Genomic DNA, 57,671 nt, shown 5'->3' on the forward strand with positions numbered 1-57,671 from the left:
CGTGGCGTTGGGGTTGTAGGAGATGCCCAGCAGCTCATGGAGAGGCACGCCACCTTCCTTGGCCCGCCGACCGAACTCAATACCAAAGAATGTCGGCGACGGTGCCGAAATTCCATTAGGGCCGTTGGTGAACTCCAGCCAGTTGTTGAGCACCAGACGGATGATTTCACCAAAGCCCAGGGTCACGATGGCGAGGTAGTCGCCGTGCATCCTGAGCACCGGAAAGCCAAGAATTGCCCCGGCCACCGCAGCCATGACTGCAGCAAGGGGAATCATCGTCCAGAAGCCCAACCCCAGGTATTGGTAACCCAGCGCCAGCCCATAGGCACCGATGGCATAAAAACCGACATAGCCCAGGTCCAGAAGACCGGCGAGCCCGACCACGATGTTCAGCCCCAGGCCAAGCAGCACGTAGATCATGCATAGGATGACCACGGTCAGCCAGTACTTGGTGGCCAGGAAGGGAAAGATCAGCGCGACCAGAATCACGATAGGCAGGATGTACCGCAGATTCGACTTGTGTCCGGGCGGCAGCACATGCACGCCTCCGTCGTTGCGCTTGAACGACTCGATCCAGGTACGTCCCCTGGACGTCTGGCCGAACAGGCTGAGCAGAAAACGCCCCGCCATCACCACCGCCACCATGATGCCGACGCGCTGAGGCTCCAGATTGAATCCATAACCGTCGAGCACAATACCTACGATGGGCCCGAACAGGATGAGCGAGACCAGCCCGACCATGAAGGTATCACGCAGGATGACCTTGAAATCGAAGGAAGAAGTCTGGGTCATAACATCACACCTTTGCCACGTGCGGCTTTCCAAGCAGCCCCTGGGGCCGGAAGATCAGAATCAGCACCAGCAGTGAGAAGCTGAAGACATCCTTGTAGTCGCTGTTCACAAGACCCGCGAATTGCGCCTCCGACACGCCCAGAATGATGCCGCCCAGCATGGCGCCCGGCAGCGAGCCGATGCCGCCTAACACCGCCGCAGTAAACGCCTTGATACCAATGATGAAGCCGGCATAGAAGTCGAACGTGCCGTAGTTCATGGTAATCAGTACACCGGCCAACGCCGCCATCGCAGCACCGATGATGAACACGTACGAGATCACCCGGTCGGTGTTGATGCCCAGAATCTGCGCCATCTTGCGATCCTGCTGGGTCGCGCGACACATGCGGCCCAATGTGGTCTTCTGGATCACATAGGTCAAAAGGCCCATGCCCACAATGGACGCAACGATGATGAAGATCTTGGTATAGGTGATGATGACGAAGCCTTCACCGATATGCAGGCGCAGCGCCCCATCGAGCAGCGTTGGTACCCCTTGTTGGCGGGCGCCCTGTGCCAACTGCACATAGTTCTGCAGGATCAGCGACATCCCGATGGCCGAGATCAGCGGCGCAAGGCGGGTGGAGTTACGCAGCGGTTTGTAGGCGATTCGTTCGATTGCCCAGCCATAAAGGCTGGTCACCACTACACAGAAGATAAGCGTGCCCAGGATCAGCACAGGAAAGGAATGCAGGCCGAAAAAGCTCAACAGGGCAATACCGATGGCTGCCAGATAGGCAGACACCATGTACACATCGCCGTGAGCGAAGTTGATCATGCCAATGATGCCGTACACCATCGTGTAACCGATGGCGATCAGCCCGTATACCGAGCCCAGGGTCAGGCCGTTGATGAGTTGTTGCAGGAAGATACCGTCCACGATGTCATTCTCGCGCAAGCGGTTGAGTAAAGACGCGCCAGGACATCACCTCCGGCTTGGTCAGCCGGAGGTGAAAGACGCATGAACGCAGAAAGGGAATCAGGGCAACTGGTTGTATTTGCCTTTATCGTCCCACTCGTACATTACGTAGTCAGAGACTTTGAGGTCGCCCTTGCCATCCCAGGACTTTTCACCCAGAACGGTAGGAACGGTGTGGCTCTTGAGCCATTCGGAGGCGGCTTCGCCATCCGTGCTGCCGGCGCCCTTGAAGGCAGCCGCCACGGCTTGCAAAGAGGCATAGGAATACAGCGTGTAGCCTTCCGGCTCATAACCCGAGGCGCGCAACTTATCGACTACGCTTTTACCGGCCGGGCTTTTCAGCGGATCGGCACCAAAGGTCATCAACACCCCCTTGGTATATTGCGGGCCACCGGCGGTCGTTACCATGTCAGCCGAGACGATGCCATCACCTGAAACAAACTTGGCGTTTACGCCCTGCTCTCGCATCTGGCGGACCAGCGGGCCAGCTTCGGGGTGCAGACCGCCAAAGTAGACGACCTCGGCCCCAGAGGAGCGAATCTTGGTTACCAGGGAGTTGAAGTCCTTCTCACCGCGTGTCAGGCCTTCATAAAGCACTTCCTTCACGCCGCGCTTGGCCAGCTGAGCTTTCATGGCATCCGCCAGGCCCTGGCCGTAAGCATCCTTGTCATGGATAACAGCTACCTTTTTCGCCTTTAACGTATCCACGATGTAGTTGGCTGCCACGACCCCCTGCTGGTCATCACGGCCACACATACGGAATACGCCTGCCAGACCGCGCTCGGTGATTTGTGGATTGGTTGATCCAGGCGTGATGGAGATTATCCCTGCCTCATCGTAAATTTCTGACGCTGGCAGCGTATTGGAGGAGCAGAAGTGGCCGATCACCGCCTTGACTCCCTCGGAATCGACCAACCGGTTAGCCACCGCTACCGCTTGTTTGGGCTCACAGGCATCGTCGCCCTGTACCAGTTTGATCTTTTCACCATTGATACCACCCGTGGCGTTAATGTCCTCAGCCGCCAGTGTTGCACCTTTCCAGAACTGCTCTCCGTAAGCGGCGTTAGCGCCAGTAAAGGGACCTGCAACACCGATGATGATATCGGCCTGAGCCAAAGCGGAAAACGAAAGAGCTGAGCCAATTGCGAGAGCCAGAATGCCTTTTCTGTAAATCGTCGACATGGGAGGTTTGCTCCAGAGGGTTATGTGGGCCCTCTCCAGACAGCAATCCACATGCCAGCGCTCTGATATCGTTAAAAATCTTCAAAATCATAGGTTTTTGTGAAAAATCAGAGGATTTTGCAAGAAATCGGCGAAATGCTCCGCCAGCCTGCGACTAAAGCAGCGCTTGCCTATGTGTAAGGTCACTCACGAAACATCGTTCAGGACAGCGAAACGGCCTAGATGCACTGTCCTGATCTTGTCATCCTCACCCCTTGCACCAATAAGTAACACTACGAGTTACACCACAATTCGCAAACACTGCCCCGCGTGATAAAGACTAAAACCTGCTTCGTAGAGCGGGCTTCGCCATTGCCCTACCGGGTTGTGATCCCAGGGGACAAAGGGCATCGGTAGCACTTCGCTGTCACCGCTGCACAAGTAATGGGCAAAGGCCTTGCCTACAACGGTACCGGTCGTTACACCGCGCCCGTTATAACCGGTCATGGCGAGCAAACCGGGTGCCGGTTCGAACAGGCGCATCAGATGATCAGGCGTAAACGCGATGCATCCTGTCCAGGTGCATTCCCACTCGACCTTGCCAAGCGCAGGGAAATAATGCTGCTGAATCCGATCAGCCCAGGCCTCGATGAACCAGCCCGGACGGCTCGCCATATTGCCCAGGCTGCCCAGCAGCAAGCGTCCCGCTGCATCGCGCCGGATACTGCTGAGCACCGTGCGGGTATCCCAGGAGCCCTGCGCGCCGGGCAGGATAAAATCGGCTTCAGGCCCCAGCGGCCTGGAGGCGACCTGATAGTAATACCCCGGAAAGAATTGATTGCGCAGGGTAGTCCACTCGCCTTCGGTATAGGCGTTGGAAGCGATAAGCACCTGCTCGGCCAGCACGGCCCCCTGCCTCGTCACGACGCACCACTGTGAGCCCTGACGCTCAAGGCGAGTAACCGGTGACTGCTGATGGAGCTGAACGCCCTGCGCTAATGCCGCGCGGGCCAGCCCAAGGCTGTAGCCCATCGGGTTGATCGTGCCGGCACGGCGATCCAGCAGCGCGCCGGAGACATGGGCGGTGCCACAGGCCTCGATGCAGGCAGTACCGGTCAGCAATTCAACCGGTGCGCCCCGCCGTTGCCACTGCTCGGCGCGGCGTTGCAGGTCAGCAAGGCCCTTGCCGTTATGCGCCATGTGCAGTGTGCCCTGGTGCTGCGCCTGGCAATCGATGCCGTGGCGCTCGATCAGGGAGAAGACCTCATAGGGTGCGTTCCCCATGACCTTGAGCAGCTTTTCCCCTACCGCGGGCCCAAGCGTAGCGACCGCCTCGTCCGGTGGAATCCACATACCGGCATTGACCAGCCCGACGTTACGGCCGGAACCGCCATGCCCCACTTCATAGGCTTCCACCACCACCACACGCCTGCCCTGCTCCGCCAGATGCAGGGCCGCCGAAAGCCCGGTAATGCCTGCACCGATGATGCAGACATCAGCCCTGGATTCGCCTTTCAAGGGTGGTGCATTGAGGGTATTAGGTGACAGGGTTTCCCACAGACATTGCTGGCGGAGCGGCATAGGTATTCCTTCACACAATGACGATATGAACCGTTAACCTTGAGGGTGAGGGTTTCGATGGGTATCGCCAGGGCCCAACCCATCCTACGAGACCGTACCGGCAGTCCCGCATCAACACCCTACAAAACTACCCGGTAGGGTGGATTGAGCGCAGCGATACCCATCACTTAAATCCCACCTCAATCAAACACGATCCCTTGCGCCAATGGCAGCTCGCGCGAGTAGTTAACCGTGTTGGTCTGGCGACGCATGTAGCTCTTCCAGGCATCGGAGCCGGACTCGCGGCCGCCGCCGGTTTCCTTCTCTCCGCCAAAGGCCCCTCCAATCTCGGCGCCGCTCGGGCCGATATTCACGTTGGCGATGCCGCAATCACTGCCCACCGCAGACAGGAAAGACTCGGCCTCGCGAATGTCCGTCGTGAAGATGCAGGACGACAAGCCTTGTGGCACCGCATTGTTCATGGCAATGGCCTCGCTGAATTCACGGTAAGTCATCACGTAGAGAATGGGGGCAAAGGTTTCGGTCTGCACCGACTCGCTCTGCTCGGGCATCTCGACGATAGCCGGAGAGACGTAGTAACCGTTCGGGTACTGGTCCGCCAGCTGACGCTCGCCACCAAAGACCACACCGCCCTCTCCTTTGGCCTGTTCCAGACCGCCTTGCATGGCCTGGAAGCTTTGCGCATCGATCAGCGGGCCGACCAAGTTACCCTCTAGCGGATGGCCAATGCGTACCTTGGCATAAGCAGATTTCAAGCGAGTCACCAGCTCATCTTTGATCGACTCATGGGCAATCAGGCGGCGCAGTGTGGTGCAGCGCTGTCCGGCCGTACCCACGGCGCTGAACAGGATGGCGCGAACCGCCATGTCCAGATCGGCACTGGGCCCAACGATCATGGCATTGTTGCCGCCCAGCTCCAGCAGCGAACGGCCAAAGCGAGCCGCTACACGTGGCCCCACTTCACGGCCCATACGGGTGCTGCCGGTGGCGCTGACCAAGGCCACGCGTGGATCATCCACCAGCGCTTCACCGCTGGCTCGGTCCCCTACGATGACCTGGCTCAGGTAGTCCGGTGCATCGCCAAAGGCTTTGACGGCGCGTTCAAACAGCGCCTGACAGGCCAATGCCGTCAGCGGCGTTTTTTCCGAAGGCTTCCATACCACGGAGTTACCGCAGACGAGGGCCAGGGCGGTGTTCCATGACCAGACCGCCACCGGGAAATTGAACGCACTGATCACGCCCACGACACCCAGCGGGTGCCAGGTTTCACGCATGTGGTGACCGGGACGCTCGGAGGCGATCGTCAGACCATACAGCTGGCGGGACAGGCCGACGGCGAAGTCGCAGATATCGATCATTTCCTGTACTTCACCCAGCCCCTCCTGCGTGATCTTGCCCGCTTCCCAGGACACCAGCTCGCCCAGGTCAGCCTTGTGCTTGCGCAGCTCTTCGCCCAGCAGGCGGACCAGCTCACCACGACGTGGCGCCGGTACGGCGCGCCAGGCCTGGAAAGCCTTGTCGGCCCGGGTGATCTTTTGCTCCACCTCGGCGGCGCTTTCCAGCGTGACAGCGCCAAGCTGGCTGCCGTCGATAGGCGTGAATACGGCATGGTTGCCGTTCTGGTAAAGGCTTGGGTCAACGCCGAGACGGCTGAGCAGTGCATCAATCATGGCTGGCTCCTTAGGTCATTATGGGTTCAGTATTAGCCGGGAAGCGGCTGCTCAACAAACGACCTTTGCTCGGTTTATCATTCCTTTTTTTCATGAACGTTCTGCACGCAGCCTTAAACCTGCGCGCCGACTCAGGTTGGAGCTGTCATGTCCCGTCGCCACATACCCTCGATCACCGCCATGCAATGTTTCGAGGCCGTGGCACGGCACCTGAGCTTTACCCGTGCCGCCGAGGAGCTAAGCCTGACCCAGAGCGCGGTGAGCAAGCAGGTGGCTCAGCTCGAAGAACAGCTGGGCCATCCGCTTTTTCGACGCGTACGCCAGCGGTTGCAGATGACTCCAGCCGGCTCGCTGTACCTGTCTGAAGTCAGCAAGATTCTCACGCAGATCGAGATGTCGACCCATTACATGCGCTCCTATGGAGGTGAAACCGAGGTACTGCGTGTAGCAACCCCTCCGACCTTTGGCGAGCGCTGGCTAATCCCACGCCTCAAGGGCTGGCGGCTACAGCATCCGATGATCCACCTGGACGTGCGTCATGAAGTCAAGAATATGGATGTCAACGAGCCGGCCTGTGACGTGGCACTGTTCGCCGGCCAGGGACGCTGGCCCGGTGCTGAATGTATTCCGTTGATGACTGAGGACATGGTGCCGGTCTGCGCACCCGGTCTCTGGCCCGAAGGGCACTTGAGCAATCCGACGCAGCTGGCCGATTACATTTTGCTCCAGAATGCAGCTCGCCCCGAGGCATGGCACGAATGGTTCCAGAGCCAGGGCCTTCACACTGAACACAGCTACCACGGGCCGCGCTTCGATACCTTTACCATGTGCATCCGCGCGGCGCAGGTGGGCTGCGGTGTCGCCCTGGTGCCACGCTTTCTGATCGACGAGGAGCTGGCCGAGGGTAAGCTGGTCATTGCCTGGCCGCACAGCATGACCAGCCCACATACGTATTATCTCGGCTATCCCGAGCATGCCGCGGAAGTCCCCAAGATCCGAAAGTTCGTCGCCTGGATACGCGAGCGGATCGATACGCCTACCGTTTGAGTAATGCCGTTATTGGCACGGAGGTGTTGTGAAGGCCTTGAATGAGGCCGGGACAGAATGGGCCTAACGCACATCACCCCCGGCTCAGAAACCACTCCAGGTCCACCGGGTCGCCCGGCTTGAGCTGCAGGCGCCGACGCAAATCGGCAAACAACGGATCGTAGTCGTGATGCCATGAAAAGACGCAGGCGGTGCGCGGCGCCAGTCCATAGCCCCGCAGGCGGCGGCTGATCACTGACAGAAAATTGCAGGCCACATCGCGGCGCAACTCGAACGTTTCGCGGACGGTCTGCTCACCTACTGTACCGTTGAGGTCGAACCTTACGGCCTGTTCGCGCGACGGAGGCGTCACCTCATAGGTCAGGCTCAGGCGAAAGGCTGGCTGTTGCGGGTTACCCAGCCGCTGCACGTCAAGACGACCCGGCTCGTACATGATTTTCACTCCTCCCGCCGCTTGGCAGATTGCGTTCACATCAGACCGTTTGGCGGTCTTCTGGCTAGCGTAATGGATCTGCACGGCCAAAATATGCGCCGCAGAGCACTTCATTGCTTCAGGTCAATCCACAACGATCTATTGAGGCATTGATCTCCAATAGCGCGTGTTCAAACAATCGTTCGTCTCCTTGATCCAGGTCATTAGCCATTTTTCCTGCAGGTTCCTAATAGGCTCAAACCCGTAAGGAAATGCCGTCATGACCACAGCACAAACACAAAAGTTAAGGCTGGGCGCGCTGACTGCCCTCGTCGTGGGATCGATGATCGGGGGCGGCATTTTTTCACTGCCGCAAAACATGGCCCAAAGTGCCGGCGCGGGCGCCGTGCTGATCGGCTGGGCCATTACCGCTGTCGGCATGCTGACCCTGGCCTTCGTTTTCCAGACCCTCGCCAACCGCAAACCCGAACTGGATGCCGGTGTCTACGCCTACGCCAAGGCAGGGTTCGGTGACTACATGGGCTTCTCCTCCGCCTGGGGTTACTGGATCAGCGCCTGGCTCGGCAATGTCAGTTACTTCGTGCTCCTGTTCAGTACGCTGGGCCTTTTCGTTCCGGCGTTTGGCGAGGGCAACACGCCGCTGGCCATCCTGTGTGCCTCGACCGTCCTGTGGGGCGTACATTTCCTGGTCCTGCGCGGCGTACATGAAGCCGCCTTCATCAACCTCGTCACCACAATCGCCAAGATCGTTCCGCTGGTGCTGTTCATCGTGCTCGCGGGCGTAGCGTTCCGCCTGGATGTCTTCACAGCGGACTTCTGGGGCACACCGGATTCAGGCAGCGTCATGAACCAGGTGCGAAACATGATGCTGGTGACTGTGTGGGTCTTCATCGGGATCGAAGGCGCCAGCGTGTATTCCGCACGTGCCGAGAAACGCCGTGATGTGGGCAAGGCAACCGTGATCGGCTTTCTTGGCACGCTGCTGCTGCTCGTGCTGGTCAACGTCCTGTCGCTGGGCGTCATGAGCCAACCGGAACTGGCCGGACTCAAGAACCCCTCCATGGCGGGCGTACTGGAGCATGTCGTCGGTCATTGGGGTGCGGTATTGATCAGCGTAGGGCTGGTGATCTCGTTAGCCGGGGCCTTGCTCTCCTGGACATTGCTTTGCGCCGAGATTCTCTATGCCGCCGCCCGCGACAACACCATGCCGCGTTTCCTGCGCAAGGAGAACGCCAACCAGGCGCCCAGCAATGCGCTGTGGCTGTCCAATGGGCTGATTCAGCTATTCCTGGTGATCACCCTGTTTGCCGCCAGCACTTACACCAGCCTGCTGTACCTGGCCACTTCCATGATTCTGGTGCCTTACTTCTGGTCGGCAGCCTATGCCCTGTTGATCGGCGTACGAGGCGAGTCCTACGAGGCTGCCTCCCATGAACGCAGCAAGGACCTGATCATTGCCGTCATTGCCACCCTCTACAGCGCCTGGCTGCTCTATGCCGGCGGCATGAAATACCTGCTGCTTTCCGCCCTGCTCTACGCCCCTGGCGCAATCCTGTTCGCCAAGGCCAAACACGAGCTGGGCCAGCCCGTTTTCACCGCTGTTGAAAAACTGATCTTCGCCGTCGTCGTGCTGGGCGCTGCCATAGCAGCCTACGGTCTGTACGCCGGCTTCCTGACCCTGTGACAAGGAGAACAGACATGACCGTTAACTCAACCCCGCTCGGCGTGCATTCGGAAGTCGGCAAACTGCGCAAAGTACTGGTCTGCTCGCCCGGACTGGCCCATCAGCGCCTGACCCCCAGCAATTGTGACGACCTGCTGTTCGACGATGTGATCTGGGTAAATCAGGCCAAGCGCGATCACTTCGACTTTGTCACCAAAATGCGTGAGCGTGGGGTGGAGGTGCTGGAGATGCACAATCTGCTCACCGAGACCGTGAAGAATCCCGAAGCGCTGAAGTGGATTCTGGACCGCAAGATCGTACCTAATCAGGTCGGCATAGGCTTGGTCAACGAAACCCGCGCCTGGCTCGAAAGCCAGGAGCCCCGCCATCTGGCCGAATTCCTGATTGGCGGTGTGTCCGGTTCGGACCTTCCCGACACCAGCGGCAGTGAGATGGTCAAGATGTTCCGGGATTACCTGGGCCACTCCAGTTTTGTGTTACCGCCCTTGCCCAACACCCAGTTCACCCGTGATACCACCTGCTGGATCTACGGCGGCGTCACGCTGAATCCGATGTTCTGGCCAGCCCGTCGCCAGGAAACACTGCTGACAGCGGCCATCTACAAGTTTGCTCCGGAATTCGCCGATCAGCACTTCAACATCTGGTATGGAGACCCAGATGTGGACCACGGCCTTGCCACCCTGGAGGGCGGCGACGTCATGCCTATCGGAAAAGGCATATTGCTGATTGGCATGGGCGAGCGCACCTCGCGGCAAGCCATTGGCCAACTGGCGCAAAACCTGTTCAAGGCAGGCGCAGTGGAGCGGATCATCGTGGCCGGCCTCCCCAAATCACGTGCGGCCATGCACCTGGATACCGTGTTCAGCTTTTGCGACCGCGATCTGGTCACTGTCTACCCGGAAGTCGCTAATGCCATTATGCCGTTCAGCCTGAGGCCGGATGAAAGCAAGCCGGGCGGTATCGACATCCGCCGCGAACCCAAACCCTTCCTCGATACCGTGGCCGAAGCGCTGGGCCTCAAGGCGTTGCGCGTCGTGCTGACCGGTGGTGACAGCTACGAAGCTGAACGCGAGCAATGGGATGACGGCAATAATGTGGTCGCCCTGGAGCCCGGCGTTGTGGTCGGCTATGACCGCAATACTTACACCAACACCCAGCTACGCAAGGCAGGGGTCGAAGTCATCACCATCAGCGCCAGTGAGCTTGGCCGGGGCCGAGGCGGCGGCCACTGCATGACCTGCCCGATCGTACGTGACCCTGTCGATTACTAGTCCCACCCGCCCCTACCGGAACCTCAGGAGAACTCACATGGCTTTCAACATTCGCAACCGCAACCTGCTCAGCCTGGCCCACCATACTCCGCGGGAGATCCGCTACCTGCTGGACCTCGCCCGCGACCTCAAGCGCGCCAAGTACACCGGCAACGAGCAGCAGCACCTCAAGGGCAACAACATTGCCCTTATCTTCGAAAAGACCTCGACCCGCACCCGCTGCGCCTTCGAAGTAGCCGCCCATGACCAGGGCGCGCACGTCACTTACATCGACCCGACCTCCTCCCAGATCGGCCACAAGGAGACCATGAAGGACACCGCCCGTGTGCTTGGCCGCATGTATGACGCCATTGAGTACCGCGGCTTCAGCCAGGAGACGGTGGAAGAGCTGGCCAAATATGCAGGCGTGCCGGTGTACAACGGCCTGACCGATGAATACCACCCCACCCAGATGCTGGCCGACGTGCTGACCATGCAGGAAAACAGCGACAAACCGCTGCATGACATCAGTTACGCCTACCTGGGCGATGCACGCAACAACATGGGCAACTCACTGCTACTGATTGGCTGCAAGCTGGGCATGGACGTACGCATCGGCGCGCCAAAGGCGTTGTGGCCACACGAAGACTGGATCAAGGAGTGCAAGGCCATCGCCGAGGAGACTGGCGCACGCGTTACATTGACTGAAGACCCCAGGGAAGCGGTTCAGGGCGTCGACTTTGTGCATACCGATGTCTGGGTGTCCATGGGCGAACCCGTGGAAGCCTGGGGTGAGCGCATTCAGTTGCTCCTGCCTTACCAAGTCAACAGCGAGCTGATGAAGGCGACCGGCAGTCCACGGACCAAGTTCATGCATTGCCTGCCTGCCTTCCATAACGCTGAAACCAAGGTTGGCAAGCAGATTGCCGAAAAATACCCGCACCTTGCCAATGGTATCGAAGTGACCGATGACGTATTCGAGTCGCCCGCCTCCATAGTGTTCGAGCAGGCAGAAAACCGGATGCATACCATCAAGGCCGTTCTGGTCGCTACTCTCGCTGACCTGTAAGGAGTCGCACCATGCGTATCGTCGTCGCTCTGGGGGGTAACGCCCTGCTTCGTCGAGGCGAACCCCTTACCGCTGAGAACCAGCGGGAGAACGTCAGGATCGCCACCGGGCAACTGGCCAAGATCGTGGAGGGCAACGAGCTGGTCATTGCCCATGGCAATGGCCCTCAGGTCGGGCTGTTGGCCCTGCAGGGTGCAGCCTATACGGATGTAAGCCCCTACCCCTTGGATGTGCTGGGCGCCCAGACCGAAGGCTCCATTGGCTACATGATCGAGCAGGAGCTGGGCAACCTGCTTCCGTATGAGGTGCCGTTCGCCACGCTGTTGACCCAGGTAGAAGTGGATGCTGCCGACCCGGCGTTTCAGCACCCCACCAAACCTATCGGCCCGGTCTATAGTCGGGAGCAGGCCGAACAGCTCAAGGCGGAAAAGGGTTGGACCATTGCCGCAGATGGCGACAAATTCCGCCGCGTGGTAGCCAGCCCCCAACCCAAACGCATCTTCGAGATTCGTCCCATCAAATGGCTCCTGGAAAAAGGCACTATCGTCATCTGCGCAGGCGGCGGTGGGATTCCCACCTGCTATGACCACCACGGCCGCCTGAAAGGTATCGAGGCGGTCATCGACAAGGATCTCTGCTCCTCCCTGCTGGCGCAGGAGCTGGACGCGGACCTGCTAGTGATTGCCACTGACGTGGACGCAGCCTATATCGAATGGGGCAAGCCCGACCAGAAAGCGATTGCCCAAGCCCACCCCGAGGCCTTGGAAGCGCTCGGGTTTGCGGCAGGCTCCATGGGACCCAAGGTCCAGGCGGCCTGTGAGTTTGCCCGCAAGACCGGTAAGACGGCTGTCATCGGCTCGCTGTCGGACATCGAGGCCATCACGCAGGGTCGCGCCGGAACACGAGTCACAATGGAGGCGGAGGGCATCCTGTATCGATAAATCCTGCAGAAACGAAAAGGCCCGGATCAACCGGGCCTTTTCATGAGCGGAGCACTCAGCTGATGGTCATCAGGCTGGCGTTACCGCCGGCTGCTGCGGTGTTGACGCTTACCGCGCGTTCTATGAGCAGACGCTCCAGCGGAATCGCGGTTTCGCCCTGGGACAACCCCTGAACGCCCACGATCGGACCGCTACGCTGGGCTGCCTGCTGGCAGACCTGACGCAGCTGATCGGAGTCACCGTGATGCAGGATGGCATCGAAGTGTTCCTCGTCCTTGGTCCAGTCGGACGTCGTCTGGATACGAGCCTGAACAGCCTTGGGCAAACGACCACGCAACGCACGGGACAGATCGTTCTGCACCCACAGCGCGGTGCTGCCGACTGCCAGTACCGCTGCCAGCTGGGCCATCAGATCCGTCTCGTCATCCGCCAGACAGAGCACACGCTCACGTGGCAGCAGGCTGTAGGTGTTGCGCTCACCCGTCGGACCGGCCAGCAAGCGAGTCACACCGCTGACGGTCTGCTTGGCGAATGCCTGGCACAGCTCGGCCAAATCGGTGTTGTTCTGCTCGCTTGCCCACTTCTGCAATGCTTCGAGCGGCTTGCCCTGGCGCTGTTCCATTTGGGTACGCAGGGTCAGGTCAGATGGACTTTCCTGATCGTCACGGGCAAATGCCTGGGCCACTCCGTCTACCGGACGGGTAGACAGAAGGCGGTACAGGTACACCGGACCACCGGCCTTCGGACCTGTGCCGGACAAGCCTTCGCCACCGAAAGGCTGCACGCCGACCACTGCGCCTACCATGTTGCGGTTGACGTAGAGGTTGCCCGCCTGGGCCTTTTCCACAACCTGGGCAATGGTTTCGTCGATGCGGGTATGCACACCCAGCGTCAGACCATAACCCGTAGCGTTGATCTGATCCATCAGGCGGTTCAGGTCCTGACGGGCATAACGCACCACGTGCAGCACCGGACCGAAGATTTCACGCTCCAACTCATCCAGGCTTTCCAGCTCGATCAGCGTTGGCATCACAAAGGTGCCGCGATGGGTCGCGCCATCGTTGTTGCGTGCAATCTGGTAAACCGTACGGCCTTTGGCGCGCATGCCCTGGATGTGCTTGTCGATGTTGGCCTTGGCTTCGGCATCGATCACCGGGCCAATGTCTACCGGCAGGTTATCCGGATTGCCGATGCGGCACTCAGCCATCGCCCCCTTGAGCATTTCAAGAATGTGATCCGCCACGTCTTCCTGCACACACAGGACGCGCAAGGCGGAGCAGCGCTGACCGGCGCTGTCGAACGCTGATGCCACGACGTCAGTTACCACCTGCTCGGCCAGTGCCGAGGAATCCACGATCATTGCGTTCTGGCCACCGGTTTCAGCGATCAGCGGAATCGGGCGGCCATGGGCATCCAGGCGACCGGCAATGTTGCGGGAAATAATGTTGGCGACTTCGGTCGAACCGGTGAACATCACGCCTTTCACACGCTCATCGCTGACCAGTGCCGAACCTACGGTATGGCCCTGCCCTGGCAGCAATTGCACCACGCCTTCCGGCACACCGGCTTCCAGCAGCAGGCGAACGGCCTGAGCCGCAATCAGTGGCGTCTGCTCGGCAGGCTTGGCCAGAACGGTATTACCCGCTGCCAGTGCAGCTGCAACTTGACCAGTGAAGATCGCCAGCGGGAAGTTCCACGGGCTGATGCATACGACCGGGCCTAACGGGCGGTGAGTATCGTTAGCGAAATCACGACGCACCTGGGCGGCGTAATACCGCAGGAAGTCGACCGCCTCACGCACTTCGGCAATGGCGTTGGCAAAGGTCTTGCCGGCTTCACGAACCAGCAGGCCCATGAGTGGCTGAATTTGCGCTTCCATCAGGTTGGCCGCGGTTTCGAGCACGGCGGCACGCTGGTCCGGCGGCGTGGACTGCCAGATCGGTGCAGCGGTCAATGCACTGTTCAGCGCATTGTCCACGTCCTGGACGCTGGCGTTCTGCACATAACCCACCACGTCGCGGTGATCGGCTGGGTTCTGGATGGCCTGGGGAATGCCTACTTCAGCCGGGCAGCCCAGCATGGGCGCTGCACGCCATTCGGTGTTGTTACTATGTAACAACGCACCTGACAACGAGCCCAGTCGATGCTCATTGGCCAAGTCAATACCGCTGGAATTCAAGCGGCCTTCGCCATACAGCTGGCTGGGCAGCGGAATGCGTGGATGTGGCAGGCCTAATTTGCCTTCCTGCGCAGCGATCTGCTCGATCGTTACGACCGGGTCGGCCACCAGCTCTTTCAGGGAGATGGAGTGGTCGGCAATACGGTTGACGAACGAGGTGTTCGCGCCATTTTCCAGCAGGCGACGCACGAGGTACGCCAGCAGGGTTTCATGCGTTCCCACCGGTGCATAGATACGGCACGGGCGGTTCAGCTTGCCATCGGCCACCTTGCCGACGACCTGTTCGTATAGCGGCTCGCCCATGCCGTGCAGGCACTGGAACTCGTACTGACCGGGGTAGTAGTTCTGACCTGCTATCTGGTAGATCGCCGCCAGGGTGTGGGCATTGTGGGTAGCAAACTGCGGGTAGATCGCTTCCGGCACGGCCAGCAGCTTACGCGCACACGCCATGTAGGACACATCGGTATACACCTTGCGGGTGTAAACCGGATAACCTTCCAGACCTTCAACCTGGGCACGCTTGATCTCGCTGTCCCAGTACGCGCCCTTCACCAGACGGATCATCAGACGGTGACGGCTGCGGCGCGCCAGATCGATCACGTAGTCGATCACGAACGGGCAACGCTTCTGGTAGGCCTGGATGACAAAACCAATCCCGTTCCAGCCAGCCAGGCTGGACTCGAAGCACAGGCGCTCCAGCAGATCGAGGGAAATTTCCAGGCGATCGGCTTCTTCGGCATCGATGTTGATACCGATGTCGTACTGCTTAGCCAGCAAGGTCAGATTCAGCAGGCGCGGGTACAGCTCGTCCATGACGCGCTCGTACTGCGCACGGCTGTAGCGCGGATGCAGGGCGGACAGCTTGATGGAGATGCCCGGGCCCTCATAGATGCCACGGCCATGGGAGGCTTTGCCGATGGAGTGAATGGCCTGCTCGTAGGACGCCAGATAACGCTGGGCGTCTTCTTCAGTCAGCGCCGCTTCACCCAGCATGTCATAGGAGTAGCGGAAGCCCTTGGCTTCAAGCGCGCTGGCATTGGCCAGGGCTTCGGCAATGGTTTCGCCGGTGACGAACTGCTCGCCCATCAGGCGCATCGCCATGTCTACACCCTTGCGGATGACCGGCTCGCCGCTCTTGCCGATGAGGCGATTGAGCGAGCTGGAAAGACCCGCCTCGTTGTGGGTGGAGACCAGCTTGCCCGTTAGCAACAGCCCCCAGGTCGCTGCATTGACGAACAGTGACGGGCTGTTGCCCAGGTGTGGCTGCCAGTTGCCCTTGCTGATCTTGTCGCGGATCAGGGCATCACGGGTGCCCTTGTCCGGGATACGCAGCAGCGCTTCGGCCAGACACATCAGCGCCACGCCTTCCTGAGAGGACAGAGAGAATTCGCGCAGCAGGCTCTGGACCATGCCGGAGCGGCCGCCAGCGCCCTTCTGGTTGCGCAGCTTTTCAGCGATGCTGTAGGCCAGCTTGTACGCGGCATCGGCAGTAGCTGCGGGAAGACGCGCCTGCTCAAGCAGCATGGGCACCATCTCTTCTTCCGGACGGCGATAGGCGGCCGTCACGGCAGAGCGCAGCGCAGACTGCGGCAGGATGCTTTCGGCAAATTCAAGGAATGGCTGATAGACCGGATCAGCCAGGGCTTCTACTACTTCGTTGTCACCTTCGCCCAGTCGTGCCGCAATATTCTGCAACTCGTCGACACTTACACCTTTTTCCAATGTCTCCAGGTACGTGTAGATTGCCTGTTTGATCAACCAATGGGGTGTACGGTCGATAAGGCGAGCGGCCTCTTTCAAACGTTCACGGGTGGCTTCGTCGAGTTTCACGCCTAGCGTAGTAGTAGTTGCCATTGAACAGCCTTTTTTAATTGGAAGTGCTACACGGTGGCGGCAAGCATAGAGGCTACCTCTGCATGGTGCAACCAGGTGCAACCCAGGAAACCGACAAAGGCGCAACCGTCTGTCTCTTGACCGCCGGAAGACGCCGCCCCATCTCGTTAGAACCTGTCTACATCAAGGCTTCAAGCCTGCCAGTACAAAATAGCCTGCTCACTCTTGCGTTGTGTTGATTTGCCGCTTTTATGCTGATTCGGACGAGCCGCAAAGGCCGGGTTGCACCTAAGCCTGCTTTGACCTTCTGAAAAGCACTGGTGGTAGCGACAATACCCCTACGATGTATAAGAAAATACGTGACTTGTATATTGTCTGCCCGCATTATTCGATGATCATGACGAAACCGTTTCTCATTCAATGAATAAAAAACAGCAGGTTGCAGTCGATACGACCGATATGGAAGAAAGCAGCGAAATCAACTCGCCATTTCTGGACGAGGTGATCGGCTATGCCCTGCGTCGGGCTCAGCTGAAAGTCTTCCAGCATCTGATCAATGAGCTGGAAGCCTATGATCTTCGCCCCGCCCAGTTCACCGCCCTTACGCTGATCGAGCAGAACCCGGGCCTCATGCAGGCCGAGCTGGCGCGCGCATTGGCCATCGAGCCACCGCAGATGGTTATCATGCTGAACAAGCTGGAAGCGCTGGGCCTTGCGCTACGTATACGCTGCAAGGCCGACAAGCGCTCCTATGGCATCTTTCTGAGCAAAACCGGCGAGACCCTGCTCAAGCAGCTTAAAGAAGTGGCTATCCGCAGTGACAATGAGGCCACCGCCGCCCTGAGTACCGAGGAGCGACAGCAACTGCTGCACTTGCTGCACAAGGTCTACCGGTAGCCCGGCGCATTACATTTACGCGGGCTGCTTGTGGGTGCGATGGGGCAGGAAGGAACCGGCCTTCAGTGACCGCTCGATGTCTTCCAGGCTTCGTCCACCTGTTTCCGGGACCAGGAAGAAGATAAAGACCCAGCCCAGGACATTGAGTCCGGCGTAAACCCACATCGCACCGCCTACACCCAGCCATTGCGTCATAGTCAAGGCAGTCCCGGTCAGCAATAGATTGGACCCCCAGAGCATGGCGGCATGAGCACCGGTCGCCTGATCCCGAATAGCCAACGGATAGATTTCCGATCCGGTCAGCCAGCCTACCACCTGGATGCCGCCTGCATTGAAGATCATGAAGACGACCAGGCACCCCACTACCCACCAGCCTTGCGAATCGCCCGCCAAATTGAAGTGCAGCACGGCGCCTAATACCAGAAGCGCCACCACGGCCCCCGGAATCATCGCCAGGCTCAGCGTTCGACGTCCGACCTTGTCGACAATCAGCTTACCGATTACCGTCATGACCAGATAAGTGATTGCCACGCCAAGGGCTGACCACAGCGCAGCGGACGTGCCAAAACCGGCATCCTTCAGAAATGTCGGCGTGTAATAGATCATCATCTCGATACCGCTGAGCTGGGTAAACGCCGCTACGCCCAGGCCGGCCACAAGCGCCGGTCGCAACCACGGTTGGCGCATGGCCCGCCAGCCTGTTACCGAATGCTCCTCCTTCTTGTCCACAACCTCCTGAATATCCGCAATCTCTTCGCGCACCTCCCCCGTGGTATCCCGCACCTTAGACAGCTCATGCCTGGCCTCTTTCGGGCGGTCCTGCTCGACCAGCCACCGCGGACTTCTCGGCATTCGGGTCATGCCAAACAACAGCACCAGCGAAGGTACAAGCGCAACCCCAATCATCCAGCGCCAGGTAAAGAGGTTCTGGCCGGCCACCCCCACAATTGCAGCCAGGAGAATCCCTACACCAATGGAAACGTTGAAATAGGTCACCAAGCGACCCCGCTTTTCGGGAGGTGCCAGCTCAGCGATGTAGGTGGGGACAATTTGCGTCGAGCCGCCGACTGCAAAGCCCAGCACCAGGCGAGACAGCCCTAGGCACCAGACATTGGGAGAGATGGCAGCAGCAACCACCCCCACACAATAGATACCCGCCACGATCACGATGGTCAGCCGACGCCCAAGCCTTGCCGACATACGTGTCGAACTCAGGGCACCGATTACCGCACCCAGCAAGATGGCCGCCGTGACAAGCTCCTGGGCGCGATGGTTAAGCTCGAAGTCCTGGGCAATTTGTGGAAGGGCACCGGAGATGATGCCCGTATCATAGCCGTACAACCCTCCGGCGATGGCTGCAACGGTAGCCACCATTGCCATATAGGCCTTGGGCTTGATATGGCTCTCGGTTGCGGAGCTAACAGCGTCTGCCATGAAGTTACCTGTCATATGGGAGGGATATGAAGGTATGGAGAGAGCCGTCATCCGTGTGGTTCCGCCTGCCGCGTGACGCTTGCGGTCACTCTTGACTCGATCAAGGTCTTACAACCGCTCAGACATGGCGCTTTCAGCGCTCAAGGGCCATAAAACGATAAACAACCCCTACAAAGAAAAGCTGACGAAATGCCTGCCATCGCCCCATTATGCCTGCCGTTTTCACACCAATTACTGCCAGATCCCGACCGTTTCGCCACTATCTCCTATAAAGCAGGTAAAGGTGCCCGGCTCACCTTGATAGCGTCCGCGGTCTGCGCAACATTGAGCAGCAGATAGTCAAACGCGAAGCGGGCCGTTTCGCTTTTGGTTCTATAAAATGCATCTTCCTGACGGGACTCGGCCAGCCGAGCCGTACGTGCCCAGAGAAATGCCAATCCTAACCAGCCCTGCAAGCGCATATAATCCAACGCAGCGCGGTAGGGCCATTCCGAATCGCTAGAACTCATCAAGTCCGCTGTCACCTGCCAAGTCTGGTCGCAGGCCTGTCTTAACGCCGCACCATAAGACTTGCACGAAGGCGTTGCCAAACACCGCTCGGCTTCTGCCTGATAGTGCTCCAGAAGCCTGCCCAGTGCTGCTCCCCTGTCGCCGATGACCTTGCGCACGAGCAGGTCATTGGCCTGAATTTCGTTGGTGCCCTCATAGATCATGGCGATCCGGCTGTCGCGCAGGGTCTGCTCAATGCCAAAGTCTGTCACGTAGCCATAACCACCCAGCACCTGCAGCGCCGCACTGGCCTGCTGAAACCCCTGCTCGGTAAAGAATGCCTTGATGACCGGTGTTAGCAGCGATGCCAGTTGATGGGCGCGGGCGCGCTCATCGGCCTCTGTCGCATGCTCGGCCAGATCCAGCAGATGCGCTCCCCAATACCCCAGCGCCCGCATTCCTTCACTACAAGCCCGTAGTTCCAGCAAAACGCGTCGCATGGCCGGATGATGGACAAGCAGATCGGCTGCTTCAGCCGTCTCTTCAGAGCGCTTCGGCGCGCGCATTTGCCTTCTTTCCGAGGCATAGGCAAGTGCCTGTTGATAGGCCGACTCGACATGTCCCAACCCTTGCAACCCTACATGCAGGCGTGCCGAATTCATCATGACAAACATTGCCGCCAATCCCCGATGGGGCTCGCCAATCAACCAACCGCAGGCCCCCTCGAAACGCAAGGCACAGGTTGCACTGCCCTTGATACCCATCTTGTGCTCCAGGCTATCGCAGTACACGCCATTAGCCGTGCCCTCAAGCACCTTGGGCACCAGGAACAGGGACAACCCGCGGCTACCGACAGGCGCATCAGGAAGGCGAGCCAGTACGAGATGCACGATGTTGGATGTCAGATCATGTTCGCCACCCGAGATGAACAGCTTGCTGCCGTCGAGCAGATAGCGTCCTTCCTCTATCGGCTCTGCCCGGGTACGAATCAGGCCAACGTCACTGCCAGCCTGGGGCTCGGTGATGCACATGGTGGCAAGCCACTCGCCACTTACAAGCTTGCCAAGGTAGGCATCCTTGAGCGCTTCTGAGGCATGGGCGCGTAGGCATTCGTATGCACCATGGGCAATACCAGGATACATGGCCCAGGCATGGTTGGCGGAAACCAGCATTTCCTGAAGCGCCGCGTCCAGTAACTGTGGCAGGCCCTGCCCTCCCCAGGCCGGGTCACAAGCCAAGGCGGGCCAGCCACCCTCGACATAGGCCTGATAGGCCTCGGCAAACCCGGACGGCGTCGTCACCTGTCCATCCTGCAGCTGGCAGCCCTGGCGATCGCCCGAGGCGTTAAGCGGCGCCAACTTGTCGGCACTAAAACGCCCCGCTTCCTCCAGGATTTGCATGGATAGATCAGCGTCCACTTCGCTAAAGGCTGGTATTACAGACCAAGTCGAAGGAGCATCGAGCCATTCATTAATAACGAACCGCATATCGCGCAGCGGAGGGTGATAGGTCATGGCATTCTCTTAACGATAGTTCGGGTTTTCAATCAGCACCGCCATGCCTTGCCCGCCGCCCACACACGCGGCGGCGATGCCATAGCGTTCGTGGTTGGCCTGTAGCTGTCGCGCAAGGGTAAGCGTCAGGCGCAGGCCGGTTGCGGCCAGGGGATGTCCCAGCGCAATCGCACCGCCACAGGTATTCAGTCTTTCCGGATCGATATCCAGTTCACGCTGAACAGCCAACACCTGAGCGCCCTGCGCCTCGTTGATCTCGAAGCGAGCGATCTCCGCCAGCGTCAGCCCACTGCGCTCGAGCAGCAGGCGGATGGCCGGCGCCGGGCCGATGCCCATTACTTCTGGAGCAACCCCGACCGCGGTAGCGGCTAACAGGTTGGCTAGCGGTGGCTTGTCTGTCCGGTTTGATCTTCTGGCCACGACCATCGCCGCAGCACCGTCAACCACTGCACAGCTGTTGCCTGCCGTCTGCACACCGCCCCCATGAATCGCGGCGAGCCGGGCCAGGGCCTCGAGTGACGTAGGCCGCGGATGACTATCGACAGCGACAGAAGCGATACGACGTGGCAGTTGAATACCCCGCGCGCGATACCCTTCCAGCCGAAATTCTTCGGTTTGCACAGGGACAATTTCATCCGCAAACCAACCGGCCTCCTGTGCTGCCAGCGCCCGGTTGAAGCTTGCCAATGCATAGGTATCAACCTCGGCACGCGTAAGGCTGTAGCGACGGGCCAGATTTTCAGCGGTACCAATCATGTCGATACCCGGTGCCGGGTCCATCAGGGCCTCCCAGAGAAAGTCCTTGAACTCCACCGAGGCTCCCAGGCGAAAACCGCTCCGGTGCGTATAGGCCGCAATGGGATTGCGAGACATGGACTCGCTGGCGACGCACAAGGCGGTCTCGGCCTGACCCAAGCCAATCTGTTCACCTGCCTGACGCAGCAACTCGAAACCGGTGCCACAGATACGCTGGACCTGCAGGGCCGGCACCTCTAAGGGAACGCCCGCATAAAGGCCGATGTGTCGGGGTAACAGGTAAGCATCGAAACTGGCCTGAGCGACAGACCCTGCCAGAACGCTATCGACCTGATCCGGCGCCACGCCACTGCGCGCTAGCACCTCGCGCGCGACCTTGATGCCCAGGTCAATCGGTGAAATCTGCCCCAGCGCGCCGCAGTAATCTACCCAGGGTGTACGGACACCCCCAAGCAGCACCACGTCGTCGAATGCAGAATACAAGCCCTGTTGTCGCGCCATGGCAGTTTCCTATTTGAGGCGGTACACGCGAATCAGTACGGCATTGCGCTGCAAGGGTGCCCTTTCGACGGTTCCGGCATAAACGTAGCGATTCAACCAGCCGTAAGGGCCGTCCGGAGCGGTAATGATTAGTGTGGAGAAGGCGTAGGGCTTGGTATCCAGCTCGTGGATCAGGGCCTGATTGTGGATCGTCAGGATCGCGCCATCATGGGTGCGCATCTCATACAAGGCATCGAGCTGCTGGACGCCATCGGCACGGACCAGCTGCCGATCCGCCCCGCCCGGCAAGACCTTGCCACGCAGCCTGGGACCAACGAAACGTCCGCCGGTAATCGGTACGATACGACGCTCCCCCAGGGGGCCTTTGCCCAGGGACACGGTATCGGCAATCTCCACGGTCGCCTCGTAAACCAGCTCCGTCTGGGGAGCCACACCGGTGGCCGCTTGGGCAGTGGTCATCATCGATAAAAGCATCCATCCGGTGACGAGTCCCATCACAGTACGCGCTTTGATCCCCACAGAATTGTTCATCGCGCTGCCTCCATCGCCTCGAAACGAACAACCGAGGCGTCATTGCCCTGGCAGATTGTCTTGATCCGATCCGCTCGCCACTGCAACACGGCGCGCTGGTTGATCGAACCCTTGTCCGTGATTTCACCTCGATCGATAGAGGGCGGCTCATCGAGCAGGCAGGCCCACTCCACCCGGCTGGCACTGCCGGTTGCCTCCCGATTGAGCCGCCTGAGCAGCCCGGCAAGCCAGGCGCGTACTGAAGGTGAGGCCAGCACATCGGCGGACGAGGCATCATCACCCAGGCCGGACAAGGCTCGGCACTCAGGCAGACGGGGAAAGATCAGCAGGCCAAGGCAGTCGTGGTCCGGGCCGACAATGACCGCATCCTGGACATAGGGCGCGCCTTCCAGCACCACGCGTGTGCGTAACGGCCCCACACTGACGAACACACCGGACGATAGCTTGAAGTCTTCAGCGATCCGCCCATCGAACATCAGCCCCAGGTGCGGCTGCTGCGGGTCCGCGAACTTGAGCGCATCGCCGGTACAGTAGAAGCCTTCTTCGTCAAAGGCCTGGGCGTTGTGCTCTGGTGAGCGCCAATAGCCCGGCATCACGTGCGGTCCGCGAAAGCGTGCCTCGAGCTTGCCGTCCACCGGCACCAGCTTGACCTCACAGCCCGGCGCCGGTAGCCCGACATAGCCCGCCATGGACAGTGGCCCGGTAGTAAAGGTGCAGGACGGCGCCGTTTCAGTCATGCCAAGCCCGGCCATCATGCGGATACGCTCGCCGCAATGCCGCTCCGCTACACGATCCAGACGATCCCAGACACTTTGAGAAAGCCCTGCAGCGGCAAAGAAGAACAACTTTATCTTGGCGAAAAAGCGCTCACGCAACTCAAGATCATTTTCCAGTGCAGTAACCAACTCTTCCCAGCCCTTGGGCACGGTCAGGTACGCGGTAGGTGAAATCTCCCGCAGATTGCGCAAGGTTTCAGCCATGCCCTGCGGCGTAGGCTTGCCCTCATCCAAATAGAAGCTGCCACCGTTATAAAGCACGATGCCGATGTTGTGGCTGCCGCCAAAGGTGTGATTCCACGGGAGCCAGTCCACCAGCACAGGCGGCTCCTCGCCAAAGGTGGGAAAGGTTTGCAGCAGCATCTGCTGATTGGCGCAGAGCATTTGCTGGGTAGTGACTACCGCCTTTGGCAGCTTGGTAGAACCGGAGGTGAAGAGAAACTTGGCAATGCTGTCCGGCCCTGTGGCCTCAAAAGCCGCATCCGCCTCGGCGCCGCCGGGCTGGGCGAGCAACTCCTCGAATGCAATACAGAGCCGCCCGTCAAGATCACCCCGCGTCAGGATCACGGGCACCTCCGCTGGCACACGCGCCTCGATGGCGCGGCGGTACAGCTCACCGTCACAGGCGAACACCATGCCAGGATCAAGCAGATCGATTACATGCTTGAGCTTGCCCAGATCCTGGGAAAGCAGCGAATACCCTGGTGAGACCGGGCAATAGGGAATACCTGCATAGAGCGCGCCCATGCACAGCTGAAAATGTTCAAGATCGTTCCCGGACAGGATGACCAATGGGCGCTCGGCAGAAAGCCCAAACCCCAGCAGGGTCTGTGCGATGGCACGTGCGCGCTGGAGCATGTCGGCGTAGGTGATGCGCCGCCACTCCCCACCCTGTTCACGTGCAGCTACAAAGGTTTGATCGGGCCGTACCCTGGCCCAATGGACCAGGCGATCAAGCAAGCGCTGCGGTAACGGCGCCAGGGGTTCCAGAGCCTGCATGCGGATAGTGCCATTCTGCTCATGGCGGATGTCTACGGCCGGATGGCCGATCGACACCGAACGGTATCGGGGCTTGGCCGCACCGACCTTTTCAATGCACAGCTCGGACTCGCAGTTCACGTCGCATACCTCCTGTTGGCACGCAGGGGCCGAGCACGACTGAATTCGCGCACCAGGCCCCATGCATGGCCAGCCTGTTTCAGGCCGGTGTTGTCATTGTTGTTGCCAGGAATAGCGTGGGTTCAGATGGGGTAATGTCGGGGCGTTGTCTGGAGCGTAATCCAGCGCAGCTGGGTAAAATGCTCGACCGAAGCCGCCGAGCCAAAACTGCCATAGCCGCTGCCTTTCACACCGCCGAACGGCATCTGGGCTTCGTCATGCACTGTCGGCCCATTGATATGGCAGATACCGGACTCGATCCGCTGCGCCAATCCTAGAGCGCGATTCACGTCGCGGCTGAACACGGCGGCAGACAGGCCGTACTCGGAGTCGTTGGCCACGTGCAGCGCCTCTTCGTCGTCCTTTACCCGAATGACTGACACCATCGGGCCAAAGGACTCTTCGCGGTAGAGCTTCATGTCGGGCGTTACGCCATCGATCACAGTCGCCTGCATCAAGCAGCCATTGATCTCCCCGCCTGCTGCCAAGCGCGCACCCTTGGTCAATGCATCATCCATCAATGCCTGCAAACGCTCGGCCGGGGCCCGGTCGATCAACGCCCCCAGGACCGAGGTGCTGGCCTGCGGGTCGCCTGCAAGCAACGTTCTGGCCTTGTCGGCCAGCTTGCTCACGAACGTATTGGCAATGGACTCGTGCACGATCAGCCGCTCGGTCGACATACAGATTTGGCCCTGGTTGAAGAAAGCACCAAAGGCAGCAGCCTCTACCGCAGCATCCAGGTCTGCATCATCCAGCACCAGAAGCGGCGCTTTGCCGCCCAGCTCCAGCACCGCCGGGGTGAGATGGCGCGCAGCCAGCTCCCCGATGATCTTGCCTACTCTTGTAGAGCCCGTGAAATTGACGCGGCGTACCGCCGGGTTTGCAATCAGCCGCTCGACGATAGTCGGCGCATCCTCTGGTGCGTTGTGGATAACGTTAATCACTCCGTCACCCAGCCCGGCTTCATGAAGCACATCACCGATCAACGCATGCACGGCGGGGCACAGTTCGGAGGCTTTTAGCACTACGGTATTGCCGCAGGCCAGCGGCATGGCAATCGCACGGGTCGCCAGGATGACCGGCGCATTCCACGGTGCGATGCCGACGACCACGCCACAGGGCTGGCGCACTGCCATGGCCATCGAGCCCGGCAGATCGGAAGGGATGATCTGTCCGGTGATCTGGGTTGTCATGCAGGCCGCCTCACGCAGGATGCCGGCGGCCAGATGGACATTGAAGCCATACCAGTTGGGCATGGCGCCCGTCTCGCCTTGTCCAGCCGCCACGAACTGATCCGCGCGACTGGCCATGAGTTCAGCAGCCTTGAGCAAGCGTGTCCGGCGCTCATTAGGGCCCAGCGCCGCCCAGGCTGGGAACGCTGCTTGCGCCGCCGCGACAGCAGCATCAGCGTCTTCAAGGCTGGCTGCGGCTGCGCGAGTGACGGCTTGCTCGGTCAACGGATTGCGACGCTCGAACTGGCGCCCATTGGAAGCCTGCACGTGACGGCCACCAATCAGCAGGGAAACCTCGTACATGATGCGATCCTCGTTTTTGTAATTGTCAGGAACTGCACATAACAGCATACGTCCGAACGCCTGCCTGGGCAGCTCAGTGGCTACACAGGCGCAAGGGTATCCGGCGCTTTAACGACGGTAGGTTTGCAGACCCGGCTTGATACTTTTCTCATCGAGGAACTGCTTCATGCCTTCTTCACGGCCATGCTCGGGATCGCGCAGGCGAGCCTGGTCAAGCTTGGCGTACAGGTAGTCTTCGTTCTGCTCCCAGTTGAGTTCACGGCAGCGCTTGAAGCCAATCTTGGCCGCCCGCAGCACCACCGGATTCTTTTCAAGCAGCTCACGCGCCAGGGTGACGGTTTCCTCGCGCAACTGCGCCAGCGGGACACTCTTGTTGACCAGCCCCATCTGGGCAGCCTTGACCCCATCGAAGGTACGCCCTGTCATGATGTAATAGAGCGACTCACGATGGCCAACTGTATCCGCCATCGCCTTGCTCACCAGATTGCCAGGCGGAATACCCCAGTTGACTTCGGAGAGACCAAACGTGGCCTCATCGGCGGCAATGGCCAGATCACAGGCCACCAGCGGGCTGAAGCCACCGCCAAAACACCAGCCGTTGACCATGGCAATGGTCGGCTTGCTGTACATTCGCAGCAGCTTCCACTGCCATTCGGAGGCCTCACGGCGGATTTTTTCCTGAAGAATCTCAGGGCCTGCATCCACCTCGCGGAAATATTCCTTGAGGTCCATGCCTGCTGTCCAGGCATCGCCGGCCCCGGTCAGTACCACTACCCCGGCATCGGCATCCTGTTCCAGCGTTTCCAGAATCTCGCGCATTTCCCGGTTCAGCGTCGGGCTCATAGCGTTGCGCTTTTCGGGACGATTAAGGGTCACCCAGGCAATGCCCTCTTCGACCTTCACCTCTACCGTTTTCCAGCGACCTTCATAATTGCTCATGGCGGAACCCTTGTTGTTGTGCTTCTTGTGAGTCCAAGCTAAGGCAGAAAAATAGTTATGTCAATTAACTATTTTTAGCTTTTTACAATTATTTATGCCCCTCCTATGCCGCCAAGACCCGGCCTCCTTTTGACATATTTCGAGGCGTCACCCAAATAGTTAGTCCAATCAATCATTTGAGAAGATAGGCGTCATACACCACAGCCTTGCCCAGGCGCATGGCACTGCCAACGCCGATGGCCCGATTGAGCCAGTCATACTTCTCGGCGCTGGTTTCAAATGTCATCGTGACCTTGAAAAAGTATTTGCTCGGATCGACAGGCTTTCCGGCGGCCACATCCTTCATCACCTCTGGCGGACCGTAGCGGTACCCCTTGGTTTGCAGGTAAACAAGTGCGCCGTCATCGGTCTTGAGCAGGTAGCGTGTATCGATGATGGCCAGCCCATCGTCGGTCACGACCTGCCAATCCGCGCCGTTGTTAAGAATTTCTCCCTTGAACGATGGCCCCTCAAAGCGGCCACCGGTAATCGGGATGATTCGGCGTTTGCCCAGCTCGCTCGTCTTGCCAAGCTCCCAGACAGGCGCCGTCAGATCGACCTCAAACCGGGCCAATCTTTCCAACCCAAGCGGCGGCGGATCAAAGGCAGGCTTTTCCCGTGCTTCCTCTGCCAGCGAGACGCCTGACAGTAACGTGCTAGCCGTCAACAAGGCGGCTACCCATAGAGATCTGAACATGGTTTCTCCTTAATGAGCCGGTTCACCTGCCAGCACACCTGTGCTGACCGGCTTGGCGGCCTGTCGGTTGAGCAGGCAGAGCACAGACGCCGCAGCGATCAGCACGCCGGGGGCTGTTGCGATGACCAGGGTCGATGCCGCGCCGCCCATGGCCAGTACCTGACCGGCCAGGAGCGGACCGGCCATGGCGCCTAATCGTCCGATCGCCACGGCTGAGCCCACCCCGGTCGCTCGTACGGCCGCCGGATACACCAGAGGCGCCAGCGCATACAGCACCAACTGGCCGCCTACTACAAAGAGGCCCGCCAGGAATCCCGCCATGATGACCCCGGCAAAGCTGCTCGAAAGCCCAAGCCCCGCCAGTCCGGCCAAGATACCGGCGTAGATGGCGACCACGACGATTCGGGGTTTCCAGCGGTCCATCAGTAGACCGAACAGGACCGAGCCGATACCGCCACCGATATTGAACAGGATCTGAACCGTCACGGCTTGGCTGCGGGTGAACCCCTGCCCAACCAGCAGCGATGGCAGCCAGTTGAGCAGCATGTACATCACCGTCAGGGTAAAAAAGTAGCTGACCCACAGCATCAGCGTGGTGGATGCCCTTACCTGATGAAAGAGGCCATCCCAGGTGCGAATGGACTGCTCGGTTGCCCGGGCCGCCTGCCGGCTTTTGACGAATGCCGATGACTCCATCAGATACACGCCCAGCAGGGGCGCCACCAGAAGCGGCGCAAAGCCTCCTACATAAAATACCGTCCGCCAGCCCAGCCCGGTCTCCAGCAGACCAACAATGGCCGCCAGCGCACCACCCAGTGGCACACCGCAATACATCAGGCTTACCGCTGTATTGCGGGCACGCTCGCCGGCCGACTCGGAGGATAGGGCAATCAGGTTGGGTAACGCCCCACCCAGCCCGATGCCGGTCATGAAGCGTGCGATCAACAGGCTCTGCATATCCCAGACATGAGCGCTGGCCAGCGAAAAGAGACCAAACAGCACAACCGAGGCAATCAGCACCTTTTTGCGCCCGATCCGATCGGCGCACCAACCTCCTAAAAAAGCCCCCGGCAGCAAGCCCAGAATGCTGGCACTGAAGACCAGCCCCATCTGCGCCGGCTTGAAGCCAAACGCGGCAGCCATACTGGGCGCTGCGATGCCCATGGCCTGCAGATCCATTCCCTCCAGCAGAGCCACTACAAAGCACAACCCTATGGTCAGGCGTGTACGGGCATCAGCCATCCCGAGCGTAGTCATAGCGAAACCTCCTCATGGGTCAGGCGCATCAGAAACGGAACGTTGTTGAAACCATGCCGAAGTGGGTATCCGAGCCATTGGCCTGCCGCACGGCCTTACCCGCCTGGAAATAGCTGTATTCCAGGTCCACGGTCAGGTTGGCGGTCGGTAGCCAGCGCAGATTGTTGCGAAACAGGTTGCCCGTTTTGGGCGATGAGCTGTTGGGCGTTCCCGGTACATAGGACATGCCCGGCAGATAAACGCCATCGCGGGTGCTTTCACGCCAGACGGCAAAGGCACCGGCCTCCAGCTGCAGGTACTCGCGTGGGGCGAATGTCAGCAGCGGGCCGATCAGATACATGTTCGAAAGGGTGGTCAGTCCCGAATCTCCATAAAAACCATTCTTGGGAAACAGCGGGTCGAACGTGCCAACCTTGTCATCACCAAAGCGGTCATCACCGTTGGCGGCATCGAAACGCACCGCCAATCGTGGCTTCCAGGGCTGCCTGAAGGTATATCCCGTCTCGCTGCTGATACCCCAGGCACGAATACGCGCCCCTTCCAGATGACCACCCTGGTAGGCCAGATCCCACGACCAGTCCCAACCGGCCTGCTTGCCAAACAGCCGCACGCCTCCGGTGTAGCGCTTTTCGCTTCCAGTCAGCCCATCCAGGGTGCGCTCGTTGGTTTCCAGGCCAAATCCGTATACATCCATTTTCAGGATGGCTGTCAGCGGTAGCGTGCCGTACAACCCATAAAACTTGACGTTATTGTTGGAGCCATCATCAAAGCTGTCTTCGCCTGTCTCGACGGGACGCAAGCCAAAGGCATCGAGCTTGTAGCCGCCGGGACGGGAATAGCTCAGGCGTACCCCATCGAAATTGAGCCGGATATTGCGTGCATCACGGTAGGTAACAAACGCCTGGTTGCCGTAACCCAGCTCTTGACGCCCTACCCGCGTCATCAGCCGCCCGCCCAGGGTATTGGTATTGATGTCGATAAAGGCCTGATGCAGCTCCGTCCTGCTCTGGTCATACGGCCCGTAAAGCGCCTTGTTCCAGGCCCGGGTGTTTTCCAGCTGGACGAACGCACGGACTTGGTCATCCAAGAGATGCAGATCACCATGGACCTGAAGCCGTTGCTGAATGTAGGAATCCTTGTTCACACCACGCAGCCCAAAGACGGGGTTATTGATGGTATCCGCACGGTAGCGCGCTTCCGCACCAAACTGGACCCAGGCCGAATCGGACAGCCGCTGATAACGGAGCGGATCAAAAAAGTCGCTCCGCTTGGACGCATCGTCCAGAAACCGATAGTCCTCCGCCCAGCGAGGCGGCCCGGGTGGTAGAGGACGTGCTTTTTCCAGAGCATTATCGAGCGGCGCAGGACGCGACTGCTCCAGTACCACCGAAGGGGCAGCCTGAACCGCCAGGGAAACTCCGGATAACGCAACAGCAAGGCATGAGGGCGCCAGCGCGCCGGCACGCCAGGAAAGCGATAAGGACATGACCGATACCTGTTTATTGTTGTTGTGGATCAGTGCTGGGAAACGAAAGGTCTTGGTCAGCCGGAGAGCAGCGACACGTCGTTAACGTGCCGAGGTAGCCGAAAAACGGTATGAATACGGAAGATGAATAACGCAGGGTAAGCGGGTGAATCGGTACGAATGAACATAGACTAGCCCCATATTGTTTTTATTATTAACTTTTGGATGAATGCCGTTGGCTTCATCTCTATGTGCTTGCCTTCTGGATACTTGACGTCAGCCTGCCTACCGTCAAGACATTAACGGTCTTAACGATCGATTATCGAACGTTATAATTATTAACTATTTAGATGGCTAAGCATGCAAATGGATGTATCGCGCGCAAAGCAGCATGCCAGACAGGAAGGGATAGAAAAGGCGAGAAGATAGGCAAAAAACCGCCACCCCCTTAAAGGCAGATGGCGGTCAGACGGGTCAGAAACTGATCTTGCCTGCGCCAGCCTCGGAAGGCACCTTGGAGGCCACGAGGGAAGCCGCCATCTTGGTGTATTTGTAAGGAGGCGTCCAACCGATATTGGAATTCCATGAGCATTTCATGGAAACGCCATTGATCAGCGAGCCGGCGTCCTTGTAGACAGAGCCGCCATTCTTGGCGGTGATCTTGTCACAACTGCTAATGCCGCTGATGTTGAAGGCATTGGCCTCGGACAGGATAGCCGATGACTTGCCTACTCCATGGGCGGAATAGAACGGATAGACCGCGTCCTTTGTGTTACCTGTGTGCAGGTTGTTGTACAGGTGAACCTGACCAAACCGTACACGCGGCGCACGCTGCGTAACGTTCTCGAAAACCGAGTTGTGGATAGTGACCTTCAACTTGCCCTTGTCGGTCGAGCTGGCACTGTCGCTGGAGCCGATCAGGATGTTCTTGTCGTGCAGCTTGAACACGGTGTTGGAGATGGTGACGTAGTTGGCGCCCTTCTTCACGTCCAGCGCCCCGTCATGATGCTGCACATGGCGACCCTTCTTGATCTCGCTCGGATCATCAGGGCGGCTACCGTCGGTAAACGTCATATGGTCGATCCAGACGTTACTCGCGCCCTGTACCGTGACGCCGTCGTACTCGGAGTTCCAGTTACCGGCATCGCCATCATCCGGATCGAAAACCGGCGTGGGGTCCCACGGATTTTCGATGGTCAGGTTACGCATGATCACGTTGTTTTCCTTGATCATGAAAAACCCGTTGACGATCTGCGCAGTAGAGCCCAGACCCACAATCGTGGTGTTACCAGGCACAACCAGCTCAGCGCGCTTTTTCATCTCGCTGGTACTGGTATAAGCCTTGCCTTCACTGATATCGATCTTGCCGGATACCTTGATAATGCGGCTGCTGGCCGAGGCCTTCAACGCGTTCTTCAGGTCATTGGCGGTGCGTACGGTATAGATATTGGCGGAGGCTGCAGCTGCGCCACCCTTGGTTCCCCCGTTTTGCGTAGCCCAGCCTGTACTGGCCGCCTCACGCATATCCGCTGCAAAGGTGCTGGCGGCCGCGGTCAACAGCACCACGCCTGCGCCCAGTAAAGCCGGCTTCTTGAGCGAGCCTGATTTCATGGTCATGTACACGTCCTTACTGTTTAGTGTCTGTAACGCGCACGCAGGCTCAACGCAAATGAGTTTCACTGCAATAATGTCATATTGGAATTTTTAGATTTCTAAAGATAGCTCTCAACCAAAATGAGTAGCGTCTCTGCTTTCGTCTGTCGACGCGTCGAGGTTCCATGACATGCAGGCCGATAAACGACGCACAACGGCTTGTGTGGTAGACAAGAAACCCCTCTAGCAAAAGCACCAGAGGGGCCAGAATCGTCAGCAGTCAATCAGAAACTGATTTTGCCTGCGCCAGCAGAAGACTGAACGCTGGAAGCTACCAGCGAAGCGGCCATCTTGGTGTACTTGTAAGGGGGCGTCCAACCAATATTGGCGTCCCAGGAGCAGGTCATTGTGACGCCGTTAATCAATGAACCAACGTCCTTGTAGACAGAGCCGCCGTTCTGCGCAGTGACCTTGTCGCAGCTGCTGATACCACTGATGTTAAAGGCATTGGCCTCGGACAGAATCGCTGAAGACTTGCCGACACCATGGGCCGAGTAGAACGGGTAGACGGGATCCTTCGTATTGCCGGCATGCAGGTTGTTGTACAGGTGTACCTGCCCGAAACGCACACGTGGGGCACGCTGAGAAACGTTTTCGAAGATCGAGTTATGAATGGTGACTTTGAGCTTTCCGCTGTCCGTCGAGCTGGCGCTATCACTGGAGCCGATCAGGATATTCTTGTCGTGCAGCTTGAAGATGGTATGGGAGATGGTCACGTAGTTCGCGCCCTTCTTCACATCCAGCGCACCGTCGTGATGCTGTACATGCCGCCCGTTCTTGATCTCGTTTGGATCATCCGGACGGCTGCCATCGGTAAAGGTCAGATGATCAATCCAGACATTATTGGCCCCTTCAATGGTGACGCCATCGAACTCCGAGTTCCAGTTACCCAGACTACCATCATCCGGATCCCAGACCGGCACTGGGTCCCATGGGTTCTCGATAGTCAGGTTGCGCATGATCACGTTATTTTCCTTGATCATGAAAAACCCGTTAACGATCTGCGCAGTAGAGCCCAGGCCCACAATGGTCGTGTTAGCCGGTACGTTCAGTTGTGCGCGGCTTTTCATGTCGCTGGTCGTGGAGTAGGCCTTGCCGTCACTGATATCAATCTTGCCGGAGACCTTGATGATACGGCTGCTGGCGGTGGCTTTCAGCGCATTCTTGAGTTCTGTTGCATTGCGTACGGTGTAGACATTGACCGACGACGCCGCCGCGCCGCCTTTCGTACCGCCATTCTGCGTAGCCCAGCCGGTACTGGCGGCTTCCAGTACGTCGGCGGCAAAGCTGCTCGAGGCCATGACAGACATCAACAGACCCGCGCTCAACGTTAATACCTTGAGTTGCCCACACTTCATCTTCATCTTGTTTTTCCTACGTTGGGTTCACTGCCACTCATTTATAAATCTAACAATCTAAATACCGGCATATTGGTATTAGGCTGAACAAAGACATCTTCGAGAAACACCTGAGCCATAACGCTCAGGCATTTAATGTTCAAAAGGATGTTTAAAGCCAACCGAGACGAATGCTGGCTCGCTAGAAGTTGATCCTGCCTGCACCGGCTCTCACGGGTACGGCAAGCGGTACGAGTGAAGCTGGTAATTTGGTATATCGATACGGCGGAGCCCAACCGATATTCGGATCCCACGAGCAGGTCATTTTCCGACCATTGATAAGCGAACCGACATCCTTGTAAACCGTGCCACCCCAATTGGCCGTTACCTGGTCACACCCGCTGATACCGGAAATCGCGAAGACATTAGCTTCCGAGAGAATGGCGGAGGACTTACCTACTCCGTGGGCGTAAACAAAGGGATAAACAGCGTCCTTGGTATTGCCAAGGTGAAGGTTGTTGTACAGATGCACCTGCCCGAACCGTACCCGTGGTGCGCGCTGGCCTACATCCTGAAAAACCGAATTGTGGATAGTGACTTTCAGCTTGCCGCTATCAGTAGTACCGCGGCTATCGCTGTTACCGATCAGGATGTTCTTGTCGTGCAGTTTGAATACGGTATTGGATACAGTGACGTAGTTCGCACCCAACACTACATCAAGAGCGCCGTCATGATGCTGGATATGAATACCATTGCCGATCTCATTCGGATCGTCCAGGCGCCCGCCGTCCGTAAAGGTCAGATGATCGAGCCAGACGTTACTGGCACCGCTGATCGTGACGCCATCGAATTCCGAATTCCAGTTACCCAGATCACCGTCATCCGGATCCCAGGTAGGCGAAGGGTCCCAGGCATTTTCGATCGTGAGATTACGCATGATCACGTTGTTCTGCTTGATCATGAAGAACCCATCCACAATACCGGCCTGCTTGCCCAAACCAATAATGGTCGTATTGCCCGGAACATTCAGCAGGCCGCGTTCGGCCATGTCGCTCGTACTGGTAAAGGGTTTTCCGTCACTGATATCGATCGTTCCGACAATCTTGATGATGCGCCCACTGCTTGCAGCGTTTGCACTTAGCGCCTGTTTGAGCTCGGTGGCAGAACGTACAGTATAGATATCGGTTCCCATGGCGGCAGAGCCTCCACGTGTACCACCGTTCTGGGTTGCCCAGCCGGACGTCGCCACTTCGCGCACATGGGCTGCCAGACTGCTCGTGCTGACTGCCAGCAACAACACGCCTGTTACCCATGTAGACCTAGCCTGCAGAATAGACTTAGTTGTCATACCAGCTTCCTGTTTTTATTAGTATGGAATTGCCGCTTACAACAAAATTACGCAATAAAACCTTAGATGTGACTCTAGACGATAGCTATATGCTGTATGTCGTCATACCACAATAGTCCATCTTAATTTCTTGTAAAGCAACTGCCCAAGATAAGTTTTACCGACAGCTGGTCGGCTGATGAACGAACAGAGGCGTCATCTCAAGATGCCGGATGACTAAATCATGAGACGCAAGGTAGAGGGAAGCCATGGCTATATAAATTTATAAGGTGGTAGATAAAAATATCGTAAATCAGAATAGACCAATCAGCTCTTTCTCAAAAAAATCTCAACAAAATCCTTAAATTTCAATAATTTAAAGTTAAAGACAAGCGCTTTTAAAACAATGGCACGCCCTCTGCTATACCCAGGGATATGAAGGTTGCAGCGTGTTTGCCTGCATCTCACAGACAACCCATGGAGTAGCGTAGAAATGGACAAGCAGAATTATCAGCTTCTTGAAGTAGCCAACGGCAAGCCTATCAAGATGTGGACCGAAGGCGTCCCGGTCGAAGGCGATGCCAAACAGCAACTGATGAATACAGCCAAGATGCCATTCATCTTCAAGCATCTGGCAGTAATGCCGGATGTCCACCTGGGTAAAGGCTCCACTATCGGTAGCGTTATCCCAACTGTGGGCGCCATCATCCCTGCGGCGGTGGGCGTCGACATCGGCTGCGGAATGATCGCGGCGCGTACGTCACTGATGGCTTCAGACCTGCCTGACAACCTGCAACCGCTACGCAGCTCCATCGAAAAGGCCGTTCCCCACGGCAAGACTTTTGGCCGCCGCGACCAGGGTGCCTGGCAGAACGTACCTGATATGGCCGATCATGCCTGGTCCAGCCTGGCCAAGCGTTTCAAGGCCATTACCGATAAATACCCGAAACTGGAAAAGACCAACAACCGCAACCACCTGGGTACTTTGGGTACCGGGAACCATTTTATCGAGGTCTGTCTGGACGAAGCCCAGCGGGTCTGGTTCATGCTGCACAGCGGCTCGCGTGGTGTTGGCAACGCCATTGGCAATCTGTTCATCGAGCTGGCAAAAAAAGACATGCAACAGCATATCGCCAATCTTCCTGATAAGGACTTGGCGTACTTCGAGGAGGGCAGCAAGCACTACAACGATTATGTCGAGGCTGTCGCCTGGGCGCAGGACTTTGCCAAACAGAACCGCGCCCTGATGATGCACGCAGTGATCGATGCGGCCCGAAAGGTCATCACCAAGCCGTTTGAGGCAAACCTGGAAGCGGTCAACTGCCACCATAACTACGTGCAGAAAGAACAGCATTTCGGTCAGGAGGTACTGATTACCCGCAAAGGGGCGGTATCAGCCAAGAAGGGCGAATTGGGCATCATTCCCGGCTCCATGGGTGCCAAGAGCTTTATCGTTCGCGGCCTGGGCAACGAGGAGTCATTCTGTTCCTGCAGCCATGGCGCCGGACGAACCATGAGCCGGACCAAGGCCAAGAACCTGTTTACGGTCGAGGACCAGGTACGCGCTACCGCACATGTGGAATGCCGAAAGGATGCCAACGTCATCGATGAGATCCCGATGGCCTATAAAGACATCGACCGTGTAATGGAAGCCCAGCGCAGCCTGGTGGAAGTGGTGCACACCCTGCGTCAGGTGGTATGCGTCAAAGGCTGATCAGCTTCACTGGACGAATGAAAGCAGATTGAACTGCACGACAAAAAAGGTTTTCACCATGGAAGAACTACAAGTGGACGGGTCGATCGGCGGTGGTCAGATCCTGCGTAGCGCCTTGAGCCTGTCCATGATCACGGGCCAGCCGTTCAGTATCATCAATATTCGTGCGAAGCGGAGCCGCCCTGGCCTGCTTCGCCAGCACCTGACAGCCGTGCAAGCGGCCGCCGCGATATGCGATGCAACGCTTGAGGGTGCGGAGCTGAGCTCGCTGAGCCTGCGTTTTCAGCCTGGCGCAATCAAGGGTGGTAATTATGAATTTGCCATCAGCACGGCAGGCAGCTGTGTACTTGTCCTGCAGACCGTGTTGCCCGCCCTGCTCAAGGCACCTGCTCCCAGTCGCCTGAGACTGAAAGGCGGAACGCACAATCCTGCTGCACCACCAGTCGACTTCCTGCAAAAAGCATGGCTACCGTTACTGAAACGGATGGGCGCCCATATAGAGCTGGACCTCATCCGTCATGGCTTTGCTCCTGCGGGTGGAGGTGAGATGACGGTAGTGATCCAACCCAGCAGGTTGAGTCCGTTGATATTGGAAGACCGTGGTCAATTGGTCAGCCAGCAGGCGCAAGCGCTTCTGGCGGGCCTGCCCGAGTCGATAGGCACGCGCGAGCTAAACCAAGTGGCACAACGTTTGGGCTGGTCTCAGGACAACCTGCATACCGTTCAGTTACACAGAGCGCAGGGGCCTGGAAACGTAGTGCTAATCGAGCAACAGTACGAGGCGGTTACCGAGGTGTTCGCTGCGTTCGGGCAAAGCCGCGTCAGGGCAGAACAGGTCGCCAATCATGCCATTGATGAACTGCTCGCCTTTGAGCACAGCGGTGCTGCCGTAGGCGAGCATCTGGCGGACCAGCTCTTGCTGCCCCTGTTGTTGGCGGGCAGCGGCCGTTTCACCTGCCTGCATGCGTCTGAGCATTTGCGTAGTAATGCCGAGGTCATCCAGCGGTTCTGCCCGGTCCGCATCGTGATCGAACCCTTGAGCGGTGACTGCTATCAGGTACGGTTAGAGTCACACTAGGCTCGAAACCAAAAAAGGCGCCTGACAGGCGCCTTTCTCATAAACAGGCTGCCTACTTTTGCAGCTCTTGAATTCGTTCCAGCAACGCAACCGTTTCAGGCGCGCCCATACGTTGTGCAGCTGCAAGAGGCGTTACACCGTTAGCATCCTGGGCGTTAATATTGGCGCCTTTTTCGATCAGGTATTCGGCGATTTCGGCCCGATTGAACATCGCAGCCATCATCAGTGCGGTCTTGCCATCCGGGGATACGCCTTCCACATCGGCACCCTGCTCAACCAACAGCTTTACCATTGGCAGATTGCCCTTGAAGGCTGCACCCGCAATAGGACTCTGGCCGTTATCGTTGCAGATATTCGGGTCAGCGCCATGATCGAGCAATGTACGTACCGCATCAAGCTGTCCATGGTAGCTGGCCAGCATTAGCAGTGTGTCACCTTTGCTGGTGCGTAAGTTGGGGGGCAGCCCCTTATCCAGCAGCTTGCCCAATGTGACTGCATCGCCACTGCGCGCCAAATCGAGTACTTGATGGGCGAACTCAATCGCCTGGTCTTCGGAAAGTTGTGCGTCGCGGTTTTCTTCAGTCATCTCGCTTCCTTGATATGCGGTAATAACAGTGCCGTTTATTGCGACTGCGTTCCGCCATTTTAATTCGTCCTGATGAGTGCCGGGGTGAAGAACGTATCTATCGGCTCACGCAAGGTTTTACATAAGAACCCTGCATGGCAGGGTGTGGTGTCAGACCACAGCCAAGCCATGCACGGGTAATCATCTAATAGAAAAGCGTCAGACTTCTTTCTTTTGCGTAGCCATGCCAGAGCCCAGATCAGCCCCCGTCAGAGGGTTGCTGGCCGGATCGGACGCTGTGCGCTTGACCATCTGCTCGACCACTTTCATGTCTTTGGCAGGCAGATTGACAGTAGCCAAGCCATCACCGCCATCAACAGCAGGTTGCGGGCTTTCTACGTATTCCCACTCGCCACCCTGGTTCCAAGGACCACGCATATCGCCTTCGCCCTGGGACATACTGAAGTACACGTTGGCGAATTCCGGCTTGCCTGGCAGCTTGCCCTGAGGGAAGTTGGGCTGCATGGAGTGCAGAGCTTTCTCGAAGGACTTCTGGTGAGCGATTTCGCGCGTCATCAGGAACTGTAAGGCATCTTTCACGCCTACGTCGTCAGTGAGGTTGATCAGGCGCTCATACACAATCTTCGCACGCGCTTCGGCGGCGATGTTGGAACGCAGGTCAGCAGTCGGCTCAGTGATGGTATCGATATAAGCTGCTGTCCACGGTACACCTGCAGAGTTGGTGAGCGGTGCGCCACCACCGTACAGAACCGATGTAATGTGAGAATCGTTACCCGCTCCGGTGATGCTACGGTACAACTCAGCTTCTTCTTCGATGCCTTCGGCCAGTTGGCCTTTGTTGCCCTTGTTCAACATACCGACGATGGAGCCAATGATTTCCAGGTGGCTAAGCTCTTCGGTCGCGATATCCATCAGCATATCTTTACGACCTGCATCGTCTTCGGCCAGACCCTGAGTGAAATAGCGCATCGCAGCCGCGAGTTCGCCTTGAGGACCGCCAAACTGCTCAAGCATTAGATTGGCCAGGCCCGGGTTGGGACCAGCTACACGAACGGTATACTGAAGTCGTTTGTTATGAACGAACATACAGCTCTCCTATCCAGATTTAATCACGCTGTCCTTATCCCACTACTTCCCTTTTGGTTTTGATGACACCAATGGTGTAGGAGCCTGCTTAACGACGTCATGTACAGGCTCTGTAGAAGTGGAGGCAGTTTGGCTCCAGATAGTTCAGAGTAGGCGACCGTTATCTTGAATGCTTTTATCTATCAAGCTAATTAGAAAGTCTTATTGAGTAAACGCAGCGAAGCGGCTTTAGGTCAGTGTTTTCGGAGCCTGCAAGGCGTTTCCATGTCGTTACAAGCAGGCTTTAAATGGCGCTTTTCATCCTTTAACTCTCTCTGCCGCTGGTCGGCTGAAAATCTTTTCCTGCCTCGTGGCTTACTCGTTCGAAAACAGACCTATCAGTCACTGATTGAGACAAATCTTTCACGGCTTCTTCTATTGCTGCTCCGTCTATGACTTCATCTGCCTCACCGCTCACCTTGAGAAATACGTGTCCGCTTCACCTCTCTTTTTTCACTTGCCCTACTCTAAGCCAAACCTCTCCAGATACTAATGCGACGCGCCAGAAAGCCCAGATGGCTACCTCTAAAACATTGTGCCGTGAAAACACAAACTAACGTTTCATATGAAGGAACGAAGCTGCAAACCTGAAGGCAGATTTTAGACGTTACGATTGCCAGCGAATCCTTCACTCTTTATAAGGTCCAAGCGCTTTTTGCTTCCAACCCATGAGGACGACCATGAAACGAATGACAGGGATAGCCATGACGCTGGCACTGATAAGCAGCCTGGCGCAAGGGGCGTTTGCTGCTGATGGAGATGAGCCCATCAAGGCGTTGGGTATTGGATCCAAGACCTGCCGTGACCTGCTCAGTACCTGGAGCGCTGACAAGCCGTATGCCAGTGAGTGGGTGTCGGGTTATTTCACCTTCTTCAATGAGTCCACCCGCAGTGGAATCAAGAATATTTCAGAAGGCATGGATGACGGCCTGCGCATGCAGTGGATCAGTGACTATTGCCGCAAGCGTCCGATCGATACGCTTCAGGATGCCACCGAGGCGCTGGGCAAGGAGCTGGTGGATTATCGCCAGCGCATGAACCAGTAAGCCGCCCTTCTCATGAAGCGCTCTGGCGGGTGCTTCATGGGTAAAACTGCTTGACTCGCCAGCAGCATCAGCCGACGCTCAACGTTTTCCTTTTTCTGGAGCCATCATGTCGGCCTCTGTTGAGCATCTTGCCCCGGCTGCAGTTTTTCGTCATTTCGCAGCACTTTCCGCTATTCCCCGCCCCTCTTTCCACGAGCAGGCTGTTGCCGATCACCTGATGGCATTTGCCGATCGCCATGGCCTGCAGGCCGAACGTGATGCCTTGGATAACGTCATTATCCGCAAGCCAGGTAGCGCTGGTTATGAAGATGCGCCTGTAACCATCCTGCAGGGGCATACCGATATGGTGTGCGAGAAGAACGAAGGCAACCCCATCGACTTCAACCGCGACCCTATCTCGCTGCGTATCGAAGGCGACTTGCTCAAGGCTGATGGCACTACCCTGGGCGCCGATAACGGCATTGCCGTGGCGTTCATGCTGGCATTGCTGGAAAGCCGCGACATTCCGCACCCTCCACTAGAGGCTATTTTCACGTCCCAGGAAGAGGTAGGCCTCAGAGGAGCCTCAAAACTTGATACATCCAGCCTGAAGGGTCGCTTGTTTCTTAATATCGATAGCGAAGAAGAGGGGCTGCTATTTACCAGCTGCTCGGGTGGCAATCGCAGCGATATGCGTCTTCCGATCCAGTGGAGCGACGTTCCTGCCGGCTCAAGAGCCATGAAGCTGCACGTACGCGGCCTTAAAGGGGGACATTCAGGCCTGGATATTCATACGCCACGTGGTAATGCGATTCTGTTATTGGGGCGCATCCTGAGTGATCTGCTGGCAAGACACGATGTCCGCGTTGCGCATGTACAGGGAGGCTCGGGCAAAAGTAATGCGATACCCCGCCGCGCTGAAGTCACGCTGCTTATCTCTCCAGACAACATCGACGCTTTCGACGCCACCTTGAAGACATGGTACGAACGGCTTTCACAGGAATACGTGACGGCCGACCCCGGCCTTGAACTCGCACTAGAAGCCGCGTCCATGCCGGAGCGCTGCTTTGCCAAAACCACGACCACGGCCCTTAGTGAGGCCTTGATCCTGATGCCCCAAGGTGTTCAACGCATGAGCCCGGACATAGCCGGCCTTGTAGAAACTTCCACCAATCTGGGCACGCTGGATATCGTAGGCGACGAGATAAGCCTTGGCAGTGCCAGCCGCAGTTCGCAGCCCTCACAAATGGAGGCGACCGTTGCCAAGCTCGAAGCTCTGGCACGTGTGATCGGTGCACGCTTCGAACTGCATGATGGTTATCCTGCCTGGCCCTTCCGGCCGGAATCTCCGTTACGCGATCTGTTTGTTGAACGTTTCACCACTCAATATGGCCGTGCTCCTGAAGTGGCAGGAATCCATGCGGGACTGGAGTGCGGTGTGTTCAGCGCCAAGCTGCAGGATGTTGATATGATCTCGTTCGGCCCGGACATCCGTAACGCACACTCGCCCGATGAATGCTTGAGCATTTCGTCTACCGAGCGTACATGGACGCTTTTCCTTGATCTAGTAGCGCATATCAAGCCGGGCTTCAAGGTTTCCTGACGCCCGTTGAGCCTGACCACGTATCATGGTGCCTGGCTTATTGCAGGCACCATGACATATATCAATACCTCTGCCTCACAACCTCATTAGGCTACAGCCATCGATTCGTGCCTTTGCGGCGATATCAGCGCGGTAGTCTATGCTTCTAGCAAGCCCTCCGCCGAAGGGCGCTGCTATCGTTAACACTAGCCTGATGACAACAGGGCCGCCTTTTGCAGCGGCCTGAGAATACGGTAGGAAGCCTTATGAGCCAGCCTTTATCACCTGAAACCATTGCCATTATCAAATCGACGGCGCCTGTCATCCAGGAGCATGGCGTTGCTATTACGACCCGCATGTACGAGCGCCTGTTTGTCGATCCAGAGATAAAGGCACTGTTCGACGAAGCCGCCCACAAGTCGGGCGAACAACCCAGACGCCTGGCTGCCGCCATCCTGGCCTTTGCCAAGAACGTGGACCATCTGGAAGCGATTCAGGGTGCAGTGGACAAGATCTGCGCCCGGCACGTAGCCACACACGTCAAGGCCGAACACTACCCTGCAGTTGCCAATGCCCTGCTACCAGCCATCAAGGATGTACTGGGTGATGCGGCCACTGACGAGATCCTGAATGCCTGGGGCGAAGCCTATTGGTTCCTGGCAGATATCATGATCAACCGTGAGAAAACGCTGTACGGCGAAGCCTGCTAACAGGCAGGCTCCAGCAAAAGGCCCGCGCTTGGCGGGCCTTTATTTTAGTGGACGTGCGGGCTCATATCGTCCGGGCCGTGATTTGCTCTCTCTGTAACAGGAGGCTCAGCCAGCAGGTGGGTCCCTACGCTTGCATCTAAAACCTCATGCTCCATGGTCTTTTCCTCTTCGCTCAACTGCTTGGCAGAGACAGGACTTTCCCTTCGTAGTTGATCAAGCTCATGAATAATGGGATCGAGCTGTGTACGAGGGTTACGGAACCAGTCCACTGACCAGATTCGGCGGATCCGCCAGCCCAATTGCTCCAGGACGCTTTGACGCAACCGGTCCCGGTCCCGCGCGGACTTGGCTGAGTGGTAAGCAGCCCCATCACATTCGATCCCCATCAGGTAACGCCCTGGCTGTTCAGGATCACGCACGGCCAGATCGATGAAAAAGCCTGCCACACCAACCTGCGGCTCACAGGTGTAACCGTGGCGAGACAAGGCGTCCATGACGGCAATCTCGAAGTCGCTGTCCGGGGCGCGTGCGGTTTCTTCCACGCGCGGCAGATACCCCGTCTCGGCATAGTGCAGGAAGTTACGCAGCGCGTGTACGCCACGACTCGACGTACCGGTAACGAGTACATCCGATGCCGTGAACGACGTGAAAATGTGCATACGCTTCTTGGAGCGAGTGAACAAGACGTTCAGCCGTCGCCAACCCGAGTCGCTGTTGATCGGGCCAAAGCGCTGGGGCACCTTTCCACCTGCCTCCATGGGGCCGTAGGTGAACGAGATGAAAATGACGTCTCGCTCATCCCCCTGCACGTTTTCCAGGTTCTTGACGAACAGCGGCTCGGCCAGTCCCGCATTACGCTCCCAGGCATGCTGAAGCTCCGGGTTCTGCTTGGCGCGCAGCTCCAGTAGGCGCTCGATTTGGTCAGACTGCTTGACGTTCATCGCAACCACGCCCAGGGACTCCTGTGGGCGATTGAGCAGGTGATGCTCAATCGCTGCCACAACTGCCTCGGCTTCCTCTACGTTGCGCTGCTCGACGAAACGGCCGTTGCCGATACGCTCAAACTTGACGCCAAACTCAGCCGACTCGCGATGCGGTGAGGGATAGACCACCAGGTTACCGTCATAGAAGGCCGCGTTGGAAAACGCAATCAGGCTTTCATGCCGCGAGCGGTAGTGCCAGCGCAGGCGGCGCAGCCGGAACAAGGGCATGGCCGCATCCAGGATACTTTCGGAATCCTGAGCGAGGGACAGGTCTTCATCTTCTGCATCGTCTCCCGTTCCCTGGCGTGCAAAGAAGTTGGTGGGCGGCAGCTGTTTCGGATCACCGACCACCACGAGCTGACGACCGCGGGCAATGCTGCCCAAGGACTCTTCGGGACGCATCTGCGAGGCTTCGTCCATTACCACCAGATCAAACTCCACTTCGCCCGCGGGCAGGTATTGCGCTACCGCCATCGGACTCATCATGAAGCAGGGCTTGAGTGCCTGCAGCGCCTTGACGGCACGCTGCATGAGACTGCGAATAGGCTGATGGCTGCGCTGTTTGCTGGCTTCGTGTTCCAGCAGCGCCAGTTCGGTACGCTCCTTCACCTTGCCGGAGTTGTTGCCGGCAGGCACTTCTACCTGATCGATGTCGTACGCCACCTCGTCGCGCTGAATCTGCTTGAGCGCCTGGTCGATTTCGGCAAAGCGCGCTCGAATAGCCTCCTGCTCCTTACCGGAAAACTGCCCCAGTGCTGGATTATCCTCCAGGATCTGGCAGGCCCAGCGGTCCAGCAAGCCCAGCAGGCAGCCATCGGCGCATTGATTTGCCGTCAGACGCTGCCGTTCGATGGCCACAACGGTAGACTCGAAACCAAGGTCAGCCAGCCGGCTACGTAGTCGACGGTATTCGAACCAGTGATCGAGCAGGTCTTCACGTTCGGACGCCCGGCGCAACCGTGCTTCCAGCGCCTCGAATGTCGGCTCCGTAACAGCCTGCCACCACTCGTCAGGCTCGATTTCTCCTCGCACCAGAAAGGCGTCCAGACGGTCTTCCCAGGCTGCCATGCCCTGCTGAATGACCGCAGCCTGCTCTTGCCACTCTTGGATCAGGCGTTCGGCGCCGTCCGCGTCCTCTTCGGCCAGACGTGCCATCAGATCACGCCCAACAGACAACGCCAGCAATGGCCGGGCAAGCTCGACGGTATGACGCCAGGTGTTAAGGGTGGCGCGGGCGCTTGAGGCTTGCTCCAGGGTCGGTAGCTCGCGGCCTTCCAGCACAGCCGCAAGCTGCTGGTCCTGACGCAGCTGGGCAGCGCTTTGCTGCCATGCCTCCAGGGTTTTGATCTGTGCCTGCAACCCATTGAGCGTTGGATTCTGCTCCCGAACATAGGGCAGCATCGCCTTGAGCGCCCCACCCACGCTCTTGAGCAGGCGGACCAGCACACCGTCAGCGGCCAGCAGCGGCTGTGTGCGCAGATCATGAGCATCAAAGGTAAACAGGGTTTCGAGGTCCTGCCTTAAATCCTCTACTTCTCCCAGATAGGCCAGCAGTGTATCGGCCTCACCCTGTAACGCGGCGATGTCCGCAGCGTCTGCCTTGGTCAGGTAATCCGCAATCCATACCTTGACACCAAAGCCGCGCCCGCAGGTTTCACGGACCTGACGATACCAAGCGCGCAGACGTAAGAGATCATCAACTTCTGTTTCTAGCCCTTTGAACAGTGGCCCCAGCTTTTGGGCATAGCCGGTATTCTGCGCCAGCGCCGTGCTTTCACGCTGAAACGCGACGGCCTCCACCAGCGCGTCGATGCCTTCGCCCAGCTTCACACCGGGCCGTATCAGCGTCAGCAGTTCTGCCTTGGCCGCTCGCCACTCGCCCTTGAACCAGCGCAGCAGAGACGCATCGGACAGCACGCGATGCAGATCCTCCAGACGCTGGCTATCGGGCAGGCGGCTGAACGAAAACACCTTGGACAGATGCTCACGCTGACGGCGCAGTTCGGGCAGCTGATCCGCGAGCTTGGAGAGTAGGATATCGAGCGCCTCGTCTTCATAGCTTCGCTGACGCGCCTCGACCAACTCGGCCGGCAGTGCCTGCGCCAGGAGAAGCAACGTACCCAGCTGCTCCAGTCCCTCCCGGTCGCTTATCCACTCGCCTGCCGCGCCCTGCTCTTGCAAGTGTTGCACGGCCGTATTGACCTGAGCAGCTGCCTGCATCAGGTCGCGGGTTCGCTTCATGAGGTCCAGCGCCTGTGACAGGTCCAGCTCTCCTTCCACATGCAACCGTAGCGCAGCGCAAGCCCGGTTAAGCAGCTGGCAGATATCGGCGGAACGAATGGCGTCAGGCTTGAAACGGCGCGCTAGGGCTTCCTGCCCCTTGAGCAAGGCATCGAACCGCTCCAGCCAGTCACCCAATGCTGTACAGGATGATTCATCCAGCAAGGGCAGCAATGTCCAATCCTCGTCGCCTTGCGGGAGGATCAACGCGGGAAGGCGCTCCGCCAGATCAGCCAGTGCCTGGGGCGTGAACTGCGCGAGCGCCGGTGCCCCCATCCGTTCGGCCAGTGGAGCCCTGAGCGCAGCAAAGCGGGTCAGCGCTTGCCGGGCATGCTCAAGCGACGACATAAGGCCTTCCCGCTCGGTGCCGGTCAAACGGGTGAGGCGGCAGCCAAACCAGGGATGGGTTTCCAGCCGTCCCGGCTCGCCAGCTTCCTGTGCAGTCTTGCGGTAGTAGGTGGCGTAAAAGTTGGCTTGCTCTTCCAGCTGCACACGCGAAACAGGCAAGTCATACACAGGATGCAGTTCGGAAGGCGCCACAGGCAGGCTCTCACGCAAACGGGTCGCCTGCATGAGAATCTGATGCGCCGTCATGCCAACCTGCTCGTAGGGAGCATGCAATTGCTCGACATAGCGGTTGAGCTGTCGCTTCAGACGTTCATAGTGCTCAATCTGAGCCTGTCGCTCCTTGGGCGAACGAAAGGTACCCCGTTTCTGGATTCGCTGGCGGATACTGGAGATCACCGCCTGCTTCTGGCTTTTATGGCTGTGCAGCTCCAGGCAGAAATCACCCAGCCCTGCCCGCTCCAGACGATTCTTGACTACTTCCAGCGCTGCGCGCTTTTCTGCCACAAACAGCACCTTCTTACCCTGAGCCATGGCCGCCGCGATCATATTGGTAATGGTCTGGGACTTGCCGGTGCCAGGGGGCCCTTCGATGACCAGGTTTTCACCCCGGATGACATCCACCAGCGCACTGTGCTGGGAGCTGTCCGCATCGTCGATCAGCGGATAATGCTCGTGCACCTCGGGCAGTTCATCAATTGCGTATTCAGCACTGAATCCAGCCTCGGCCAGAGGCTCCTTTTCATCCACCGAGGCGCCTGTCAGGCGCTGTACCAGCGGATGCGTCCCCAGCTGCCCTTCGCTCCAGCGCTCCGAATCAAGATCCAGATACATCATCAGCTTGCCGAATTCGAACAGGCCGAGCGAGGCAAACCGGCGCACCTGCCAGGCAGGTTTGGCCCTGAGGATCGTATCCTGTACCAGACGGAAATAGGCCTCGGGCGTTAGCTCTTCGGTGATGGAGGGCAACGCAATTCCAAAGTCCAGTTGCAACTTTTCCCTGAGCGACAGATTGGTCAGGATATCTTCGCCGGTGTACTGGATACGGTATTCGAAGGTCGCGGTTTCCGCGTTGAGCCTGCCTTTTTCCAGCTGCACGGGCACAAGCATGAGCGGCGCCAGACGCGTACTGTTGCTACCGGCTACAGATTCGTCCCACTCCAGAAAGCCAATGGCCAGATACAGGATATTCGCACCGCTTTCTTCCAGCGCGACCCGTGACTGGGCATGCAGAATCTGCAGGCGCGCCTCGAGCTCGGGCGGAAAATAAAGGCTCTGAATGGACTCATCCGAGTGCTTACGCTCCCGGATCTCCTCCAGCACGGGAGACTCTTCGATCAGGCCCCCTTCGTTTTCAAGCCGCAGAAGGCTGTCACCCACGACAGGCGCCTCGGCCAGTATCGGCATGGGAAGTTCATAGCTGGAAGCCATGCGCAATACAGCAGCCCACTCTTCTGCAGTAGGTAGTTTTTTAACTTCGCGCATTTGCCCCGTACAGGGGTCTTTTTCCAGAAAGCCATGCTGGAGCAGCAACGCTTGCGTAGGCTCAGGCACGGCCGCAAAGCGCATCGAGCGCTCGGAGAGCAGCATCTCGAACAACTGGTCCGGAAGCTCGTCGATCACGCGAACGAAACGCTTGCTCCGCGCATGGGAAAAATTGAGCAGCCGGTTACGGGCGCTGAGATCGAGCAGACGGCTTCGCAGCCGCTCGAGATTGGAGAGATGGCTGACGGATGAGCCTGTAGTGTCGTCCACGAACAACGTCCTCAAAACAGCAGACCGACAGCCAGGCTGTCGGTATTCAAATCAACGGTCATCAATAGATAAGTCAGTCTGTCGGTGAAAAGATGAAGAACAGAAAACACTGACCGTAATGGCGAGCGCCATACACTGTGCGCTTTAAAGCGCCTTGATCCGCAATGTATCGATAAACATCAGATACTGTACATAAATACACCTGAAAAGCACGCGATATCCGGAAAAGTTCTGCTTAAAGCATGGCAATTTCTTGGGACATGGTCGGACATGGCCTTATCCGTGTAGCCTAACGATGCATTTCTGCCTGCAACAAAGCCGTAGAGCGGCTCCAACAAGCCCTGTGCATATCACCGGTGCATAACGACTGCCATGAATAACTTGTCTGCCACCCGATTCGAATCCCTTCGCCTTGCCAACGGCCTGACCGTCATTCTGGGACAGGTGCCTCGACTCAAACGGGCCTCGGCCGCCATTCGGGTCGCCGCAGGAAGTCATGATGTGGATAGCGCATGGCCCGGGCTTGCACATTTCCTTGAGCACCTTCTTTTCCTGGGCACGCAGGCCTATCCCGCTGATGAAGGCCTGATGGCTTACGTGCAACGCCATGCCGGGCAGGTCAATGCCAGTACACGGGAACGCACCACGGACTTTTTTTTCGAGGTGCCACCTGCCGCGCTGGAAGGCGGAGTTGCCCGTCTGTGTGACATGCTCGTCCACCCGCGTCTTGCCCACGAAGATCAACGCCGCGAGCGCGAGGTTATCCATGCCGAGTTTATTGCCTGGTCAAGGGATACCCGCACGCACCGCCTGACGTGGCAGATGCACCCATTGTCGCGCCGCCATCCTGTCACAGCATTCCATGCGGGCAACCGCTACAGCCTGCTCGTGCCCAACCTGCGTTTTCAAGCAGCACTGAAAGGCTTCCACGAGCGTTTCTATCAAGCCGGACAGATGACGCTGGTCTTGGTCGGACCACAGCCCCTGAATGAACTACGCCAGCTGGCAGACCGTTACGGCGCTAGCTTCAATGCGGGGGAGCGTATCGAGCCATTATCGCCCCCTGCGCTTCTTCCTCCAGAACGCATCGCACCGGTAGAGCCTCCGGATACAGAGACGCTCAGTTTGCTGTTCGCCTTGGAAGACCTGCCCGCTGATAGTCGTGAGGCCATTGATTGTCTGTCCATCTGGACGCACACCGAACATACCGGCGGCCTGATAAGCACCTTGCGAAAGAAAGGATGGGTCAAGACGCTGACGCTGGAGCCGCTCTATCACTTCAGGCAGCAGGCGGTACTCGCTGTTGAAATAGCCTTGACCGAGGCAGGCATTAAAGCGTCATCACAGATAGCTCATGCCTTTTTCGACTGGCTGACGTTCCTGGAACGCCAGCCTGATCTGACTGAGCTACAGGCGGAGTACACGCGCCTCGCGCAGCGAACACGTGCTACCAGCGCCGCATTGCCACTGGCCCGGTCACTTCTCGACGACGGGTTGAAAGCACCGGGCCTATCAAGCGCTGGCGTGACTGCCTTGCGACACCTGCTCGGGCATTTGAAGCCTGAACACAATTTGCTTCCTGCTCCAGGCGCATGCGAGCGTCAGCAAGCGCCAGCCCTGAACTGGACGCTTCCACCGCTCAACCCATTCCTCGTGCCTGCGCAGATCGAGACGGGAGCAGATTCCGTTTCGCTACCCGCCCTTCAGAGTATTCAGGAAGCGGCTGCCGGCCTGGGTGAAGGTGCACTGTATATCCGCTGGCACTTTCTGGAACCGGCCGCGTATCAACCGGCTCTCGTCCGCACACTCAACCACGCACTAAAAGCTATCAGCCATCAGGCACGCCAGGCAGGTGTTGAGGCTTCCCTCAGCACGCTTGGCCAGCAATGGCAGCTTAGGCTGACCGGCTTGAGTGAGGCGATTCCAGCTGTACTCAATGCGCTCATCCCTATTCTCCATAGGCCCAGCCACGAAGCTTGGCAAGCCTTCAGCCAGCCGCCCGCTGAGCCGAACAGCATGCCTATCAGGCAGCTCATAAGCCGGCTCACCGATCTGATGGCGGAGCCTCCTCAGACCCAGACGGATCAGGCAGGTCAGGAAATGGAAGGCCCCACCCAGCTTGCTGGACAATGGTCTGTTGCACGGTGGGATAGCTTATCTATCGGCTTTTCGAAGATGGAGCTAAACTCGCTTCGCCATTGCTTGCTGGACTTGCCCGGAGTACCTGCACAGCGCCCCCCAGTCCCGCCGAGCCGTAGTGGTCGATGGTGGCACACCGTTCCCGGGCACTCGTCTGAACATGCCGTTCTGCTGGCCTGTCCGGCACCGCCCCATGACATCCGGCAGGAGGCCGCCTGGCGGTTCCTTGGCCACCTCGTGCAACCGCGCTTTTACCAGCGCATGCGTGTGGAGCTGCAGCTGGGGTATGCGGTATTTTCCAGTGTCCGTCAGATCGCGGGACGGTCAACGCTCGTGTTTGGCATCCAGTCTCCAACGGTGACGACCGCAGACATCCTTAATTATATCGAGGCGTTTCTTGCCCGGTTACCGACCGACATCGCTGCACTGACCCATGAGCCATTCGAGCAGCAGCAAAAGGTCCTTGCCGATCAGTTCCTACCTAGTGCACTCGACACCCGCCAGCTGGGTGAAGAGCTATGGAGCGCCCATCAGGGAGGTTATCCGCTGACCTATCTCGATGACCTTCGCAAAGCGATCCTGGCTCTACACCCTGACGACCTTCAGCACGCTCTGCATGCCTTACACAGCGCCTACCACGGCTGGACCTGTTTAGCCAACCATGTCTCGACAGAAACACATTGGCGAACCCTGTAACTATACGTCGCACCATATCAGGGTAAACTAGCTTAAGTGCGTTTCAGGATGTGTTTATCCTGAACGTATGCAAGGTATTTTGTACTAAGTAAATCGGACCTTTCCGATATCACTTTGAGGGGTATTCATTATGTGGACTAAACCTGCTTATACCGATCTGCGCATTGGCTTCGAAGTCACCATGTACTTCGCTAACCGTTGATTGCGTGATCCAGCGCCCCGGTTATCCGGGGCGTTCCTTTTCTAGCCACCTTAGAAGTGGGTCATGCCTACCGCGAGGCCTGTTCGGCGCAGCCGGACCGCCAACAGGTGCTTCTCCTGAATGTCCCTCGCCGCTCGTGACAAGTTCTAAGTTGGCCGCATTTCATAGATAAATCATGTATATCCAGATTCTTGGCTCCGCTGCAGGCGGCGGCTTTCCCCAGTGGAACTGCAACTGTCCCAACTGCCGTGGTGTTCGTGACGGCAGTCTTCGTGCGCAACCTCGCACCCAGTCGTCCATAGCCCTGTCCGATGACGGCGTAAATTGGGTGCTGTGCAACGCCTCACCGGATATCCGCGCGCAGCTGCAGAGTTTCGCCCCCATGCAGCCGGGCCGTGCGCTACGGGATACCGGCATCGGCGCGATCATTCTGCTCGATAGCCAGATCGACCACACTACCGGCCTGCTCAGCCTGCGCGAGGGCTGCCCCCACGAGGTCTGGTGTACCGATATGGTTCATCAGGATCTCACGACTGGCTTCCCGTTGTTCAACATGCTGGAACACTGGAACGGTGGCCTGCGCTGGAACCGTATCGAGCTGGAAGACAGCTTCGTTATTCCGGCATGCCCGAACCTGCGCTTCACGCCTCTACCGCTGCGTAGCGCTGCACCGCCCTATTCGCCGCACCGCTTCGATCCGCATCCCGGTGACAACATCGGGCTGATCGTTGAAGATCTGCTTACGGGCGGCAAGCTGTTCTATGCGCCAGGCCTGGGTCAGGTGGATAACGCCCTGCTGGCCAAAATGGCCGAAGCCGACTGTCTGCTGGTCGATGGAACCCTATGGGAAGACGATGAAATGCAGCGCCGTGGCGTTGGCACCCGCACCGGCCGCGAGATGGGCCATCTGGCTCAGAACGGCCCCGGCGGCATGCTTGAGGTCCTCGACCAGCTGACCTCGCCACGCAAGGTGCTCATCCACATCAACAACACCAATCCGATTCTGGATGAGGACTCGCCCGAGCGCGCAGAAGTCGAGCGACGCGGCGTCGAAGTCGCCTGGGATGGCATGAGCATCGAGCTGTGATCCGCGTGCATCCGGTCATTTTATCTACCGAGGAGGCCAGACATGCCACACGCCCTCACCCCTGAAGAGTTCGAACAGGCCCTGCGCGCCAAGGGCGCGTATTACCACATCTATCATCCCTATCACGTCGCCATGTATGAAGGCCGTGCGACACGCGAGCAGATCCAGGGTTGGGTGGCCAACCGCTTCTACTATCAGGTAAACATTCCTCTGAAAGACGCCGCCATCATGGCGAACTGTCCGGACCGCGAGATTCGCCGCGAGTGGGTTCAGCGTATTCTTGACCATGACGGTGCTCCTGGAACGGAAGGTGGAATCGAGGCTTGGCTACGCCTGGCTGAAGCAACAGGACTCGACCGTGAGCAGGTTCTCTCGCAAGAACTGGTGCTCCCTGGCGTACGCTTCGCGGTAGACGCCTACGTCAACTTTGCGCGCCGCGCCTCCTGGCAGGAAGCAGCCAGCAGCTCGTTGACCGAACTTTTTGCTCCGCAGATTCACCAATCGCGTCTGGATAGCTGGCCCCAGCATTACCCTTGGATCGACCCAGCCGGCTATGAATACTTTCGCACACGCCTTGGTCAGGCACGCCGCGATGTGGAGCATGGCCTGCACATCACCCTCCAGCACTACACCACTTATGATGCCCAGCAGCGCATGCTTGAAATCCTGCAATTCAAGCTCGATATCCTCTGGAGCATGCTGGATGCCATGAGCATGGCCTACGAGCTGAAACGGCCGCCCTACCACACCGTAACCGACCAGCGCGTCTGGCATAAAGGAATTCAACTATGAGCTTTGACCGCACCCAGGTGCCGCGCTGGCGCCCGGGCTATCGCTTCCAGTTCGAGCCCGCACAGAACGGTTTTGTCCTGCTCTATCCGGAAGGGATGATCAAGCTGAATGAAAGCGCTGCCGCCATTGGCGAACTCATAGACGGCCAGCGTGACGTGGCCGCCATCATTGATGCGTTGAACGAACGCTTCCCAGGCGTCCCGGAACTCGGTGACGATGTGGAGCAGTTCATGGAGGTTGCTCGTGCAGAGCACTGGATCCAACTCGGCTAACCTGCCTGAGCAGCCTGCGGTAGGACTGCCCTTGTGGCTCCTTGCAGAACTGACCTACCGCTGTCCCCTGCAGTGCCCCTACTGCTCCAACCCCCTGGACTTTGCGGCTCAAGGCAAGGAGCTGACCACCGAACAGTGGTTCACCGTCATGCAGCAGGCCCGGCAGATGGGCGCAGCACAGCTGGGCTTTTCCGGCGGCGAGCCTCTGGTACGCCAGGATCTGGCCGAACTGATCGGCGAGGCTCGCAGGCTGGGGTACTACACCAACCTGATCACTTCCGGCATCGGCCTTACCGAGCAGAAGATCGCTACCTTTCGCGACGCCGGGCTCGATCATATTCAGATTAGCTTTCAGGCCAGCGACGAAGAGGTAAACAACCTGCTCGCCGGTTCCAAAAAGGCCTTTGCCCAGAAGCTGGAGATGGCCCGCGCGGTAAAAGCCCATGGCTACCCCATGGTGCTCAACTTTGTCACGCATCGGCACAATATCGATAAGATCGACCGTATTATCGAGCTGTGTATCGCCTTGGAAGCGGATTTCGTCGAGCTTGCGACGTGCCAGTTCTATGGTTGGGCGCAGCTCAATCGGGTCGGCCTGTTACCCACTAAAGAGCAACTGGTACGCGCCGAACGCATCACCAACGAATACCGCGCCAAGCTCGAAGCCGAAGGCCATCCCTGCAAGCTGATCTTCGTGACGCCGGACTATTATGAAGAACGTCCCAAGGCCTGCATGAACGGTTGGGGCAGTATCTTCCTTACCGTCACGCCGGATGGTACCGCATTGCCCTGCCACGGCGCTCGCCAGCTGCCGATCCAGTTTCCGAATGTGAAGGATCATAGCCTTCAGTACATCTGGTATGACTCCTTTGGCTTCAATCATTTCCGCGGTTATGACTGGATGCCAGAACCCTGCCGCAGCTGCGATGAAAAGGAAAAGGATTTTGGTGGCTGCCGCTGCCAGGCCTTCATGCTGACCGGTGATGCCGCCAATGCTGATCCAGTGTGCAGCAAATCCCCTCATCACGACGTGATCCTCAACGCCCGTACCGAAGCGGAGCATGCCACTCAAAGCATTGAGCAGCTAAGCTTTCGTAATGAGCGGAACTCCAGGCTTATCGCCAAAGCCTGAGTCTTACATAGCAACGGAGAAGCACCATGGCTTACCAGCACCCTGCTTCTACAGACACAGACGGCACCTTTACCGCTCAACAGGCCGTCGCGGCAGGCATCGATTTTGCCGAGCTACAGGCATCGGCACTGGGGCTTTTCTGGAATCAGTATGATCCTGCTGACGGCGCCTGCCGTCTATGGCGCTGGCATGATGGCAAACCGCACTGCCTGACGCCGGATGGCTACAGTGCACGCAGCCGCGTTTATGAGTACGGAGGCGGCGCGTTTTGCCTGACCGAGTCAGAGGCCGTCTTCGTCAACGACTCGGATCAACAGCTTTACCGTCAACCACTCGATGGCAGCCAACCTGTGGCATTGACCCAGGGTAAACGCCGCTATGGTGATCTGCACTATGCAGCCAACCTCATCATGGCGGTGGAAGAAGCCCATGAGGACGAGGCCGTCATTCACCGGCTTGTCGCTATTTCCCTCGCAGACAGCCACCGTCAGGTCTTGGCCGAGGGTGCTGACTTCTACGCCTCGCCTACGTTGAGCCCCAGCGGCAAGCGCCTGGCCTGGATCGAGTGGAGTCGCCCACACCAACCATGGACCTCTACCCGCCTCATGTGCGCCGAACGCTTGGACAATAGGCAATGGGAGGCGCCGGTCTGCATTGCAGGCAGCGATCCGGAATCGATTCAACAGCCCCGTTTTGATGAACAGGACCAGCTCTACTGCCTGTCCGACCGTGACGGCTGGTGGCAACCGTGGGGAGAGTGCACATCAGGTGTCAGCAGGCTTACTGCCATCAAAGCCGATCATGCAGCAGCGCCCTTTCAACTAGGCGGCAGAAGTTGGTATAGCCTGGGTGGCGAGCGCTATATAGCCACTTGGTTCGAGGAAGGCTTCGGCCACCTGGGCAGACGCGAGGCCGATGGTCGAGTGCTGCGCTTCGCGGAAGACTTCACCCGCTTTCGCAGCCTGGCCCTGCATGATGGATACATCTATTGCATTGCCGCAGCGCCCAATCGTCCCTCGTGCATCCTTGAGATCAACGGGCAGAATGGCAACATCGAGATTCTGGCGGGCGGTATTGCGCCATTGCCTAACGAGCGCATCAGTCAACCCAAGGCCCTGCGTTACCCCAGCGGCGATGGCGAAGCGCACGGCTTTTTCTACCCGGCCATGACAGGAGAGGCCAAGCCCCCCCTGGTAGTATTCATTCATGGCGGCCCTACGTCTGCCTGCTATCCCGTCTTCGATCCCCGTATCCAGTACTGGACACAACGCGGCTTTGCCGTTGCCGATCTCAATTACAGAGGCAGCACCGGCTACGGACGGGAGTACCGCAACGCGCTTCACCTGCGCTGGGGTGAGGCCGATGTCGAAGATGCCTGCGCTGTAGTGGATTATCTGGCCGAGCAAGAATTGATCGAACCGGCCCACGCCTTTATCCGAGGTGGCAGCGCAGGTGGCTATACGGCCTTATGCGCGCTGGCGTTCCAGACTGTGTTTTGCGGCGGCGCCAGCCTGTACGGCGTAACGGATCCGGCCGCCCTGGCTCGCGTGACCCACAAATTCGAAGCCGACTATCTGGACTGGCTCATTGGCGACCCCAAGAAGGATCTGGAGCGTTACCGGGCGCGGACGCCTCTCCTGCATGCCGACACGATCGATGTCCCGGTCATCTTCTTCCAGGGTGAGCTGGACGCCGTCGTTGTCCCGGAGCAGACACGGGCCATGCTTCATGCACTCAAAGATCGCGGCATTCGTGCCGAAGGCTATTTCTACCCCAACGAACGCCATGGCTTCAGGCAGGCCAAGAACCAGGCCCATGCCCTTGAACACGAATGGCTGTTCTACCGCAGTGTGATCGATCAGAACGCCTGATACAGGCGGCTTTCGGCGTTTCGCTGCCGGAAGCCGCCTCCTTGACGCTTGCAGCACACCAACCGACGACGGTATAAACCACTCGTCTCTTGGACGAGGTCAGGCTCTTGCGCCTAAGTGCCAGTAGCGATACATCTTGCCTCGAGCGTGCCATATTCTTGCACAGGTCACATGAGGAACCCCGCGATGGAACCGCAAGTCCGCCCTGCTCCCACCCTCACCGATTACCTCTACGCCTCCCCTGTCAAAAACGAGCTTGATGAGAGCCTTGATGTTGTCGAACGCCTGTTGACCCGCTCTGAGAACCGAATTGCGGAGTTGATCGAACTGGGCAATATGAGCAGCGACCTCAAGCTGATTCATATCCAGAACATCGAATCGATGATTACGGCCGCCGTGCGGCAGACGGAAGACTCATCCAACCACATGCGAGCTCATGAGGTCATTGAATTCTGTCAGCACCTTCGAGGCACCTTGCGCCCGAGTTGAAGAGGTACGCCTCTCATGTGCCAACCATGCAACATACCGATGTGAGAGTTCGCCCGGTTTTGCAATAAAGTTGGCATCCAGGGCTTCACAGATGAACTTACCCGATATGATTTGGGCGGTTGATTATCCTCTGTGAGAGCCAAGGAATGGACTCCCTGCATAGCCGTACCGCATCTTGTCTTGCTGTTTCCCTGCTGGTGGTTGCCGCCTGGTTTCTAGGACACGAAACCCAGGCGCAACCTTCACCCACGCTTACCACTAACCTGTCTGCCTACCCCAACGCACCTGCTGCACTGCCCAGCTCCGCCACACAGGCCGAACTTTCCGTTCGCCCCTGGAGACCTGCCAGCGCCAATATGCATCAGCGCCCGCAACGCTGGATTTTTTAACGCATATCACACGTTCCTGCAGGTCGTGCCCGGCCTGCAAAGACCTTGTCTTACACAACATCCGCCGCTTCACGTGTCGTATGAGCACGCGTTACGAAATAAAGCACCACGCCGACCCCGAGCAGAATGCCGGCACGCAGCCAGGTCTCCGCGCTCTGCTGACTCAAAAGCACCAGACACGACACGATCGCCAGCAACGGCACCAGCGTAGGGGTCCGGAAATGCGGCTGATCGACCTTGTCGCGGCGCAGCACCAAAACGGCCACGTTCGTACTCATGAATACAAAAAGCAGTAGTAGCACAACCGTCTCGGCCAGAGCCGACAACGTCCCTGTAACAGTCAACGCCATGGCTACAAGCGTTGTGGCAATAATCGCCACCCAGGGCGTACGCCGACGCGGCAGTACACGCCCCAGCACTGGGGGCAGCAGACCCTCCTCGGCCATGCCATAAGCTAGACGGCTTGCCATGATCATGGTCAGCAATGCGCCATTGGAAACCGCCAGCAAGGCCGCC

General features: G+C 58.2%; 44 protein-coding genes (2 of these 44 only partly in view). 20 read left to right on the forward strand and 24 right to left on the reverse strand.

All coding sequences use genetic code 11. The features are described from left to right. The 5 genes from livM to HMPREF1487_RS06860 form a co-directional block, all read right to left on the reverse strand. On the reverse strand, positions 1-792 hold the 5' portion of the coding sequence (gene livM, locus HMPREF1487_RS06840) for a high-affinity branched-chain amino acid ABC transporter permease LivM (protein WP_010795893.1). 486 nt of this gene lie to the left of the window's left edge; the window shows 792 of its 1,278 coding nt (coding positions 1-792); the start codon lies at positions 790-792; the stop codon falls past the left edge of the window. 4 nt (positions 793-796) lie between these two features. Beyond that, positions 797-1,711 carry an ABC transporter permease subunit gene (locus HMPREF1487_RS06845; RefSeq protein ID WP_010795894.1) on the reverse strand — a complete coding sequence of 305 codons (915 nt, stop codon included), beginning with the start codon at positions 1,709-1,711 and terminating at the stop codon, positions 797-799. Between the two features lie 99 nt (positions 1,712-1,810). Beyond that, a complete protein-coding gene (locus tag HMPREF1487_RS06850) occupies positions 1,811-2,932 on the reverse strand; it encodes a branched-chain amino acid ABC transporter substrate-binding protein (RefSeq protein WP_010795895.1) in 1,122 nt (373 codons plus the stop codon). Between the two features lie 279 nt (positions 2,933-3,211). Then, on the reverse strand, positions 3,212-4,492 hold the full coding sequence (locus HMPREF1487_RS06855) for an L-pipecolate oxidase (RefSeq protein WP_010795896.1): 1,281 nt from the start codon (positions 4,490-4,492) through the stop codon (positions 3,212-3,214). 179 nt (positions 4,493-4,671) lie between these two features. Then, positions 4,672-6,162, reverse strand: a complete 1,491-nt coding sequence (locus HMPREF1487_RS06860) for an L-piperidine-6-carboxylate dehydrogenase (protein ID WP_010795897.1) — start codon at positions 6,160-6,162, stop codon at positions 4,672-4,674. Between the two features lie 147 nt (positions 6,163-6,309). On the opposite strand from HMPREF1487_RS06860, the gene HMPREF1487_RS06865 reads away from it, so the two are divergent. Beyond that, positions 6,310-7,209: a LysR substrate-binding domain-containing protein gene (locus HMPREF1487_RS06865; RefSeq protein WP_010795898.1), complete on the forward strand. Its 900-nt coding sequence runs from the start codon at positions 6,310-6,312 to the stop codon at positions 7,207-7,209. A 73-nt stretch (positions 7,210-7,282) separates the two neighbouring features. Here the strand turns inward: HMPREF1487_RS06865 and HMPREF1487_RS06870 are convergent, their stop codons facing one another. Continuing rightward, entirely contained in the window at positions 7,283-7,642 is a 360-nt protein-coding gene (locus tag HMPREF1487_RS06870; protein WP_010795899.1) for a DUF5064 family protein, read from the reverse strand. 259 nt (positions 7,643-7,901) lie between these two features. Between HMPREF1487_RS06870 and arcD the strand changes: the two genes are divergently transcribed. Genes arcD through arcC form a run of 4 tightly spaced genes read left to right on the forward strand, consistent with a single transcriptional unit; the run spans position 7,902 to position 12,586 of the window. Continuing rightward, positions 7,902-9,326 (forward strand): arginine-ornithine antiporter, encoded by a 1,425-nt coding sequence (gene arcD / locus HMPREF1487_RS06875; protein ID WP_010795900.1) that lies wholly within the window; start codon positions 7,902-7,904, stop codon positions 9,324-9,326. Between the two features lie 14 nt (positions 9,327-9,340). Next, entirely contained in the window at positions 9,341-10,597 is a 1,257-nt protein-coding gene (gene arcA, locus HMPREF1487_RS06880) for an arginine deiminase (protein ID WP_010795901.1), read from the forward strand. Positions 10,598-10,634: 37 nt separating this feature from the next. Then, on the forward strand, positions 10,635-11,645 hold the full coding sequence (locus tag HMPREF1487_RS06885) for an ornithine carbamoyltransferase (protein WP_010795902.1): 1,011 nt from the start codon (positions 10,635-10,637) through the stop codon (positions 11,643-11,645). An 11-nt stretch (positions 11,646-11,656) separates the two neighbouring features. After that, the gene (gene arcC / locus HMPREF1487_RS06890; protein ID WP_010795903.1) at positions 11,657-12,586 is read left to right on the forward strand and encodes a carbamate kinase; all 930 of its coding nucleotides are present in this window, start codon (positions 11,657-11,659) and stop codon (positions 12,584-12,586) included. 55 nt (positions 12,587-12,641) lie between these two features. On the opposite strand, the gene putA is transcribed toward arcC, so the two are convergent. Continuing rightward, positions 12,642-16,619 (reverse strand): trifunctional transcriptional regulator/proline dehydrogenase/L-glutamate gamma-semialdehyde dehydrogenase, encoded by a 3,978-nt coding sequence (putA, locus tag HMPREF1487_RS06895; RefSeq protein WP_010795904.1) that lies wholly within the window; start codon positions 16,617-16,619, stop codon positions 12,642-12,644. Positions 16,620-17,057: 438 nt separating this feature from the next. On the opposite strand from putA, the gene HMPREF1487_RS06900 reads away from it, so the two are divergent. Then, entirely contained in the window at positions 17,058-17,495 is a 438-nt protein-coding gene (locus HMPREF1487_RS06900) for a MarR family winged helix-turn-helix transcriptional regulator (protein WP_230382266.1), read from the forward strand. A 15-nt stretch (positions 17,496-17,510) separates the two neighbouring features. On the opposite strand, the gene HMPREF1487_RS06905 is transcribed toward HMPREF1487_RS06900, so the two are convergent. The 13 genes from HMPREF1487_RS06905 to HMPREF1487_RS06965 all read right to left on the reverse strand — a co-directional run bounded on the left by HMPREF1487_RS06905 (position 17,511) and on the right by HMPREF1487_RS06965 (position 34,924). After that, a complete protein-coding gene (locus tag HMPREF1487_RS06905) occupies positions 17,511-18,929 on the reverse strand; it encodes a sugar porter family MFS transporter (protein ID WP_010795907.1) in 1,419 nt (472 codons plus the stop codon). A 266-nt stretch (positions 18,930-19,195) separates the two neighbouring features. Then, entirely contained in the window at positions 19,196-20,932 is a 1,737-nt protein-coding gene (locus HMPREF1487_RS06910) for an acyl-CoA dehydrogenase family protein (RefSeq protein WP_010795908.1), read from the reverse strand. A 9-nt stretch (positions 20,933-20,941) separates the two neighbouring features. After that, positions 20,942-22,189: a thiolase family protein gene (locus tag HMPREF1487_RS06915; protein WP_010795909.1), complete on the reverse strand. Its 1,248-nt coding sequence runs from the start codon at positions 22,187-22,189 to the stop codon at positions 20,942-20,944. Between the two features lie 9 nt (positions 22,190-22,198). Further along, positions 22,199-22,720 carry a DUF3237 domain-containing protein gene (locus HMPREF1487_RS06920; protein ID WP_010795910.1) on the reverse strand — a complete coding sequence of 174 codons (522 nt, stop codon included), beginning with the start codon at positions 22,718-22,720 and terminating at the stop codon, positions 22,199-22,201. Next, positions 22,717-24,615, reverse strand: a complete 1,899-nt coding sequence (locus HMPREF1487_RS06925) for a feruloyl-CoA synthase (protein WP_010795911.1) — start codon at positions 24,613-24,615, stop codon at positions 22,717-22,719. The genes HMPREF1487_RS06920 and HMPREF1487_RS06925 overlap by 4 nt, the downstream gene beginning before the upstream one ends. Positions 24,616-24,737: 122 nt before the next feature. Then, positions 24,738-26,189: an aldehyde dehydrogenase gene (locus tag HMPREF1487_RS06930; RefSeq protein WP_010795912.1), complete on the reverse strand. Its 1,452-nt coding sequence runs from the start codon at positions 26,187-26,189 to the stop codon at positions 24,738-24,740. Positions 26,190-26,297: 108 nt separating this feature from the next. Then, positions 26,298-27,128, reverse strand: a complete 831-nt coding sequence (locus HMPREF1487_RS06935; protein ID WP_010795913.1) for a p-hydroxycinnamoyl CoA hydratase/lyase — start codon at positions 27,126-27,128, stop codon at positions 26,298-26,300. Positions 27,129-27,300: 172 nt separating this feature from the next. Beyond that, entirely contained in the window at positions 27,301-27,864 is a 564-nt protein-coding gene (locus tag HMPREF1487_RS06940; RefSeq protein ID WP_010795914.1) for a DUF3237 domain-containing protein, read from the reverse strand. Between the two features lie 9 nt (positions 27,865-27,873). Continuing rightward, the gene (gene mhpT / locus HMPREF1487_RS06945) at positions 27,874-29,121 is read right to left on the reverse strand and encodes a 3-(3-hydroxy-phenyl)propionate transporter MhpT (protein ID WP_010795915.1); all 1,248 of its coding nucleotides are present in this window, start codon (positions 29,119-29,121) and stop codon (positions 27,874-27,876) included. 28 nt (positions 29,122-29,149) lie between these two features. Further along, a complete protein-coding gene (locus HMPREF1487_RS06950) occupies positions 29,150-30,607 on the reverse strand; it encodes an alginate export family protein (RefSeq protein WP_010795916.1) in 1,458 nt (485 codons plus the stop codon). Positions 30,608-31,060: 453 nt separating this feature from the next. Beyond that, positions 31,061-32,203 carry a pectate lyase family protein gene (locus HMPREF1487_RS06955; RefSeq protein ID WP_010795917.1) on the reverse strand — a complete coding sequence of 381 codons (1,143 nt, stop codon included), beginning with the start codon at positions 32,201-32,203 and terminating at the stop codon, positions 31,061-31,063. A 260-nt stretch (positions 32,204-32,463) separates the two neighbouring features. Then, positions 32,464-33,603 (reverse strand): pectate lyase family protein, encoded by a 1,140-nt coding sequence (locus HMPREF1487_RS06960; RefSeq protein ID WP_010795918.1) that lies wholly within the window; start codon positions 33,601-33,603, stop codon positions 32,464-32,466. Positions 33,604-33,778: 175 nt separating this feature from the next. Then, the gene (locus HMPREF1487_RS06965) at positions 33,779-34,924 is read right to left on the reverse strand and encodes a pectate lyase family protein (protein ID WP_010795919.1); all 1,146 of its coding nucleotides are present in this window, start codon (positions 34,922-34,924) and stop codon (positions 33,779-33,781) included. 472 nt (positions 34,925-35,396) lie between these two features. On the opposite strand from HMPREF1487_RS06965, the gene HMPREF1487_RS06970 reads away from it, so the two are divergent. Both HMPREF1487_RS06970 and rtcA read left to right on the forward strand, forming a co-directional pair. After that, a complete protein-coding gene (locus HMPREF1487_RS06970; RefSeq protein WP_010795920.1) occupies positions 35,397-36,617 on the forward strand; it encodes an RtcB family protein in 1,221 nt (406 codons plus the stop codon). Between the two features lie 58 nt (positions 36,618-36,675). Then, positions 36,676-37,695 (forward strand): RNA 3'-terminal phosphate cyclase, encoded by a 1,020-nt coding sequence (gene rtcA / locus HMPREF1487_RS06975; protein ID WP_010795921.1) that lies wholly within the window; start codon positions 36,676-36,678, stop codon positions 37,693-37,695. Between the two features lie 52 nt (positions 37,696-37,747). Here the strand turns inward: rtcA and HMPREF1487_RS06980 are convergent, their stop codons facing one another. Further along, the gene (locus HMPREF1487_RS06980; RefSeq protein ID WP_010795922.1) at positions 37,748-38,281 is read right to left on the reverse strand and encodes an ankyrin repeat domain-containing protein; all 534 of its coding nucleotides are present in this window, start codon (positions 38,279-38,281) and stop codon (positions 37,748-37,750) included. A 198-nt stretch (positions 38,282-38,479) separates the two neighbouring features. Beyond that, positions 38,480-39,367, reverse strand: coding sequence for a manganese catalase family protein (locus tag HMPREF1487_RS06985; protein WP_010795923.1), 888 nt, complete (start codon positions 39,365-39,367; stop codon positions 38,480-38,482). 719 nt (positions 39,368-40,086) lie between these two features. Between HMPREF1487_RS06985 and HMPREF1487_RS06990 the strand changes: the two genes are divergently transcribed. From HMPREF1487_RS06990 to HMPREF1487_RS07000, 3 genes are all read left to right on the forward strand, one after another. Beyond that, positions 40,087-40,452, forward strand: a complete 366-nt coding sequence (locus tag HMPREF1487_RS06990) for an HdeA/HdeB family chaperone (RefSeq protein ID WP_010795924.1) — start codon at positions 40,087-40,089, stop codon at positions 40,450-40,452. A gap of 106 nt (positions 40,453-40,558) precedes the next feature. Next, positions 40,559-42,034 carry an aminoacyl-histidine dipeptidase gene (locus tag HMPREF1487_RS06995; RefSeq protein WP_010795925.1) on the forward strand — a complete coding sequence of 492 codons (1,476 nt, stop codon included), beginning with the start codon at positions 40,559-40,561 and terminating at the stop codon, positions 42,032-42,034. Between the two features lie 245 nt (positions 42,035-42,279). Then, complete coding sequence (locus HMPREF1487_RS07000; protein WP_010795926.1) at positions 42,280-42,723, forward strand: globin domain-containing protein; 444 nt, start codon at positions 42,280-42,282, stop codon at positions 42,721-42,723. A gap of 44 nt (positions 42,724-42,767) precedes the next feature. On the opposite strand, the gene hhe is transcribed toward HMPREF1487_RS07000, so the two are convergent. Further along, positions 42,768-48,086, reverse strand: coding sequence for a DUF4011 domain-containing anti-phage protein Hhe (hhe, locus tag HMPREF1487_RS07005; RefSeq protein WP_010795927.1), 5,319 nt, complete (start codon positions 48,084-48,086; stop codon positions 42,768-42,770). 372 nt (positions 48,087-48,458) lie between these two features. Here hhe and pqqF point away from each other — a divergent pair, with 372 nt between their 5' ends. From pqqF to HMPREF1487_RS07045, 9 genes are all read left to right on the forward strand, one after another. Continuing rightward, entirely contained in the window at positions 48,459-50,921 is a 2,463-nt protein-coding gene (pqqF, locus tag HMPREF1487_RS07010) for a pyrroloquinoline quinone biosynthesis protein PqqF (RefSeq protein ID WP_010795928.1), read from the forward strand. Between the two features lie 130 nt (positions 50,922-51,051). Next, entirely contained in the window at positions 51,052-51,123 is a 72-nt protein-coding gene (gene pqqA, locus HMPREF1487_RS26700; RefSeq protein WP_003243383.1) for a pyrroloquinoline quinone precursor peptide PqqA, read from the forward strand. A 175-nt stretch (positions 51,124-51,298) separates the two neighbouring features. Further along, positions 51,299-52,210, forward strand: coding sequence for a pyrroloquinoline quinone biosynthesis protein PqqB (gene pqqB / locus HMPREF1487_RS07015; protein WP_010795929.1), 912 nt, complete (start codon positions 51,299-51,301; stop codon positions 52,208-52,210). 42 nt (positions 52,211-52,252) lie between these two features. Beyond that, complete coding sequence (gene pqqC, locus HMPREF1487_RS07020; protein WP_010795930.1) at positions 52,253-53,002, forward strand: pyrroloquinoline-quinone synthase PqqC; 750 nt, start codon at positions 52,253-52,255, stop codon at positions 53,000-53,002. Then, positions 52,999-53,274, forward strand: coding sequence for a pyrroloquinoline quinone biosynthesis peptide chaperone PqqD (gene pqqD / locus HMPREF1487_RS07025; protein WP_010795931.1), 276 nt, complete (start codon positions 52,999-53,001; stop codon positions 53,272-53,274). Before pqqC ends, pqqD begins: the two co-directional genes overlap by 4 nt. Beyond that, positions 53,246-54,406 (forward strand): pyrroloquinoline quinone biosynthesis protein PqqE, encoded by a 1,161-nt coding sequence (gene pqqE, locus HMPREF1487_RS07030; RefSeq protein WP_010795932.1) that lies wholly within the window; start codon positions 53,246-53,248, stop codon positions 54,404-54,406. The genes pqqD and pqqE overlap by 29 nt, the downstream gene beginning before the upstream one ends. 26 nt (positions 54,407-54,432) lie before the next feature. Continuing rightward, positions 54,433-56,277 (forward strand): S9 family peptidase, encoded by a 1,845-nt coding sequence (locus HMPREF1487_RS07035; RefSeq protein ID WP_010795933.1) that lies wholly within the window; start codon positions 54,433-54,435, stop codon positions 56,275-56,277. A gap of 186 nt (positions 56,278-56,463) precedes the next feature. Then, positions 56,464-56,766 carry a hypothetical protein gene (locus HMPREF1487_RS07040; RefSeq protein ID WP_010795934.1) on the forward strand — a complete coding sequence of 101 codons (303 nt, stop codon included), beginning with the start codon at positions 56,464-56,466 and terminating at the stop codon, positions 56,764-56,766. A 146-nt stretch (positions 56,767-56,912) separates the two neighbouring features. After that, a complete protein-coding gene (locus tag HMPREF1487_RS07045) occupies positions 56,913-57,155 on the forward strand; it encodes a hypothetical protein (protein WP_010795935.1) in 243 nt (80 codons plus the stop codon). A gap of 50 nt (positions 57,156-57,205) precedes the next feature. On the opposite strand, the gene HMPREF1487_RS07050 is transcribed toward HMPREF1487_RS07045, so the two are convergent. Continuing rightward, positions 57,206-57,671, reverse strand: the end of a protein-coding gene (locus HMPREF1487_RS07050; protein ID WP_010795936.1) for an APC family permease. It continues 860 nt past the right edge of the window; 466 of the gene's 1,326 nt are visible here — the last part of the coding sequence; its start codon lies beyond the right edge, outside the window; the stop codon is at positions 57,206-57,208.

Origin of the sequence: Pseudomonas sp. HPB0071, assembly GCF_000478505.2 — a bacterium.
GTDB lineage: Bacteria > Pseudomonadota > Gammaproteobacteria > Pseudomonadales > Pseudomonadaceae > Chryseomonas > Chryseomonas luteola.

Excerpts from the sequence above, each read along its gene's own strand:
- HMPREF1487_RS06850 (WP_010795895.1), bottom strand. The coding sequence starts at position 2,932 with ATGTCGACGATTTACAGAAAAGGCATTCTGGCTCTCGCAATTGGCTCA.
- HMPREF1487_RS06855 (WP_010795896.1), bottom strand. The coding sequence starts at position 4,492 with ATGCCGCTCCGCCAGCAATGTCTGTGGGAAACCCTGTCACCTAATACC.
- HMPREF1487_RS06860 (WP_010795897.1), bottom strand. The coding sequence starts at position 6,162 with ATGATTGATGCACTGCTCAGCCGTCTCGGCGTTGACCCAAGCCTTTAC.
- HMPREF1487_RS06865 (WP_010795898.1), top strand. The coding sequence starts at position 6,310 with ATGTCCCGTCGCCACATACCCTCGATCACCGCCATGCAATGTTTCGAG.
- HMPREF1487_RS06870 (WP_010795899.1), bottom strand. The coding sequence starts at position 7,642 with ATGTACGAGCCGGGTCGTCTTGACGTGCAGCGGCTGGGTAACCCGCAA.
- arcD (WP_010795900.1), top strand. The coding sequence starts at position 7,902 with ATGACCACAGCACAAACACAAAAGTTAAGGCTGGGCGCGCTGACTGCC.
- arcA (WP_010795901.1), top strand. The coding sequence starts at position 9,341 with ATGACCGTTAACTCAACCCCGCTCGGCGTGCATTCGGAAGTCGGCAAA.
- HMPREF1487_RS06885 (WP_010795902.1), top strand. The coding sequence starts at position 10,635 with ATGGCTTTCAACATTCGCAACCGCAACCTGCTCAGCCTGGCCCACCAT.
- arcC (WP_010795903.1), top strand. The coding sequence starts at position 11,657 with ATGCGTATCGTCGTCGCTCTGGGGGGTAACGCCCTGCTTCGTCGAGGC.
- putA (WP_010795904.1), bottom strand. The coding sequence starts at position 16,619 with ATGGCAACTACTACTACGCTAGGCGTGAAACTCGACGAAGCCACCCGT.
- HMPREF1487_RS06900 (WP_230382266.1), top strand. The coding sequence starts at position 17,058 with ATGGAAGAAAGCAGCGAAATCAACTCGCCATTTCTGGACGAGGTGATC.
- HMPREF1487_RS06905 (WP_010795907.1), bottom strand. The coding sequence starts at position 18,929 with ATGGCAGACGCTGTTAGCTCCGCAACCGAGAGCCATATCAAGCCCAAG.
- HMPREF1487_RS06910 (WP_010795908.1), bottom strand. The coding sequence starts at position 20,932 with ATGACCTATCACCCTCCGCTGCGCGATATGCGGTTCGTTATTAATGAA.
- HMPREF1487_RS06915 (WP_010795909.1), bottom strand. The coding sequence starts at position 22,189 with ATGGCGCGACAACAGGGCTTGTATTCTGCATTCGACGACGTGGTGCTG.
- HMPREF1487_RS06920 (WP_010795910.1), bottom strand. The coding sequence starts at position 22,720 with ATGAACAATTCTGTGGGGATCAAAGCGCGTACTGTGATGGGACTCGTC.
- HMPREF1487_RS06930 (WP_010795912.1), bottom strand. The coding sequence starts at position 26,189 with ATGTACGAGGTTTCCCTGCTGATTGGTGGCCGTCACGTGCAGGCTTCC.
- HMPREF1487_RS06935 (WP_010795913.1), bottom strand. The coding sequence starts at position 27,128 with ATGAGCAATTATGAAGGTCGCTGGAAAACGGTAGAGGTGAAGGTCGAA.
- HMPREF1487_RS06940 (WP_010795914.1), bottom strand. The coding sequence starts at position 27,864 with ATGTTCAGATCTCTATGGGTAGCCGCCTTGTTGACGGCTAGCACGTTA.
- mhpT (WP_010795915.1), bottom strand. The coding sequence starts at position 29,121 with ATGACTACGCTCGGGATGGCTGATGCCCGTACACGCCTGACCATAGGG.
- HMPREF1487_RS06950 (WP_010795916.1), bottom strand. The coding sequence starts at position 30,607 with ATGTCCTTATCGCTTTCCTGGCGTGCCGGCGCGCTGGCGCCCTCATGC.
- HMPREF1487_RS06955 (WP_010795917.1), bottom strand. The coding sequence starts at position 32,203 with ATGACCATGAAATCAGGCTCGCTCAAGAAGCCGGCTTTACTGGGCGCA.
- HMPREF1487_RS06960 (WP_010795918.1), bottom strand. The coding sequence starts at position 33,603 with ATGAAGATGAAGTGTGGGCAACTCAAGGTATTAACGTTGAGCGCGGGT.
- HMPREF1487_RS06965 (WP_010795919.1), bottom strand. The coding sequence starts at position 34,924 with ATGACAACTAAGTCTATTCTGCAGGCTAGGTCTACATGGGTAACAGGC.
- HMPREF1487_RS06970 (WP_010795920.1), top strand. The coding sequence starts at position 35,397 with ATGGACAAGCAGAATTATCAGCTTCTTGAAGTAGCCAACGGCAAGCCT.
- rtcA (WP_010795921.1), top strand. The coding sequence starts at position 36,676 with ATGGAAGAACTACAAGTGGACGGGTCGATCGGCGGTGGTCAGATCCTG.
- HMPREF1487_RS06980 (WP_010795922.1), bottom strand. The coding sequence starts at position 38,281 with ATGACTGAAGAAAACCGCGACGCACAACTTTCCGAAGACCAGGCGATT.
- HMPREF1487_RS06985 (WP_010795923.1), bottom strand. The coding sequence starts at position 39,367 with ATGTTCGTTCATAACAAACGACTTCAGTATACCGTTCGTGTAGCTGGT.
- HMPREF1487_RS06990 (WP_010795924.1), top strand. The coding sequence starts at position 40,087 with ATGAAACGAATGACAGGGATAGCCATGACGCTGGCACTGATAAGCAGC.
- HMPREF1487_RS06995 (WP_010795925.1), top strand. The coding sequence starts at position 40,559 with ATGTCGGCCTCTGTTGAGCATCTTGCCCCGGCTGCAGTTTTTCGTCAT.
- HMPREF1487_RS07000 (WP_010795926.1), top strand. The coding sequence starts at position 42,280 with ATGAGCCAGCCTTTATCACCTGAAACCATTGCCATTATCAAATCGACG.
- pqqF (WP_010795928.1), top strand. The coding sequence starts at position 48,459 with ATGAATAACTTGTCTGCCACCCGATTCGAATCCCTTCGCCTTGCCAAC.
- pqqB (WP_010795929.1), top strand. The coding sequence starts at position 51,299 with ATGTATATCCAGATTCTTGGCTCCGCTGCAGGCGGCGGCTTTCCCCAG.
- pqqC (WP_010795930.1), top strand. The coding sequence starts at position 52,253 with ATGCCACACGCCCTCACCCCTGAAGAGTTCGAACAGGCCCTGCGCGCC.
- pqqD (WP_010795931.1), top strand. The coding sequence starts at position 52,999 with ATGAGCTTTGACCGCACCCAGGTGCCGCGCTGGCGCCCGGGCTATCGC.
- HMPREF1487_RS07035 (WP_010795933.1), top strand. The coding sequence starts at position 54,433 with ATGGCTTACCAGCACCCTGCTTCTACAGACACAGACGGCACCTTTACC.
- HMPREF1487_RS07040 (WP_010795934.1), top strand. The coding sequence starts at position 56,464 with ATGGAACCGCAAGTCCGCCCTGCTCCCACCCTCACCGATTACCTCTAC.
- HMPREF1487_RS07045 (WP_010795935.1), top strand. The coding sequence starts at position 56,913 with ATGGACTCCCTGCATAGCCGTACCGCATCTTGTCTTGCTGTTTCCCTG.